Source organism: Psychromonas aquimarina ATCC BAA-1526, from assembly GCF_000428725.1.
Taxonomy (GTDB): Bacteria; Pseudomonadota; Gammaproteobacteria; order Enterobacterales; family Psychromonadaceae; genus Psychromonas; species Psychromonas aquimarina.
Map to the genome: position 1 here is coordinate 1 of NZ_AUAM01000025.1, position 57,671 is coordinate 57,671.

A 57,671-nucleotide genomic window follows, 5' to 3' on the forward strand; every position below is an offset into this window, starting at 1 on the left:
GGGTAAGCGACGTCGTCGAATGCTGGCTTTTTGAGTGCTAAATAATGCTTCTTCGATCCATTTAGCATCAATAGCGGTCAATACGTTGTCATATGAATCTTTGTTTTCAAATGATTCATAAACTAATTCCATTTCTTGATTAAACAAAAAAAATCCCCAACCTTAAATAAGGTTGAGGATTATGATCTATCTGCAAGATCGTTCAAGTTTTCTTAAACGATCGGCATTACGCTATCAATAGCGGGCTTTTAAATGTGGCTTAGTCGAGGGCTGGGGAGATTCATAATCTCGTGCATATCAAAACTTAGCTTATTTAGAACGAAAAAAGGCCTCTCATATGAGAGGCCTTTTTAAATGTGGCGGAGGAGGAGAGATTTGAACTCTCGGAGAGCTATTAACCCTCGCTGGTTTTCAAGACCAGTGCATTCAGCCGCTCTGCCACCCCTCCGGAACGAGGCGCATAATAAACAAGTTTAAATAAAAAGCCAAGCATTTTTATTAATTTTTCTAATATTTAATGCTTTTATTCATTTGCCTCTTTTATTGCGGTGCGAACACCTTTATATTTGATACTCTCAAATTACAATAATTCGCCATTCTTTAATCGTTTGAGCACTGCATTCATTTAAGGTTTTATTTATGTTTCAAAACAATCCCCTGCTTAGCCAATTAAAAGAACAGATCCAGGAAAATATTCCCAAACGTCAGGGTATTGTCAAAGCAACTGACCGGGGTTATGGTTTTTTAGAAACGGATAAAGGCAAACGCTTTTTTATTCCGCCTAACGAAATGAAAAAAGTGCTTCATGGGGACCGTATTAATGCTTTTATTCGTGAAAACGGCGAAAAACCCACTGCCGAACCAAGTCAGTTAAAAAAGACAGAAACAGATATTTTTGTTGCGCGTTTATCTATTAAACAGCAGCGCATCTCCGTACAGCCGAACAACCCGCTTCTTAAAGGTTTTTTTAAAATTAAAGGCGGCCAGTCTCTGCTTTCTCAGGGGTATCAGGATGGAGACTGGGTTAAAGTTAAACTATTAAATCATGCCTTAGACGGTAAAGGTTTTTTAGCACAGGTCATTGATAAAGTAACCGATGCTAATGACCCGTTTGCATACCGCCTGGTCACTGTTGCAACCCATAATTTACCCAGCAAAGCTCCTGAGTTTGATCATCCCTGGCAGGTTATTGATCCGCAGCTGCCGCGCACGGACTTAACCAAACTGCCCTTTTTCACTATTGACGGCGTTAATACCCAGGATATGGATGACGCACTTTACATTGAAGAAAATGAACAGGGCTGGAAGCTCACTATTGCAATATCAGATCCCTCTGCCTATGTACCTGAAGACAGTGATATGGACAGCGAAGCAAGACGCAGAGCATTTACCCTGTATCTGCCTAATTTTAATGTGCCTATGCTGCCTCGTGATTTAAGTGACAGCCTCTGTTCATTAAAAGAAGGGGAAAAAAGAGCGGTTTTATGCTGCACTATGCAGATTAATAAAGACGGCCAGCTTGAGGGTGAAGCGGAATTTTACGGCGCATGGATGAAATCCCACTACCGCCTTAATTACACCGATGTATCGAACTATCTTGAAAATGATGAACAGGCGCAGTGGAAACCCAATGCTCAGCTGGCGGCACAGTTACAAACACTGGATCAAGCCTCATTAAAACGTCTGCAGTGGCGTTGTGATAATAATGTTGTTTTCAAAAGCCAGCCCGATTACACCCTTAAACTAAACAATAAAGGCGAGGTTTACGAAATTTTATGTGAACCAAGACGCAGTGCCAACCGCCTGGTTGAAGAATCCATGATTGCAGCGAATATCTGCGCCGGTGATTTTTTAGCAAAACATAAACAGCAGGGGGTGTTTAATACCCACTCAGGATTTGCTTCTGACCGCCTGGAAAAAGCAGTGACACTGCTGGCCGAATACGGCATTGAAAGTGATGTGGAGTCCTTATCTACCTTAGCCGGTTATACAAAAATGCGTCAACAGACAAGTCAGCTGCATAACTGTTACCTGGACCACCGCCTGCGTAAACTGCTTGCTTATGCTGATACAAAAAACAACCCGGAAGCGCACTTCACGCTGGGTGTGGATCACTACGCGACCTGGACTTCTCCAATCCGCAAATACGGTGATTTAATTAACCACAGATTAATAAAATCTGTACTGCTCAACCAGGCGCATAACGATGTCGATAACGAAATTGGTGTACAGCTTAATGATGCACGTAAGCTGCAGCGCCTTGCCGAACGAGATGTAAATAACCTGCTTTACAGTCAGTATCTTAAAGATCAGGAAAACTCTAACTGGCGCTATAAGGCGGAAATCTTTGATATTGTTAAAGCCGGTCTTCGTGTACGGGTTCAAGAAAACGGTGCAACTTTCTTTATTCCATGCAGTTTATTATGCAAAGACAGCAAAGATGCAAAACAGATTGACTGTAACCGAGAATTAGGAAAAGTCATTGTTGCAGAGCAGACTGAGATGCAGCTTGGTGATGTGATCGATGTGATGCTTAATAATGTCAAAGTCGAAAGCGGCCAGTTAATCGGCAGGCTTGCAGATCCCCTTATTATTTCAGAGTAATATAATCCCTAATCAGCCGGACAAGTTGATTTTATGACTTGTCCGGATCATTAAATTCATACACTTATTATTCCACATATTATTCGCGGTTAAGAAAGCATCGCAGATAATTATTTCTTCTGTATAATCCGCCCTCTTTCCCCTATAAAAAGCAAGTTAGGTTATTACAATGAGCGTTGATTTATTACAAGCTGAAAGACCCCTTTTCTCATATCCACAATACCAAGCAAGGTCTGAAAAAGCAGCGCCGTTTTTACCTATGTCCCGCAAAGAGATGAAAAAACTCGGCTGGGACAGCTGCGACATTATCTTAGTGGTGGGTGACGCTTATGTCGATCATCCCAGTTTCGGTATGGCTATTATCGGCCGCACATTAGAAGCACAGGGTTACCGTGTGGGCATTATTGCCCAGCCTGACTGGCACAGCAAAGATGCCTTTATGAAGCTGGGTAAACCGAATCTGTTTTTCGGCGTCTCTGCCGGTAATATGGACTCGATGATCAACCGTTATACCGCTGAACGCCGTATACGCCACGATGATGCTTATACCCCAGATAATGAGGGCGGAAAACGTCCGGATCGTGCCGTACTTGCCTATACGCAGCGCTGTAAAGAAGCTTATAAATCAGTACCTGTGGTTATCGGCGGTATTGAAGCAAGCTTACGCCGCATTGCTCATTATGATTACTGGTCAGATAAAGTGCGCCGTTCAGTGCTTCTTGATGCTAAAGCCGATATTCTATTATACGGTAATGCTGAACGACCATTATTAGAAGTTGCCCACCGTTTGTCACAGGGCGAGTCGATCAAAGATCTCAGCGAGATCCGCGGCACTGCTGTTTTATGTAAAGAAGCACTGCCGAACTGGAAAGGTATTGACTCACGTAAAGTGGATCAGACAGGCAAAATAGATCCGATTATCAGCCCCTATGCAGATATTAATGTAAGCTGTGCAACACAAAAACTGGCAGATCCGTCATTAAATGAAACACCAGCCCAAAATGAAGATCCGGCACAGGCCATTACTATTCAGCCGGCTATGGCGAAAGCTAAAAAACTCAATCCCTGGGAAAAAACTTATATCCAGCTGCCGAGTTATGAAAAAGTCAGTAAAGATAAAGTACTTTACGCGCATGCTTCGCGCATTATGCATCAGGAAACAAACCCGGGCTGTGCACGTGCCTTAGCGCAGTTTCACGGCGAACGTTTAGTGTGGATCAACCCGCCTGCTTATCCGCTGACCACCGAAGAGATCGACAGCGTCTTTGCTTTACCTTTTCAGCGTATACCGCATCCGGCTTACGGCGATGCCAAAATACCCGCTTACGATATGATCCGTTTTTCTATCAACATTATGCGCGGCTGTTTCGGCGGCTGTACATTCTGCTCGATCACCGAGCATGAAGGCCGGGTAATACAAAGCCGTTCGGAAGACTCGATTATTAAAGAGATAGAAACTATCCGCGATAAAGTACCTGGATTTACCGGTGTTATTTCCGACCTGGGCGGCCCGACAGCTAATATGTACCGTCTGAAATGTAAGAGTCCGAAGGCTGAACAGACCTGCCGCCGTTTAAGCTGTGTATTCCCTGAAATCTGCCATCATATGAATACCGACCATGAACATACCATCAACCTATACAGACGCGCGCGTAAGCTGTCCGGTATTAAAAAGATATTAATTGCCTCAGGGGTCCGTTACGACATCGCCGTGGAAGATCCGCGTTACGTTAGAGAACTGATCGAGCACCATGTCGGCGGTTACCTTAAAATAGCACCGGAGCATACCGAAAAAGGTCCGCTGGATAAAATGATGAAACCGGGTATGGGTACCTATGAAACATTTAAAGCTATGTTTGAAAAGTATTCAAAAGCAGCCGGTAAAAAACAGTATTTGATCCCTTATTTTATCTCTGCGCATCCCGGCACCACAGATAAAGATATGATCAACCTTGCTCTATGGTTAAAGAGTAATAATTTTAAACTGGATCAGGTGCAGAACTTTTATCCGTCGCCGCTGGCTAATGCCACCACAATGTACCATTCAGAGAAAAATCCTCTGCATAAAATCAGTAAGGACAGTGAAGAGGTATTCACAGCAAAAGGCGGACGTCAGCGGAAGATTCATAAAGCCATTCTGCGCTATCATGTGCCGGAAAACTGGCCGTTAATTCGTGAGACGTTGAAAAAATTAGGTTTAGCACGAAAACTAATTGGTAAAGGGCCAAACCACTTAGTACCTCCTGAGTCGCGTAATGAAAAACAGGGAACGACGGCCCAGGGTAAGTTTACAACGAATAATAAACCCGCACAGCGTGCAGTCACAAGGCACAGCGGCTCGGCGCAGTTTAAAAACAGCGGCACCGGCAAAGCAGTTAAACAGGAAAGCGGCAAGCCGGGCAGACCCGGAACTAATAAAACAGCTAAACCCGGCAGCAGTAAAGCGGTAAAACTAGGAGCCGGAAAACCGCAGAGAGGCGGGGTAAAAAAAGCAGGAAAGTTTACCACTAACAATAAAAAACCAAGATAGCTCGCAGCATATATGCTATTACACTGGGCGCTTAACAGCGCCCTTTTTTATTTTATAACTGAACGACCTGAGAAGGAATGTGACAGTGTTGTACTGTCGACAAACTCCAGTTCTCCGCCAACCGGCACGCCATGTGCAATTCTGCTTACTTGAATAGAATATTTTTTAGCAATCTCGGCAATATAATAAGCGGTCGCCTCACCTTCAACGGTCGGGTTGGTCGCTAAAATTATTTCATTAATATTACCTGCGGCAAGCTGGCTTTCCAGCAGGGTCAGACCTAACTGTTCAGGGCCAATTCCGTCAAGAGGAGACAGGTGCCCCATCAAAACAAAATAGGTACCGGAGAACAACGCAGTCTGTTCAATCGCCAGGACATCAACGGGCATCTCAACAATGCAGATACTGCCGTTGTTTTTGCGTTTCTCATTGCTGCAGATTTCACAATAATCCAGTTCAGTAAAAGTACGGCACTGCTGACAATGTCCAATCTCATTAACAGCCCGTTCCAGTACATTACTAAGTTTTAATGCACCCTGACGATTCTTATCTAAAAGATGGTAAACCATACGCTGCGCAGACTTAGGGCCGACGCTCGGCAGGCACTGCAGTGCCTGCATTAATTCATCAAGTAGGGAGTTTGAGCTCATAGTTATTTCTTTTTATATAAATTGAAACGCTAAACAGCGAGGTTATCCAGTTTTTTGACTGACAGTTAAAACAGGCATAGTACATTAAATCGCACTCTTTTAACTATTTTTTTACCCGCAATTTAATTGTGGAAACAGCACTGTTTTTCATTCTTACAGACAAATAATTATTCTCCTCAAATCCCCTTGCCCGTAGAGAACTCACAAGTAAAACATAAATCAGCCCCTTTAAGCGCTAATGCACAACAAATGCTAAGCTGAAGATATATAACCTAAGAAGCTGACAATATCATTTAGGATCAGCAGCAAAACCGATGATGCAGGAAAGTAATCAATGAGAATATTATACAGCTGTTTAATATTATTAAGTTTATTTTCAATAGTGAGCTTATCTCAGCCCGCAGCTTTGAACGGCGAAGCAGTCATCTTCTGCGTAGAAGAAGGTGAATGGCCGCCTTTTAATTATACTAAGCGAGTAAATGAGCAGAAAACGTCAGAAACGCTAGGATACGATATCGACGTGATTAATATGATATTTTCAGAATACGGGATTAAGGCAGAGTTTGTCGTCATGCCCTGGAAACGCTGCCTGCTGCGCACCCGGAAAGGTGTTTACCAGGCGGTGCCCAGCGCATCAAGCAGCCCGCAAAGAGAAAAAGACTACCTTCTATCAGAAGCCTATTACACTATAACCCCGAGCTATTTTTATCTAAAGAAAAAATACCCGCATGGTTTAGCCATAAAAAATGCTTCTGAGCTGAAAAAACAGGGCAAGATCTGCGGCCGTCACGGATATAACTACGTAAATTTCGGGCTCAAAAACGACGATGTGTGCATGGGCTCTAGAACTTATAAAAGCCTTGTTGATATGACTTTAAAAGGACGATGCGATATTTTTCTGGCCAGATACGAGACATTTCTGGGATTGTCTTACATTGGGCAGGATTTTATCTCTGACAGGCGTTTCGGCCATGCGCCTATACCTAATGTCGAGCCGGAAAAATTCTATATAATGATTTCCAGAAATTTTAAGTATGCACAGGAGCTCAAAGCTATTATTGATTCCGGCATATTGAAATTAAAAAGCTCGGGTAAACTGCAGAGCACATTTAAAAAATACGTCCCCTCCCGCAACGGTTCAAGTGAATTAAACAATTGAGGGAGTTATACCATTCCGCCTAATTATCTAATCAAACCTGCTGGTTAAAATGCATGTTAACTGCGTTGTTTTCAATCCCAATAGCTAGCTATTGCTCAATCAAACGCCTTGCTGTCATGCATTTTTCCAGCGCAATTTCAGACCATTTAATTAAGCGGAATGGTATTAAAACTCTGCAGCAGTTTAAGTTGAAATTTAGATGCTTTGCGTTGCTTTTTCTAACCAGATCAGATCAGTTCCGCTTAATAACGGAGATATTTTTTCCTTAACCTGGGCATGGTAATCGTTGATCCAGTTAACTTCGTCACTGGTCAGTAAGGAGTGTTCGATAAGACGTAAGTCAAAAGGAACCAGTGTTAATGTTTCAAACTGATAGAAGGTTTTACCGTCCTGCCCCTTGTTTTTATCTACCACGTAGATAAGGTTTTCACAGCGGATCCCGTATTCATCCTGTTTGTAGTAACCGGGCTCGTTAGATACTACCATTCCCGGCTCTAATGCCACGCCGACTGAGTTTTTAGCGATCCGCTGCGGGCCTTCGTGTACATTAAGAAAGCAGCCTACACCGTGCCCCGTTCCATGGTCATAATCATAACCCTGCTGCCATAGGAATTGACGTGCAAGTGAATCCAGCTGACCACCGTTAGTACCGGCAGGGAACTTCATCTGCGCTAATGCGATATGACCTTTTAAAACCAGTGTGAACATTCTTTTATGTTCATCGGATGCTTTGCCGACTGCGACTGTACGTGTAATGTCTGTGGTGCCGTCCAGATATTGAGCACCAGAATCCACCAGATAGATACTGTCCATCGGCAGCTGTGCAGGAGTACCGTTCATATGATTGTAATGACACATTGCCGCATTTGCACCGGCCGCTGAAATAGTATCAAAACTCAATTCTACATAATGTTCATTAGCTGCTCTAAAAGTCATTAATTTATCTGATAAGAATGCTTCATCATGCAGATTTCCCTGTGCCACTTCATTTTCTAACCAGGCAAGAAAGCGTACTTCTGACGCGCCGTCACGGATATGTGCCTGCTGCATGCCTGCTAGTTCAGTACTGTTTTTACAGGCTTTTGCTATGGCGGCCGGATCGCGGCCGGGGATAAGTGTCGCACCGGCGGCTTCTGCGGTTAACTGACAGAATGCGTTGGATGCTTCTGCATCTGCAAGTATTTTTAAACCTTGCTCACCCAGTGCTTGATAAGCGGCGGCGGCTTGTGATTCTGCGGCTAATGTAACCCCTTCACCAACGTGTGCATCAAAACCTGCCGGGATTTTAGCCGCATCAGTAAAAAAGGTCATTGAGCCGTCTTTCATTAATAGTGCACTGCCTAAAATAACACAGAAACAGTGAATATCTTTACCACGGATATTCAGCAGCCAGGCAATAGAATCAAGTGCGCTGATAATGGCGGCATCAGCACCTTGTTCAGCAATCTCGGCCCCGATTTTCTGGCGTTTGTCGAAGCTGCAGAGACCGGTATATTTCCGCTCTAGCAATAATCCTGTGTTTTGAGTCGGCAGCGGGCGATCTGTCCAGCTGAGATCTACTGGGTTCTGCTCTACTGCCACAAGATTTATCTGTTTTTCAGAAAGGGTTTTAACACTGCTTTTATACCAGTTTAAGTTATGTACTTTGGCATCAAAACCAACATTTGCACCGGCTGCAAGCTGTTCACTCAACCACGTCATATGCGGTGTATCAACAAGATGGTAAAACTCGAAGCACTCAGCATTAACCTGCTGTTTAACCTGGATGGTATAACGGCCGTCGGTAAAAACAGCTGCACGGTCTTTTAAAATAATAACTGTACCGGCTGAGCCGGTGAAATCACTGCACCACAGTAAACGCTGATTATGTTTAGGAACATATTCACCCAGATATTCATCGGCACGGGGGACAATGAATGCGTCCAGATCTGCGGCCTGCATATGCTGGCGAATAGCGTGAAGTTTTTGTTCGATTCTCTGAGTCATAGTTGTTCCGTATTTGTATGCAGAAAAAGAGACAGCAGAAGTCTCTTTTTCTTATCGAATTGTAATGCTACTGTACCGTAAATTTGCCCGTATTTTTAGATCTATCTGCAAATTATTCAAGGTCTTATCTACCCTGAATCGAGCTAGAAAATACAAATCAGCGGGCAAATTTTTTACTACAACAATTGCCTGTTAATCTGCTGCTGACAAGATTTAGAATACTTACATAAGCATTGGGTTTTCGGCTAAATTTTTCTTTAAAAAATCTACAAAGCACCTCACTTTAAGCGGCACATACCTGTTCTGCGGGTAAATAGCATTAAGCGGTATTGAAGCGGCTGTGTAGTCCGTCAGGATTTGCGTTAAACGACCATTATTAAGATATTCATGCACCATCCACACAGGTAATTGTGTAATGCCCACGCCGGCAAGCGCCGCCTCCAGATTAGTATCGCCGTTGTTACTTTGAAAACTCCCTTTGACCTGCACAGTAATATTCTCCCCTTTACTGGAAAAGTGCCATATATTCACAGAGCTTAACAAAGAGTAAACAATACAGTTATGATGCGCTAAATCTTCCGGTTTGGCAGGTCTTCCATGCACCTGGAGGTAATCCGGTGATGCAACCAATAACATAGGATTATCAAACAGATGACGAGCAACCAGCGACGAGTCTTCGAGTTTTTTAGCGCGAACTGCCACATCTATGCCGTCAGCAATAAGATCAACATGGGCATCAGCGGCGACTATCTCAACTTTGATCTCCGGATACTGATCGATAAAGGTTTTTATCAATGGAGCTATCACTAACCGCGCAATAGCAATAGGCGCGGCGATCCTGAGAATACCTTTGGGCAAAGCGGTTTGTGAACGCGCATCAGCATCCGCTTCATCCAGCTCCATCAAAATGGCGATACATTTTTCATAATATACGCGCCCCGTTTCAGTCAGCGAAAGCTCGCGGCTGCTGCGGACTAACAACTTAACTCCAAGCAATGTTTCGAGTCCGGCAACTCTTTTACTAATGGTTGCCTGACTGCTGCTTTGCTCCCGCCCCGCTGATGAAAAACTTCCCGTCTGTACGACTCTTACAAAGGTCCGCATTGCTGCTAACTGATCCATAACCCCTCATGCATTCACATCTTGAATAGATACTATTCAATCTAGCATAGTTCTATTCACTTTGTTTAGGTAATACTATTCCTGTCATCGCAGAACAGCAGTCGTTAAGCAGGCACAATAAGCTGTTAATCATTTTACACAAACAATAAATACTGACGGTAAAAAAATTAAGTGGTGTTCAGATATCTGCACGGCACCACAATTACAACATAAGACAAAGGATCTCAATTATGATTACTGGATTTAAAAAAACTGCACATATAGGAATTACAGTTCCTGATATACAAGAGGCAGCGGCATTCTTTACGGAAATCTTTGATGGCAAAGTTATCGGCGAAGGTTATAACTTTCAGTCTGAAGACAACTGGATGAAAGATCAACTGGATGTTCACCCAAGAACCAGGATCGATAAAATACAGATGATTCAGCTTCCTGATGACTCAGTTATTGAATTATTTCAATACCAAAGTCAGGATCAAAATACAGTTTATCCCAAAAACAGTGATATCGGCGGACATCATATATCTTTCGAAGTAGAGAATATTATAGAAGCTATTGCATACCTAAAAGAAAAAAACATCGAAGTTTTAGGTGATTATACTTACAACGCTCCTTCCTGGGAAAATATAAACGGCACTAAAGAAGGCATGAAATGGGTGTTTTTTAAGACGCCATGGGGTCTAAGCCTAGAACTCTCTGAGGCTAAATAAAACAAATGCCAGTACCTGTCGCTAAGCGACTGAAATAACCAGTTAATATTGAAAACTTAAAAGGATAATCCCATGGATATGCAGCAAAAACTACAGCAGTTATTAGATAAACAAGAACTGACCGAACTTATGTACAAATTTGCCCGCGCCCTGGATCGGGTGGATGGCGTCCTGATGAAATCGACCTATTGGGAAGATGCTGTAGAAGAGCACCAGGATCCAATCTTCCCTGATCTATTCTTCTATAACGACAATGCTCATAAGTTTGTTGATCCGGCAATGGAAGGGTTTAAAGCACTTAAAACTACTCAGCACCGAATCAGCAATGCACTGATTGAGATCGACGGTGATAGTGCAGCGGCAGAATGTTACGTTTGGGCCTATCACGTTCATGAAGAGGACGGAATCGACAAAGAAGGCATTTTAGGCGGCCGTCATCACTTCAGATTCGAACGTCGTAATAACGAGTGGAAAATCAAGCATCGCTCAACCGTGTTCGACTGGAATCAGAATCAAAATGCAACGGCAGTCTGGGCTGAAAATTACAGCGACAAGCTCCGCGGCAAGCGCAATAAAACAGATGACAGCTATAATTACATCAGCATTTAAACATTACTCTAGCAGGCAGTTTTTGTAAAAATCAGTTTTCATTTTGTACAAACTGCCTAAACAGTACCCGTAATTATTTAATATCAATATGGCAACTAAGGATTATTCAATGACAAGCAACAAATTCAAAGCTGGAGATATCTTTCCACCTTTTGAGCTTGCAGCTGTAAACGGCGGCAAAATCGCGTTAGGCAAACCACAAACCGGCAGCGACTGGAAGATGGTGATTGTCTATCGCGGTAAACACTGTCCGTTATGTACCCGCTATCTCAATGAAGTTGAAAAACTTAAAGACGAATTTCTGGCACTCGGTGTCGATATTGCAGCAGTATCGGCCGACAGCGAAGTTCAGGCAACAGCTCATATGGAAAAACTAACCGTTACTTACCCGGTAGCCTACGGTTTGAGCGTAACACAGATGCAGCAGCTGGGGCTTTATATCTCCAACCCGCGCTCAGCTCAGGAAACCGATCACCCTTTTGCCGAGCCAGGTCTGTTTGTTATTAACGATAAGGGGCAGGTACAAATAGTCGACATTTCAAACGGTCCCTTTGTTCGACCTGAGCTTGGTATTTTACTTTCTGGAATTGCTTTTATCCAAAACCCGGAGAATAATTACCCGATCCGAGGAACTTACGAGTAAAGTCAATAAACCGCGTATTGTACTGAAGTGTTGAAGAACAAAATTTGAGGCGGCCAAAGGTTTAAAACCTTAAGCAGCTGGTTCAGTTTAAATCAATATGCGGATATCCCCCGCACCCTATCTCTAATTTTCAACGTTTACGGCTGTTCATACTTTTGTCAGCCGCGCTCATCCAGAACGACACCTGACTATATTCATTTAAGCAGCGGTTTCCCTTCGACTTCATAGTTATAGTAATTGTAGTTGGCCTATCTTTGACATATATTGAACGGGTGTATCAAAAACGAAGCCAATTAATGTCAAAGTAGCAGTAAATTCAAAAGTATAGAGAGGTCCTATGAGCAAGTTCGAATTCGCCCCCATGCCTGATAATCAAGGTTTCTTTGGAGAATATGGTGGTCAGATTATTCCGCCTGAGCTGAAGAGTGCGATGGATGCAATTAATCAAGCCTACGAAGAGATTCGACAAACTCAAGGCTTCCAGGATGAGCTGATGCAGCTGTTCCAGGACTATGTCGGCCGCCCAAGTCCAATCTATCATGCTAAACGCCTTAGCGATAAACTCGGCGGAGCACAAATCTACCTCAAGCGTGAAGACCTTAACCACACAGGTGCTCACAAGATCAATCACTGCCTTGGTGAAGCTTTACTCGCCAAATATATGAACAAGAAAAAGGTGATTGCCGAAACCGGTGCCGGCCAGCATGGTGTCGCACTTGCTACCGCCTGCGCCTTAGTGGGTATCCCTTGTGAAATCCATATGGGTCAGGTCGATATAGAAAAAGAGCACCCTAATGTCACTAAGATGAAAATATTAGGCTGTAAGCTGGTTGCCGTCACCCAAGGTACTGCCACCTTAAAAGATGCCGTCGACAGTGCCTTTGTGGAGTACCTTAAGAATCCAGCAGATTATCTTTATGCCATCGGCTCTGTCGTTGGTCCTCACCCTTTCCCTAAAATGGTGCGGGACTTCCAAAGCATTATCGGCCGTGAAGCCAGAGAGCAGTTCCAGCAAAAATTCAATAAACTTCCCGATATCATCACTGCCTGTGTCGGCGGCGGCTCAAACGCCATCGGTCTGTTCACTGCATTTCTAGATGACTGCGAGGTGAAAATCGTCGGCGTTGAACCTGCCGGTAAAGGGCTCGATACCAGCGAGCACTCTGCTACCCTCACTTTAGGCTCACCAGGCGCCATTCATGGTTTTAAATGCTATCTGCTGCAGGATGATGCGGGAGAGCCGCTGCCGGTTCACTCAATCGCCTCAGGCTTAGATTATCCGGGAGTGGGTCCTCAGCACTGTTACCTGAAAGATATTGAACGTGCTGACTACGACTCTGTAACCGATGAAGAGTGCTTAAATGCCTTTATGACACTGTCGCAGGTAGAAGGCATTATTCCGGCTCTTGAGAGTGCCCACGCCGTAGCCTGGGCTATGCGCGAAGCCGGCAGCCTGCCGAAAGATAAGCAGATCTTAGTCAATCTGTCTGGCCGAGGTGATAAAGACGCCGACTATGTTGCCGACAAACTAGGCCTGTAAAAGCTGCCCTTAAAAGGGTCAAGTATTCACTTTCTCCCTTGCTGTTTTCCATTTAAGCCATTAGCAGATCTTTAGTTTTGAACTAAAGATCTGCTCCTGACGATGTACGGCTGTTTAATTCTCACTTATCAAGCTGAACAAGCAGCAGGTCAGTATCAGGTGTACTTATCAGCTGACGTACTGAAGAGAGCAGATTTCTCCAGAAGTCATGATGGTGTCCACAAACTAATAGATCAATGTCCAGCTCTTTCACTGCTAATTTTACTTCATTGTTCAAATCCCCCATTACAGCCAGGGTATTTGATACCGGATAATCAGCCTGCTCAGCTAATGCCTGCAGCTCCTCTTTAAATATCGCACTTTTTTCATCTACAGCTACTATTTTTGGAACTACCGAGCCAAGAGCCGCATTACTTACACCTCCTGCATTACTTAATCCCATATAATTAGTAACATAATTAGAATCAGCATAAATAAATGAAAGTTTAGCAGTACTTTTTTCAGCTAATGACACCGCCCTGCTGATCACTATTTCGCTGGATTTAGATAAATCGACAGCGACTAATATATGCTTATAGTCCATAGCTTTTCTCCCAGTTAACTGTCTCATTAATAAGCCTAGCACCAGTGATGTGGTTTTAATTTATGAGTAGCCTCCGACTGATCTAGATCAATATTTAATGTAAATAGAGATGTAGGGAGGAAAACAGCAAGTGTGAGCATATTTTATATCTGGGGAACTGTGGTTGTCGTGAATGCTTTTGATTGAGAAAGAAAAACATAACTCAATAAAAAAGTGAATTTGCCAATAATTCGGCAATAACAGAATTGAAGCAGGACTTGAATAAATTAAAGTCTTATTAACATATCACTAAGTAAGCAAATGTATCGGTTTCTCTTTAATTAAAGTACAATATACTTTATATAATAAAATTAACAGGACTGCTTTAATGATTTTTAACTTTCTACGTTTAGTCATCGTTTCATTTACTGCTTTATTCATATTTGGTTGTGCGGGCGGAAAATTACAACATGCAGCTAAATTTACTTCTTACCAGGATTTTCAAGCAGGGCCGGAAGGCGGGGTCGATTTAGTATGGGCTCGTATAGGATTGAGATCCCCTGAAAGAATAAAAGCAAAATTTGATGAGTACGACAGCGTCATTATTGACCGCGTGTATGTTTTAGTCGATGAATCAGAGTTAGAAGATGATCAAATTAATGAGCTCACAGAATATATGGTGACTCGTTTAGAAGATAAAATATCAGCAGCGAAAAGAATCGTAAATGAACCAAGTAACAAGACACTTCGATTGAGTATTGCTGTCAGTAATGTAGAAACACCTAATCCCATCCTTGCAGTAACCAGCAGTATACTGCCTGTCGGTTTGGGGATTTCTACCATCGCAAAGATTACAACTGGCGAACATACTAACGTAGGCAGCGCCACAATCGAACTTTTGGTCAGTGATTCTATGACAGATAAACCTTTTATTGCAGCCATCGACCGACAGACTGGAAATAAAGATCTGGGCACAATGATTGATTCCTTAGACGATGCAAAAGATGCCGTCAACTGGTGGGTAGATCGTTTAGGTGTAACTCTCAAACAATGGAAAAAGCCGGATTAATACGGTAGAAAAAATAATACTCTCGCAAGCGAGTCAGATAAATTTATTACGGCACGGTGTTCGAGTAGAGAATCTGTCTCGATTTGTGCTTGTGCCCTCTAGTATCATAGAAAACAGACCAGCTAAGGGCCTCCCTGATCCTATTTGGATATTTGGAGATAAGCTCTTAGAAACAATACAAAAACACAATATACCCGTTATCATTCAAAATGCATTTTTGCATCTTGAATGATAACGGGTATATACAGCGCCGCATAAACAACATAAAAATTAACAACTTAGACTAAACACTATAGTTTTTATAAATTTTGAATTACTTCTAAGGCTTTTTGGGCAGTTTGAGTAGTAGAATTTGGATTCTGTCCTGTAATCAGCCGACCATCAACAACTGTGTGCCTCATAAGCGGGAGCATTGCTTTGCTATATATCATCCCCCTTTCCTTTAAGGTCTTCTCAAGGTTGTAAGGTACAAAACGTTTTACACCAATAATAGTTTCGTCAAAATATGGAAATCCTGTTCCCTTTTTACCTTTTATCAGGTATTCGCCATTACTTAGTCGAACATTCTGCAGTGCTGCTACACCATGGCAGACTGCCGAAACAACTTTGCCTCCCTCGTACATTTTACGGATAAGTATGTGAAGTTCATCGTCATTAGTAAAATCCCACATCGCGCCATGTCCCCCTGAGAAGTAAAGAATATCGTATTCATTCCAATCTATACCTGAGAGTGATTTAGTATTTTCTAATAAAGACATGAAATCTAAATCTTCGTAGCGCTTTCTAGCGGCTTTATCTAATACAAGGCGGCCCAAACTTCTTTTATCTATTGGTATTTTTCCTCCTTTGGGACTAACGATATCCATACAGATCCCCGCCTTTTCAAACTCATCGTAAAAATGGGTCAATTCAGATAACCAGAGGCCCGTTGATTCCGCTTTGGAGTTTTCGAAATCAGAATGATTGGTTACGACTATCAACGCTTTTTTATTCATTTTTTCCCTTATTGATGAATATCTATCATCTTTCAGATTATCGACCAGCAATGCTTTTTATTCATTTTCCATTGAACGATAAGTATGTCCTATATTTTAGGAACCTAGTAACACGAAAAGAGGAATGATAAACACAAATCGCAGAAAGAAGATAAATTTTAGACGGCCTTTTTATTGACGTGAATTTCGATATTCCACAGGTGTTTTTCCCGTTTTATTTTTGAAAAGCCTGGCAAAGTAATGGGGATAGTTGAAACCTAGAGAATAAGCTATTTCACTTATTGAGCTGCTGGAAAATACTAATAAATGCTTAGCTCTTTCTATCAGGAAATCATTAATGTGCTCTTTAGCAGAGCGTCCCGTTTCTTTAGTCAGTAGATCACTTAAATAACTTGGAGACAAATAACATTTATCTGCCAAATATTGGATTGTAGGCTGACCAGTTTCAAACAGGTCATTGTTTTGGTAGTAATCCTTTAGAAGAGCCTCAACTCGGGAAATCACATCAACATTTTCAGTAGAGCGAATGTTCAGTTGACGTTCGTAAAATCTGCAGCTGTAATTAATTATTAGCTCAATATAAGATACTAAAATTTGTTGACTTTGATTATCTATACGCTCGTTAATCTCACCTTGAATAAGGGCGGCAATACGCTCCAGCGTTTCTTGTTCCTGCTCCGATAATTGTAAAGCTTCATGGATTTTATAGTTGAAGAAACCGTATTGGTCTATTTTAGCGCCTAATGAAGTATTTTCGATAAGGTCAGGGTGAAAATAAAGCATCCATCCTTTTAACTGATTGATCTTCTGAGCCTTGGTTACTGTCATTACTTGCCCGGGAGCTGTAAAAATTAAAGTACCCACATCAAAATCATATTGATTTAAACCATAATCAATACCACAGCCCACATCTTTAAGCCCAATACAATACATATCGGAAGAGAACCTCATTCCAATTAATTCTTCGCTATACGATAGTTTTGCACTGTCAACTATCGTAATTAAAGGATGAGCGGGCTTTCCTAACCCCATATTCTGAAGCAGTTCGGCAATTGTTCTTGTTCGGAAGATGTTATTTTTCATTTTAGTGTTTTATAATTTTATTTGCAGCTTTCAAGATCTATTTCATATTCTTTCAATACGGATTGAGTTTGTAACCTTTTTTGCCCCGTCGAAACAGCCATAATATTCATAGAAATTAGCTCCTAGTCATTCATACCTGCTGCAACATAAATGGTGAACGTATCATAATAAAGGGGGAGATTGTCGCCTAGAGTTGCGTAATCTAAGCTCACTTCCGAATGAATAGTTTTAGCAAAAATTTTACTCGACAAATCAATAGAAACAGGTTTACCTGAACCGGCAGCACCTTCTTTTTTAAGTGATTCGATAAGAGCTGTATTAATTTTATCTATTTCAAATTGTTTTTGAATTAAAGGCGACGTTTGCAGTAAATCCACAATTCGATTGACCTTTTTACTCTCAGCACCTTCGGTTGATAAAAGAGTAACCGTTAAATTATGTATCAGACAATTTTTTTGTTCTATTATCGCAAGGCTATTGTCCTTGTAGGTAACAACCTGTCTTAAATAAGTTTCATAACCATCAGTTCCTTTATTGCTACTGACATCAACAACTTCAGATAGCGGCCTAATTACCTCACTTAACTCAACTGTATTAACTGTGCATTCGTTTGCCTGAGCAGAAATACAAAATAGAATACCACTAAAACTACTTAGTACTTTTCTTAGCATAAATTGAAACCTCATATCCTAGTTGTTATACAATTGCTTTTTTATTTGGTGTAATTTCAATATGCCAACAATTATTTGATTTGTTTGTCTCGTCAATATAGTGAGTTATATAGCCTGTTTTAGTTAAATGCTGAAGTGACTTAGAAAACTTATCTTTATTAAACTCTTTACCACAAACAGAGCGAGTAGAATTAACACCAATATCAATAATATTCATTGATTTATATGCTTCCGATGTAACACAGTGCTTAGACACTCGTTTTCCAACTTGTAATAGTTCCAGAATTTTTGATTCCATTAAAGTAATCACAGCCTCTTTTGATAAACCAGAATTTTTCTCAAATACTTTTAAAATTTTGTCCCCTTCTCTTCCATAAAGCTTATATTGCTTACTCAAATTTACTTTCGCATTTCTATACATAATACTTGCTTGCTCTTTTGGCGTACGAAGTGTGCTTGATATTACAGCATGAGGCATCCCCGCATCTTTCAGTGCCATTTTTATTACTTTTTTACTATATTCGGATATGATTTTTGCAGACGGCTTGATGTCAGATTTATACGTAACTTGATAATCGGTTAAATTATCAAGTCGATAAATTAACGGGGAAGTTACCTTAGGGGAGATAGACTGAATTAGCTTATCCCAGCTAATGTAATTTTTTTGATGAGCTGCAATTCTTCCTTGATCAATAACCTTATAGTTCTTTGTTAACGCTCGAAATGTCGTTCCATTAGGATCAACTCGCCCATCTGGATTAGCGAGTTTAATTACATCACGTTGAAAACTATTAATTGCGCTTATTGTTATTCTTCCGCATTTCCCATCTGCTTGCAAAGAAGTTACAGGGGAAAATTTTGAGTAATAACAGTTCAGCAATATTTGAATCAGCTTAACATCTGCACTTTGATTCAATCCCTTATTACCAACAGAACGTTCTATTGAAAGATGCACAATCATTATCCTTGATTTGTTTTGATGGCCGAGTATGCTAGTAACTGCACTCACACATGTCAACAAAAAGTTAAAAAAAGGTTTTTCATTGATTTCATCAGAGAGTGTGGTTTGATTTTTTTTAACCAGTTGAGGTTCAAAACTGCCGCTACGATCTCTTGGGGTATTAAGCTCAAAGCTCCCGACAGCTGACTTTACAGTTTTAGTGCTAGAGCCATTTTTCCGATTAGGCTGCTGGTCGTTATCCAGGTGTTGTTCGATCTCGGCTTGAAGTGCAGCTTCGGTTAACTGCTTGATAAGAGATGTGCGTACACCGTCTTTACCGTTAAAATTTTGAGGATCTGGTCTTGCGTTTTGCCTTTAAGGGCAAAAGACAAGACCTGACCCAAATGGTTATTTTGTCCAGTTGATTAACTTGTTAAACATTTTTTCGGAGTATATTTAGTAATTTATTAACATTGCCTTTGTTTTTACCCCAGTCAAAACACTGTAATGGAAAGACACATTTACTTGTAACCAATATAGAATTATTTGCAGTAAATTGTATATTGATATCCTCTCCCCATGACAGAGCATTTAGTCCACTTGAAAGACTGATAGATTCCGATGAATCGTTTTTTACTTTCCAACCAGTTATTTTTATTGCACGATTAACAGTACTACGAATATCAAAGTCAGTATTATCAAAAGAATAGCTATCTTGAAATTGAGCAGGTAATCCAAATGCCATGATACACCTCTATATTTACGATTAATGTTTAGACGCCTTACTCACCGGCGAGTAAGTTGGTGCTGTTTTTGCTGCTTTTGGTTTTGAGCAAAAAACGCGACAACTGTATCGAGTCCGAGTGCAACAACTTGTTATGTGCCTACTACTTCCATCAGGTATTTACGACCTTCTTTAGAGATATAGTGTTCACAACTACCGGATTCACCTGTAAACGAGTTCCCCATAATAAAACCAGGATGAGAAATTAAACCTTTTTCTAGTAATTTATCGGTATGATAATTCAACGTACCCAAATCGATATTTAGTTTTTCAGCTAATAACCTTTCATCTACGCCGTCTGTATTAGCGAATAGAACGTTTAGTAAACTAATCTGTATTTCAGGTAATTTTATAATCTGATTCGATTGCTCACTCAGTTGGTTTTCGTATTCCTTGAGCTTGTTTTCTAATTTCTCATTATCTTTCTTAAGTTGAGAGTTTTCTTTTTCAGAAAGATCGAGCTTAGTTTGTAATATTTCATATTTGTCATTTATTAGTGTGATCCGCTCCTTCAAGATGGTTGAAGAACCATGCTCATTTATCAGCTTTTCAAACATACTCAACATTTGATCTTTATCTCCATACTTTGAGTGGCACATAGCGCCATTTTAAGCTGTAAATTATGGTGGGCTATAATCGCGCAGCGATGGCCCGCTGTAATTTGTCTGCTTAAAAATTCTTGTTAAGTTGCTATTGAGACGGACTGTTGCTTAGTGCTTTGCGAATAACTAAGAAATAGACAGCAAAGTAACCAAGCCAAGCAAAAAATATTGAAGACGCAACCCACATTACTTTATTGCTTCCTGATGCTTTTTTGGAAAATAAAGCCATAAATATTGGTAATATAAAAACAGCAAAAATAATCACAATAATGATTAATTGCCAAATAGAAATTCCTCCCATAGTAAATCCTTTTAAACTTTATAACTCAGTAAAACCCACACTCATTGAGAGCAATTTAACATCTTTTAGACGGAATAATTCCGTGTTTTCACAAGAAAGATACCCATCAAATATTCATAATAAAAATAAACTTTACATGTATTAACACTACTTATCAAACGGTTATATTTTGTAATAGGATTTATCTATTGCAGAAAGGTGGAAAAGTTCCGTATTGGCGCTAGGAACATAGAATACAATGCAAACAATGTATGTAGTCAGTGATTTTTTTGAAAAATGAAAGGTAGAGCGTACAAGACTCACTACTGGGAGTTATTAAGCGTAGATTTATCTGATTAAGTTGAGCCTGGCAGGCAGAAATGTATGAGCAGGTATAAGTCAGAAACAATAAAGGGGCTTAATCAGCCCCTTCAACATGCATTACATTCACAGGGGTTGACCCCTATTTGTCCCCTTGAAAACTCAATTAAAATAAGTAATTGATTTTAAAGGAAAATATTGCTAAAAAGGCATTTTAAAACCAGGAGGCAGATCCATGCCGCCAGTTAAACCGCTCATTTTACTCTTGTTAACTTCTTCAACACGACGTACTGCATCGTTCATTGCAGCAGCAATAAGATCTTCAAGCATCTCTTTGTCGTCTTCCATTAAGCTTTCATCAATTTCAACTTTACGTACATTGTGATTGCCTAATAAGGTGATTTTTACAAGACCGGCACCAGACTCACCCACTACTTCAGTATTAGCGATCTCTGCTTGTGCTTTCTGCATATTTGCCTGCATCTCTTGGGCTTTTTTCATTAAGTCGCCCATTCCAGCTTTATTAAACATATTGTCTCTCTTTATCTTAAAAATTACTATTTACGAGTGTGATCTGATTATAACGGTATGATGCTATTTTCATAGATCTTTGCACCATAATCGCGTACGAAAGTTTGTATATTTACATCTTCTTTTATTGAACGTTTAGCATTATCTAAATACTGCTGAAAAATTGCCAGTTCAGATTCAAATGCAGTCAGCTCACCGGGCACATCCCCTACTTCAATATACATGCTGACCTGTTCACCAAAATGGGCTTTTAGTTGAGCTTGTAACTGTTCACATAGATTACTGTCATTAAGAAGATGCTGCTGATCAGCTTTTAAGGTTAAAATTATCTGCTGATCAACTCTTTTCATAACACTGTTTTTAGCCAGCAGCTTAACCAGTCCGAACAGATTCATCTGCTGAATCGCCAGAGACCAGGGATCGGTTAATTTATCTTCAACATATTTTGCAACATCAATTTCAGGTAATTCTATCTGCTCGTCAGTAAAAAACGGTGTTTCAGAAAAATCTTCGGCAGAGCTGCTGCCTAGCGGCTGAGCAGGAGCACTAGGCTCTGCTGGAGCAGCCTGGGGATGAACAGGACTGCTGGAAATCGCTGTAGTCTCCTGCAGATCAACAGGCATATCTGCGGCAAACGGCGGAGCTGAGCTTTCAAAACTGCCAGATTCCGCACTTATCTCATCCTGATAAGCATCAAGCGGCGGCAGCTGCTCATCATTCATCCAGCTGTCTTGACTCTGTGCCGGCTGGGCGGCTGTCACGGCAGCCGGAACTTGCGGCAGCGTTTCTACAGCGGCTTTTTTTTCTGCGACAACATGCTGGCGGCTCTGCTCAAGCGGCTGAGACGTCTGTGCAGCGTTTAACTCCTGCTTAACAGCGGTTTCCGGTTTACTTGTTGTCGCCTGTAACTTTTTTACTTCTTCTCGCTTTAATCTATGGCTTCGCAGCATATTTCGAGAATGCGTGATATTTTTAAGCGGCGTACTTTGCACAGGCTCCGCAGCAGGTCTTAGCGTTTCCTGCGTATATTGATCGGACTGTTCAGGCACTGCAGCTGACGGCGGCATAATATCTGCGGCTCTCTGCTCTAACTGCGGCTGAGCTGTTACAGAAGACGGAACTGCAGGTGCCTGTTCAGGCATCACGGGTGATACTGGAGCAGGGCTGACAGGCTCGGGATTTAACTGCTCGACGGCGGCGGGCTTCACGGGCATCTGTTTGGGCATTAACGGCGATACCGGAGCCGGACTGACAGGCTCGGGCTTTAACTGCTCGACGGCGGCTGGCTCCACAGGCATCTGGTCAGGTATTACCTGTGCTGCCGGAGCCGGACTGACCGGCACTGAGTTTAACTGCTCGACGGCAGCGGAGTTAACTGTTCCCTGTTGAGGAGAAGCGGCAGGCAGCTCAAGCTGATTTTCATCCAAAGTAATATAATTTGCCGGCTTAAAGGCAAGCAGGCGCATTACGGTCATTTCCAGCGCAATTTTACCATTCGGTGCAAACTCATAATCTTTATAACCCTGCACCGCTATCTGATAATAAAGCTGTACTTCTTCGGGGCTTAAACGCTCTGCTAATAACTGTACTGCCGTCTTTTCGCTGACATTGGCCGCACTGCGCATCTGCTCAAGTGCGATTTCATGGCATAAGCTTGCCAGCTCCTGATGAAGGCTGGCAAAGTCTGCTCCCAGGTGGACAAATTCTTCTATTTTTTGAAATACTTTCTGCACATTACCCGAGGCGATAAAATGAAGCAGATAATGCAGGTGACTGTTATCTATCGTGCCGAGCATCTTTAATACCGACTGATGCTCAATATTTCCAGAGCCGAATGCTAAAGCCTGATCTGTCAGACTCAAGGCATCACGCATACTGCCGTCAGCGGCTTTGGCGATCACCGCCAGGGCGGCATGTTCAAAAGAGGCCTGTTCGTGCTGCAGAATATGCACCAGCTGGTTTTCAATCTCCTGCGGTAAAATCGCTTTTAAATGAAATTGTAAACAACGCGATAAAACCGTAATCGGCAGTTTTTGCGGATCCGTTGTTGCTAAAAGAAACTTCACATATTCCGGCGGCTCTTCTAAGGTCTTTAACAGGGCATTAAAACTATGCTTAGAAAGCATATGTACTTCATCGATTAAATAAACCTTATAACGCCCCTGCGCCGGTTTATACTGTACGTTATCAAGTAGTTCGCGCGTATCATCGACTTTTGTACGCGAAGCCGCATCGATTTCCAGTAAATCAACAAAACGTCCCTGGTCAATTGCCTGACAGTTTACACACTGCCCGCAAGGTGTTGCGGTAACCCCCTGCTCACAATTAAGACTTTTTGCCAGAATTCGAGCAATTGTAGTTTTACCAACACCTCGAGTACCGCTGAACAGATAAGCATGATGCAGCCTGTTTTGTGCCAGACCGTTTGATAAAGCTGTTAATACATGCTGCTGACCAACCACTTCCTGAAAGTTACGAGGCCGCCATTTTCGTGCTAAAACTTGATAACTCACTAAATTTACTCGCCTTCAAATTCAACTAAAGAAAAATGCGGTACGTCCAGCGCGTCTAATTTTTTAGCACCTTTTAATCCTGGTAACTCAATCACAAAAGCGGATTCAATAACGAGTCCGCCTGAACGCTGAATTAATTTCACTGAAGCTTCAGCCGTTCCGCCGGTTGCTAACAAGTCATCAACTAAAATAACCGTATCCCCTTCCTGAATCGCATCATGGTGGATCTGCAGGGTATCTGTTCCGTATTCCAGTGCATAACTTTCCTGAATCGTATCACGCGGCAGTTTTCCAGGTTTACGTACAGGGACGAATCCAGCACCGATTGCAGCCGCCAGCGGCGCACCGAAAATAAAGCCGCGGGCTTCAGTACCCACTACCTTATCAATATTTTTACCTTTATAGCGTTCAACAAATAGATTAATTGTTGCCGCAAACGCATCACCATGCTCGATTAAACTGGTGACATCTCTGAAGATAATGCCTGGAAGCGGGTAATCGGGAATACTTTTAATGTTGTTTTTTATTAGCTGCAGTGTGCTTGATGTCATCAGTCATTACTCTTATTGAAATTGTATGCGCTAAGGGTAAATAGTTGCATGATTATGTGCAAGCAGTTGTCTCAACTATTCGCAGTTGAGCAGGTTAAAATCAGAAATATTCCTCTATTTTCTATATAAATTGATTTTTACATAAATAACAGAGGAATATTTGGGGGTAATAAATAGACAGTGTGTACTCACAATAAGTACTTTAATGGAAGATATGTTCAACAACTTGATCTGCGACGCTTAATGAAAATCCTTTTTTCATAACATAATTTTTCGATGCTTTACGGGCAAGTTCCCGCAAATGATTATTTAATACCATATGGTCAAAAACATCGTGTAATGTCAGCTCTATCTGCTCTATGCTCATTTTGCCTCTCCATTGAAAGTTCATCTGAAAATAGTAACCAGAGCTTACAGACAAGTAATCACACTGCTTATCTGCAAGTCATTACAACCTTAGCCGCACATCACGCAAAAGACAATATTTTGACAAAACCATGCTTTTACAGTGGTTTTACTGCATCTTATTCATTGTTAAGCGCTTTTCTTATTTACCCGCAGATCTCTTCTTTTCTCATCAATACAAGAAAGAAAAACTGTGAAGTTCCTCACAGCTAAATATATGTACAACTAAGCATTCTCAGCACTTAATACCTTGATAATGTCACTGGTAGACTTGATAGAACGGACTTTAACAAACAGATCTTCCCCTTCGCTGTACTGCATCGCAATGTAGCGCAGCCACTGCTTGATCCGCTGCGGGTAGTATCTTTCTTTTGAGCCCGTCGTTTCAAAATCACTATATTTAAGCAGCTGCTGTGTAACCTCATGCCACGGCATTTTAGTTTCACCTTTTAAAACTCTTGCTAAATTCGGGACAGCCACAGCGCCGCGGCCGATCATCACATCTTCACAACCGCTTATCTCTTTACACTTTATGTAATCAGTCCTGCTCCATATTTCGCCATTGGCAATAACAGGAATATCAATGCAGTCTTTAATCAGCTTAATATACTGCCAGTGTGCAGGCGGCTTATAGCCCTCTTCTTTGGTTCTGGCATGAACTGTCAGTTCTTTAGCACCGGCATCACGAATTGCCTGTGCAATCTCAACACAGCGGCTTTTGCAGTCCCAGCCGAGGCGAATTTTTGCAGACAAAATCTGATCATCGGGAACTGCTCCCCTGACCTCTTTAACAATCTGATAGATAAGCTCCGGCTCTTTTAATAATGAAGCACCGCCAAGATTTTTATTTACCGTGCGTGCCGGGCAGCCGAAATTCAAATCTAGCCCCTGTGAGCCCATGGACACAGCACGGTAGGCATTTTCAGCCATCCAGTCAGGATCCTGTCCTAAAAGCTGTACTCTTACCGGCACACCTGCTTCTGTTTTACTACCGTTATGCAGTTCCGGGCACATGCGCCGGAATACTTTTCGCGGTAATAACTGATCAACAATACGAATAAACTCACTAACGCACATATCATAACCGCCAATATCAGTCAGCAGATTACGCATAAAGGCGTCAGCAACACCTTCCATAGGTGCCAGTATAACTCTCACAAACATTTCCTTTAATTTAAGGCATCAGCACCTTTTCGCAGCGCAGTATAACTGCTGCTTGGTCAATTCGATAATAGAAATTATTCACAGGCGATAATTACAATGAAGAGAAGAGATAAGTTTAAAACAGTAGAAGGTTATTTATTCATTTTAGCAAGCTCAACTAAGACGGCGGTGCTTAACTCAATATTTCTCTGTGAGCCCGCAACAGCGGCTCTGGTATCTTCAGCTATCTGTTCAAATTTAGGCACCATCGCATCAACCATACCTAACTGACTGCCTGCACTTGCGGACATCTGGTTAATATTATCAAATAGTGCGGCAATCGACTGCATCAGCACTTCGCTGGAAGTTTTATCCTGCTGAGCCAGCAGTTCACTCATCTGCTCAGAAAAACTGTTTACCTTAGCAGATAAGCAACTGCTCGCTTCCGATAATGAAGCGACAAGCTGATTAATCTCACCCGCATGTTCGCCGGATTTATTAGCCAGATTCTTAACTTCATCGGCAACAACTGCAAAGCCCCGTCCAGCCTCTCCTGCACGCGCAGCTTCAATTGAAGCGTTTAAAGCTAATAAATTTGTCTGCGAAGAGATTGTAGTGATGGTTTTTGCCATCTCCTCTATTTTCATAAATTCGTCAGTAAAGGCCTGCGTTTCAGCTAATAAATCCTCAGCCCAGCTGCCCGACTGTCTGAATTCATTCATAAACTGAGCCTGCTGCACCTCAAGCAGTGAAAAGCTTTTGTTCACCATCTCGATTCCCGTTAATGATTCCTGTGACAGATCCACAACCGACAGGGATTCATCGGCCATTGATTTAACCTCATTCAGAGTCTGGTCAACAAAACTAACCCGAGCTTTAGAGCGGTGATTTACATCACTGGCATTATCTGCAATTTCTGTCACTTTGGCACGCGTATTGTCAGTAATTTCGAGCAGTTTTTCACAGTTATCCGGCAGCTCGGTCTGTAGTTCTACTGCTGCACTCTGGTGTTTATGAACGGCACTTCTGGAGCTGAAAAATGATACTAAATAGGGAATCAGATAGGTTGTCCCTACCTGCAGCCAGTTAACCGATAAATCAGAAAACAGCAGCGGGTACTGATTAATTAAATTTAAAACAGTGCCGACAATCAAGGCAACAACAAATGATTTCTTATGTAATGAGGTCATTATTATTTCCAAATTATTAATAACTATAGATATTCATTATCGCGGCAGATGAAAATACTGCGGAACTAGAGTTCACATTTTTATTGAATAATAACTAATAATTATCCTTTACAGTAAAAAATAATAGCGCTAAACCCCACAGATGACCTATCCTTACGCTATCAATATTATTATATTCACTACATGATTTCACGGATGAAACATTACGCGAAACAAAGATATATTCTAGGAACATTATGTCATTACCCGTTTTAATTTGTGACGACTCAAAGCTTGCCCGCAAATCAATTGCCCGCTCCCTGCCCAAAGACTGGGATATCACCGTCAGCTTTGCCGAAAACGGAGCCTTAGGCATTGAAGCTATCCGAGAGGGAAAAGGTGATATTGTCTTTTTAGATCTCAATATGCCGGTTATGGATGGTTATGAGGTGCTCGAAACAATTTGTAAGGAAGATCTCCCGGCAATCGTTATTGTTATATCTGGTGATATTCAGCCGGAAGCGCATAAAAAAGTGCGCGAAATGGGGGCCATCGACTTTATCCAGAAACCCATCAATCAGGAAGTGCTTACAACATTACTCGCCTCATACGGCATTTATAAAGCCGGCAGTCACCACTCACTTGCAGAAGCTGAAAGTTCGGAAAATATAGGCCTGCGGGACGCTCTGCAGGAGGTTGCAAATATCGCCATGGGTCGAGCGGGTGATCTGCTTGCCCGTCTGCTTGATGTATTTGTTTTACTGCCGATCCCTAATGTAAATACCCTGGAAACCAGTGAACTGCATATGGCATTAACTTCAATTGCCAGCAGCGATAATGTATCAGCTGTCTGTCAGGGATTCATCAGCTCGGGTATCAGCGGCGAAGCAGTTATGATTTTCCATGACTCTAGTTTCAATGATATGGCTAAACTGCTTAAATATAACGAAACACTCGATGATCATATTGAAATTGAAGTAATGAACGATATTTCGAATATTCTAATCGGCGCATTTTTAAACGGCCTGGCTGAGCAGCTTGATATCAGTTTCAGCCAGGGGCAGCCGAGTGTACTCGGACAGCACCGCCGGGTTGAAGAACTGATCAAAAACAGACAGGACCACTGGCAGAAAACCTTAGCCATTGAAGTTAATTACAGAATTGATAATTACAATATAAAATGTGATTTATTACTTTTATTTACCGAAGATTCCATTGACACCCTCACTAACAAAATAGGATACCTGTTGAAATAATGAGTACTAGTATAGAGCTTAAAGATATCCATTGGCTTATTGATATGGTTCAAAATATCGATGTGGGACTGGTGATTATCGACCTTGATATGAATGTTAAGGTCTGGAATGGTTTTATGGAAAACCACTCCGGATTATTAACCAAACATGTCGTGGACCGAAAATTAGTTGAACTGTTCAGCGATATTCCCAGTGACTGGCTGCAGCAGAAAATTAACAGCGTCTGCCTGCTGAAAAACAAAGCCTTCACGACCTGGGAGCAGCGTCCCTACCTGTTTAAATTCAAAAGCTACCGGCCGATTACCAGCAGTGCTGAATTTATGTATCAGAATGTTACCTTCCTGCCGTTGACAGATATTGTCGGCAAAGTAACGCAAATCTGCATGATCATTTACGATGTCACGGATGTCGCATTAAACAGACAGGCCTTCCAGGAAGCAAATAGAAAGTTAGAACATCTCAGCCATACCGATACGCTGACACAGTTAAACAACCAGGGTTACTGGCGGGAGTGCTGCCAGCAGGAGTATAAGCGCCATACTCGAACGCAGCAGCCGTCATCATTAATCATGCTGGATATCGATCACTTTAAGCAGATTAATGATACCTACGGACACCCGTTCGGGGATGAAGTGATACGTGAAGTTGCGAACTGTTTACGTAAAAACATGCGTGAGACCGATATTGCCGGACGCTACGGCGGCGAAGAGTTTGCATTGATTCTGGTTGACACAACGCTGCAGAGTGCACAGCACGTTGCAGAGCGTATCCGTCAGTCAATAGAGTCATGTGAATTTCACTATCAGGGTAAAGAGGTAAAAATTACAGCAAGTATCGGCATTGCACATATCACCGGCAATATTCCGGATTATCAGACATGGATTAAAACAGCCGATTTAGGTTTATACATAGCGAAAGACTCTGGCCGTAACCAGATTGGAATTAGTGAGCATTAAAACCGCGCGGATAATTCAGCCTATACATAGCGAAAAACTCTGGCCGTAATCAGATTGGAATTAGTGAGCATTAAAACCGCGCGGATAATTCAGCCTATACATAGCGGCAGACTCTGGCCGTAACCAGATTGGAATTAGTGAGCATTAAAACCGCGGATAATTCAGCCTATACATAGCGACAGACTCTGGCCGTAACCAGATTGGAATTAGTGAGCATTAACAGTTAATTATAGTTTAAACAAAATAACAGCGCTTTTTAGCGCTGTTATTGCTGGTGCTGGATAAATTAATTCAAACCTAATTTCGCTAACTCTTTGGCGGCGATACTGCCCGGCAATGGAATATAACCGTCTTTCTTGACAATTGCCTGCCCCTGTTGTGACAGCACCATTTTTAAAAATTCAGCCTGCAGCGGAGATAACGGCTTGTTAGGGTGTTTATTAACATAAACGTATAAGAAACGAGATAAAGGGTATTTACCCGTCACCGCATTCTGCATAGAAGCTTCAATAAAAGGTCCGCCTTTTTTGGACAGCGCAACGGCTTTAACCCCCGCCACCTGATAGCCAATACCCGAGTAACCAATTGAATTAAGAGATGATGCAACCGACTGCACTACAGATGCCGACCCCGGCTGCTCATTCACAGAGTTTTTAAAATCCCCTTTACATAAAGCTTTTTTCTTAAAGTAACCATAGGTACCGGAAACAGAATTACGTCCGAACAGCTGCATGTCTCTGCCTGACCAGCTGCCGGCTAACCCCACATCAGCCCAGCGGAGTACATTTTTAGATGCACCGCATTTCTGAGTGGCAGAAAAGATTGCATCCAGCTGCTTAATGGTCAGCCCTTCAATGGGATTGTCTTTGTTGACAAATACCGCTAATGCATCAATTGCAACACGGACCTGCGTAGGTTTGTAACCGTAGCGTTTTTCAAAAGCTTCAATCTCTCTGGACTTCATTTTACGGCTCATGGGGCCGAACTGCGAGGTACCTTCTGTTAACGCCGGAGGAGCAGTTGATGAACCCGCGGCCTGAATCTGAATGTTAATATTCGGATAGCTGCGTTTAAACTGCTCAGCCCAGAACGTCATCATATTTGCTAATGTATCTGAGCCGACAGAAGAAAAGTTTCCTGAAATACCTCTCACTTTTTCGTAACTAGGTAACGGCACATCGGAAGCGGCAGCACCAGCAGTGAATAGTGAAGCTGCGCTTAATGTAACTGCAGCTAAGGTATTAAATTTCATGCCGAACTCCAATATTGATTATAACTGCTTACATTTAAAACAAGGCAGCTGCTAATATGCACTACTAATATGACACTTTAATGACAGACAGTGTACGATATTTTTAAACCGTCAGCGATAAGCTTCTATGGAGTATCATCCGTTACTAAAGCATAATATGTCCTCCAGCTCTTTTGCATCAGCCTGTTTCTCAACTATTGTTGTTAAATAACGTTTATTTTCACGATTGGAGTATTAAATGTTACGTATTTTTACTGCACTTTTATTAGTTTGCTCAATCTCAGCTTGTACCATAAAACCTGCTACTGACTATATTTTAGGCCATGACTTTTCTCAGTATAAAAGTTTTGCATTTGCCAGCCCGACTGAAGATGAAACCGTCAGTATCGACGGTTCACGCATAGAAAAAGCAGTAACTCAGCTCCTAATTCAAAAAGGGATTAAGCACACAGTTCCTGAACAGGCTGATCTGCTGGTAGATTATCGCATAGACAGCGCCACTGAACTGGAATCATATGGAAGCAGCCTAGGTATTGGAGTATCTCGCGGCAGAGGCCGGGGGATAGGCACTGTTGCGATGAGTACGCCTACCCACTACCGCGAGCGTAAATACGGTAAAATAGTTATCGAATTTTTAAACCCGGAAAACCGCTCTGTAGTATGGCATTCGATTTCTCAGAGTCAGTTAGGTGAGACAATGGGGCCGGAAAAACGAGCTGAGTTTATCGGTACCCAGGTTGAATTAATGCTTAGTACTTACCCTCCGCAGGGCAAATAATTACATACAAAAAAGGCTTGTTACAGTCCCCCGTAACAAGCCTTTTATCTTTTCAGAAAAAGCTCTTATTTAGATAAACGACGAACTAATAATAACGGCAGTGCAAACAACCATAACCAGAAGCTTGCTCCGCCCTGACGGTCATAAGTCTCTTCTTCCGTTTTTAACAGATCAGAGTTCCAGCAGTTCGGGCTGTCATTTGGAGACATACCAGCAGTAGGTGTCAGCTTAAACGCCACCTGCTGTGCATTAACCATATTCTTATAATCGGCGGCATTCGGATACTCAAAACCTTCTGCTAATACCACACCGTTTTCATTGATTACACGTGCACTTCTCATGCGGTAGTAAGGAGAAGTAACAACACCGGCTGCTTCACTACAGATAAGGTCATTAATTCTCCAGCTTTCTCCGCTGGCATTGTTATATAAAAATGCGGTCTGGCTGCGCGGTGAGCCGTCTACAACTGGTTTATCCTGATCGTAATCATCAGCTTCACCAACCACTAAACCAGCATTATTCATATCAAAACCACGGCTGTTGGCACCATACTTATAATTACTTTCACCCGCTAAACGCTGCTTGGTAGTCAGTACTTTTTTGTCTAGGAACGGAAACTTAATAGCACTGCTTGTATGGTCATAAACAAAAAGTTCAGTGGGTTTATTGCTGCCTTTGGCATTATTATATTCACGGTTACCCATTATGATGCTGCTGTCATTAACCGCGGACGCCCAGGTATTGTATATACCTGTTTTTTGATCGTCCTCATCACCGATATCAGCAGTAGCGGCTGTTAAGGTAATAGGGGCACCATAAGCACCAGCTGCATCAGGCACCATAATAATTGCGCGCTGACGCCCGGCATAATTATATCTTTCATCTTCAGTCGTTGATACGCCCACTGCGAGACCTGCGCTGTTGATATCCAGCGCGCTGCCTGCGAAGACGACATTTTTATCTTCATTGGTTGCATTACCATGCAGCCAGGTTGTAGCTAGTTTAAATCCAGTCAACTCAGTCTCTGAGCCGCCGGCAACTAACGAAGTTACATCCCAGGCAAAGGCCTGCGTATCAAAACCGGGACAGTTGTCTAATTCATTATTTCTATAACGATCTTCATCAACCTCGCTGGCATAACAGCGCCTAAAAATATCTGTGTTATTTTTCGGGTAAGAAACACTGGCGGCACCAACAACCAGTGTTTTCTTCGTGCCGCCCGAATAAGTGACTTCCTTCAGTTTATAAGCGCTGGTAAAACCGCCTGTGCTGCCCAGGTGAGCATAATTACTGTCAGTACCAGAAAACTCAGGCATTAAAGAAGTGACACTGCCGCCGCTTGATGATTTGATAAATGCACGGCGGACAAACTCACGGTTACCGCTGCTGTCATAGGGCGCAGAAGAGTAACCGGTAAGAAAACGGTCAGCTGCGAGAGGGTTACTCACGTCTGTCACCTTCACATCGGTAGTATCAACCCCCGTTGTTTCAGGATAAGGATTCTGCGCCTGGTTACTGCCGCTTAACAGCGTATTACCCATAAAGTAACTACTGTAGCTGTTGGTTCTATCTAGTGACACATCAGACTGAGCATTACGCCATGCCTTGTAGCCGTTTTCATAACTTAAGTCACCGGCTGTTTGTGAACCGTAAAAATCAAGCTCACAATAAACGTTATCGTACTGACATTCACGGTTAAAAGTCAGAGGAAGACCGATATCAATATCGCGGGAAAGGCTGGCTTTTAGTGAATAGGTGCCGATAAATTCATTATCATCTGAAAGAGCAGATGGAAATGCGCCATACTTGGCACCTTCAGCGGGTGCTTCAGTGATTTTCTCTACTGTATAATAGGCGGCCTGATCAGCCGCCCAAGCGTTAGTTGCAAACAGCACGGCCATACTTACTAAGGTTACTTTAAATCTCATTTAACTGTTTTCTCCATTTTGTAATTCTTCTAGCTCTTCCCAGCGCATAAATGCGGTTTCCAGCTGCGCTTCGGTATCAGCAAGCTCTGCTAAGAATTTATCAGCTTCAGTTTTATCTTTAGTAAAGAACTCAGGCGTATTAATCGTTTCCTGAAGCTCCTCTACCTTTGTTTCTAACTCTTCTAAAACTCGCGGTAAACCGTCAAGTTCTAACTGCAGTTTGTATGATAGCTTTTTCTTTGCTGCAGCTTTAAGCGGTGCTTTTTCTTTTTTAACTTGAGCTTTAGCCTCACTAATAACAGGCTGACGGGCGGCTTCACTTTGTGTTTTGTGACGCACGGCATCGCTGTAACCGCCGACAAACTGCTCCACGTTACCATTACCGTCAAAGAACCAGGTATGGGTTACGGTATTATCAACAAAACTACGGTCATGACTTACCAGCAGCAGTGTTCCCTGGTAGTTAGCCAGCAGCTCCTCTAATAATTCCAACGTTTCGACATCGAGATCATTGGTAGGTTCATCGAGAATTAATAAATTGTTCGGTTTTAAGAAAATTTTAGCAAGTAAAAGACGATTTTTTTCACCGCCCGATAAAGCTTTTACCGGCGTACGCGCACGTACAGGATGGAATAAGAAGTCCTGCAGGTAACCCAGTACATGACGTTTAGCACCGTTAACTTCAACTTCCTGTTTACCTTCAGCCAGATTATCCATCACTGATTTCTCAGGATCCAGGGTATCGCGGTACTGATCAAAGTAAGCAACTTCTAATTTAGTACCGCATTTTACAATACCGCTGTCGGGCTGCAGCTGATCTAAGAACAGTTTCAGTACAGTACTCTTACCGCAGCCGTTACGGCCTACCAGGGCAATTTTATCTCCACGCATAATAGTGGTGGAGAAGTTACGCACAATACATAAATCATCGTAGCTGTAGGCAACGTTTTCAGCTTCAAAAATAATTTTACCGGAGCGGCTGGCCGCATCAATATTAATTTTTGCTTTGCCCTGTACATTCTGGCGCTCAGAGCGTTCATTACGCAGTGCTTTTAATGCACGAACACGACCTTCATTACGGGTACGACGTGCCTTAATCCCCTGACGGATCCACTTTTCTTCAATCGCTAACTTACGATCAAATTCAGCATTCTGCTCTTCTTCAACACGTAATGCTTCTTCTTTAGCAACCAGATAATCATCATAACCGCCCGGCCATGAACTTAAATTACCACGGTCAATATCGATAATGCGCGTTGATAAACGGCGGATAAATTCCCGGTCATGGCTGATAAAGACAATCGAACCCTGGAAGCTCATTAAAAACTGCTCTAACCACTCAATTGTACCGACATCCAGGTGATTGGTAGGCTCATCAAGCAGAAGCAGATCCGGATCATTGACTAAGGCTTTCGCCAGCGCGACTTTACGTAACCAGCCGCCCGACAACTGATCCAGCATGGTATCCGGGTCGATCGCTAAACGGTCTAAAATCTGATTGATTTTACTGTCTAACTGCCAGGCATCCAGCTGATCAATCTTCTCCTGCAGTTTCTGCAGTTTATTTAATTCTTTTTCGCTGCAGTCTTCAGAAATAACATGCAGCTGATGGTGATACTCTTTTAATACTTCACCCGCATTTTCCATACCCGACGCGACAAAATCGTAGGCACTCATAGTATTCGCAGTAGGCGGATCCTGCTCTAAACGTGCTACTTTTACATCGGTGTTAATCAGCAGGCTGCCGTCATCAAGCTGAATACGGCCGTCTAACACTTTTAACAGCGTTGATTTTCCCGCGCCGTTGCGTCCGACTAAACAAACACGTTCGTTAGGTTCAATAACCAGGTTTGATTTATCTAATAATGCACTGTCACCAAAGGCGAGCTCTGCGTTATGTAAAGTTAATAATGCCACGTAAATACTCTTTTTTATTGGGTGTGAATATGAATAAAATCGTTCAGCTCCTGCAGGCTGAAAGGCCAGTTAATCGTATTGCCGTTCTTATCTTCAATAACAGGAATAGAGTAACCGTATAAATCCACTAATCTCTGATCGTGGATGATATCGACTTTTGAATATGGGGTGTTTGTTTGTTGTAATAATCTGACGGCATCATCACACAAATGACAGCCGTCAGTGAAATATAACAACAGGTTTTTATCTGCCATTATTTATCTCTCGTTATTACTTATCATGCTTAGTTAAAATCCAGCACTGATGGATTTTGCTGTTACGTTTAAAGTCTTCAGGGATAGATGACTGGCTGATATCTTTAACATAAAAACCTAATGCTTTAACCGCATCGATATCTAATTTAAAGCCGCGCTTATTATTGGAGAAAATAATCTCACCGCCTGCATTCAAACGTTCAGTTGCAGAAGTTAACAGATCAACATGATCATCCTGCACATCAAACACATCTTTCATGCGTTTTGAATTTGAGAATGTCGGCGGATCGATAAAGATTAGATCAAACATTTCATGAGCATGCTGCAGCCATTTAATACAGTCCTGCTGGATAAACTCATGCTTGCCTTTAATACCGTTCTCAGCGAAGTTATCTTCACCCCAGGCTAAATAGGTTTTTGACATATCAACACTGGTTGTTGATTTAGCGCCGCCTAATGCCGCATGCACAGAGGCAGTTGCGGTATAACAGAACAGGTTTAAGAAATCTTTGCCCTGCGCCATTTTCGAGATGCGTAAACGGGTTGGACGGTGATCTAAAAACAGTCCTGTATCGAGATAATCCTGCAGGTTAACTAACAATTTAGCCTGACCTTCATGTACCACTAATGACTGTTTTTTACTGTCCAGCTTCTCATACTGCTGACGCCCTTTCTGACGTTCACGTACCTTTATCACCAGCTTGTCATCGGAAAGATCCAGCATATAACGCACAGTAGAAACAACATCTAAGAAACGGCGGCGTACTTTACCTGCTTCAATCTCTTTCGGCGCGCGGTATTCCTGAATAATAACGTACTCACCATAACGGTCAATTGCTACATTATATTCAGGCAGATCGGCATCATAGATGCGGTAACATTCCACATTTTCGCGCTTTGCCCACTTCTCTAACTTCTTCAGATTTTTAGTTAAACGGTTGGCAAATGCTTCAGAATAGATAGCCGGTTTAATCTGCTTAGCTTCTTTAAATACGCGCTGCGATTCCGTTTCTTCGTCCATTTTCAGCGGATCATCATCACGCCCCATTGTCCATGGGTTAAGCGGCTGTGACTTTTTCGCTTCAACAACCGGCGCGATCTCTTCAACTTTTGCACTGCGTTTAGGAGAAATACGGTAATTTTTAAGTATACACTCAATCGGACCGTTAAAGAATTTAAAGCTTTTACCTGCACGCATACCTAAACAGCTCAGCAGCTCAGTATCCATAGCAAATATTGACAGATTCCAGCCGGCAAAGGCGTCTTTGAAATGGAAACCCAGTTCAGTATAAAGCGTAATGGTATCGCTGAAGCCGCCTAAACGCTCACCGTAAGGAGGGTTAGTTACCACCATGCCGGTCTCTAACTCTTCAGGAGGCAGTACTTTTTTGGCATCGGCAACAGAAAATTCAATCAACTCGGCAACACCTGCACGCTGTGCATTTCTGCGCGCAATTTCAATCATATCTTTGCTTAAATCAGATGCGTAAAAACGTGTTTCACACTGATTAACTGCACGTTTAGCATAAACCTGGGCAGATGTTTTTAATGTTTTCCAGCACTCGTCATCATGCTTTTTCCACTTTTCAAAACCAAAGGTCTGACGCAGCGAACCCGGTGCAATATTCAGCGCCATCATAGCGGCTTCAATCACTATCGTACCTGAACCACACATAGGATCTAACAGTGCTTCGCCTTTCCAGCCGCTGCGTTTAACAATACCGGCGGCCAGGGTTTCACGCATCGGCGCTTCACCGGCAATGGTGCGGTAACCACGCAGATGCAGCGGAGAGCCGGAAAGATCTAAATAGATAGTTGCTTTGTCTTTCCATAAACGGCCGTTAAAACGGATATCGGCATCGCGTTTTTCAACACTTGGACGGTCATCGCATTTCTTGCGGAAGCGGTCCACAATCGCATCTTTAATTTTTAACGCACCAAACTGGGTATTGCGAATTTCATCATTGGTACCGGAGAAGTCAATCGAGAAAGTATTATCAACATCAAAGTGCTCTTCCCAGGGAATATTGCTGCAGCCTAAATACAGATCCAGCGAATCTGTTACTTTGAATTCACTCAGCTTTAACAAAACACGTGAAGCAAAACGCGACCATAAACAAACTTTATAGCCCTCTTCCAATGTGCCGTCGAAAGTCACACCACCGTTCATTTGTTTGGTATTTTCAATACCCATCTCTTTCAACTCAACTTCAAGTAGAGGGGCTAAACCTTTGGCGGTTGGGATAAAGTAACTTAACATATTGGCTCTCAAACGATTAATAGAAAATAAAATGAGGCGTATTATACCCCTTAACCGCTATTATCCCTACGTTAATTTATGACTAGTTAAAAGAACAAACAAAGTATCCGTTTTCATGGCCTTTTATTAACACTTAATGCTCGAATTCAGTCGCTAGAGGCTGTTGTTTATAAGTGTTCGCAGACAAGAGCCGGGCGCAGTCTGTACTGCCCCCGGCTTTTATATAGTGATATTATCTGCACAGCGCTACTGCCTGCAGGAATGGAAGATATCCTGCTCCTGATTATAAACCTCAGTAGAGATACCCATAATGCCCAGCATAGAGTGGAAAATATTGTCGTGAGAGAAACTTTGTGTTTGCGCCTGCTCTGCTAAACATAAACTGTCAATGCCTTTGGCCTCTTTAAAACCTTCTGAAAACCAGATCATCATAGGCACTTTTGTCTGGTAGTCAGGCGCTAAACTATAGGGCGTTCCATGTAAATACAGGCCGTTTTCCCCCAAAGATTCACCATGATCGGAGACATAAAACAGAGCGGTATTATATTGCTCAGAATAGGCCTGCAGTTTTTTAATCATCTCGTTGATAACATAATCCGTATACAGAATGGAATTATCATAAGTGTTAACGATCTCCTCTGTTGTACAGTTTTCAATATCACTTTTCCGGCAGTCAGGCATAAAAGTCTGGAATTCCTGCGGATAACGTTTGTAGTAAGTCGGACCATGGCTACCGATCAGATGCAGAGTGATAAATTTATTGCCCTGCATAGCATCAACTTCACTTTCGAAATTTTCAAGCAGTGACATGTCATGGCATGTTTTACCGTCACAAAACTCATTCACCTGACTGCGGTCTACAGTCATATTCGGAATACGTAACGCAGCCCCTTTATCCCCGCCGTCATTTTCTTTCCAATACAATGAAACACCGGCCCGCTGCATAATATCCATAAAATTATCCTGATTAACGGCAGTCTGTTTACTGTAGTCCAGACGATCCATAACTGAATACATACAAGGTACTGAAACAGCTGTCGATGTACCGCATGAAGATACATCCTGGAAAGACAGCACGTTATTTTTCTTTGTATATTTATTCGTTTCACGCGGGTAGCCGTTTAATTCGTAATTAGCCGAGCGCGCCGTTTCCCCTAATAAAAATACAAATAAAGTAGGTTTACCGTTATCTGTTGCAGGCACGACCTGCTTAGCATCCAGACCTATTTGTTCATATTCAACGGGTGCGGTGAAATAGGTAAGACGGGTGTGTTTCTCTAAGCTGTAAACAAAATAAGTCGGAATAATCATATTTCTCAGATACATATTATTACGGCCAACTGAACTGAAATCTTTATAGAAAATAAACAGCACAGCACTAATAACAGCGAACGAACTGACTAAGGTGATAACTTTAGATAAAAGCGCTTTTAACAATGACGGATAAGTTTTGAGCTTAACTTTCAGAATCAGAAAACTCGGAATAATACCTAGGGCAAGAACCCAGGCCAAAGAGGCAATACTAAAATAAGAGCCGGCTTCACTCGGATCTGTTTCAAAAACATTTTCAATCATGCTTTGATCAAAAATAACACCGTAGTGGTACATGGCATAATTTAACACACTGGAAAGTGTAATTAAGACCGCTAGAAAAGGTTTTATTATGTACGGCCAGTTAAATAAATTGAAAATAAAGTTCAGAGCAGCCAGTAAAAAAAACGTAATGGATAAAGCAAAGGTAATATTAAACGGCTGCAGCTCAGTTAAAATGGACAGTATCTTTTCCAAAAGCGGGAAGTTTAGGACAAAAGTAAAATACAGCGCAGCGGCAAAAACCAGGCTGGTCGGCGAATACTCTTTATTAATCAGGGATTTTATTTTATTCATAATCATCATTAAAGTTGAACCAAAGATTTAATATCGAACGTTTGATGTTAAACATACAGTATTCAAAAGATAATAACAATTATTATTAGAAGTCAGCAGAACAGATTATTGAAGGGCCTTACTCTTTGAAGCAGGTAAAAATATTAATTCTCTTTCACAGAGCAGACCAAGCCTGATCTGACAGGTATCGGCATAAGGTATGGAAGGCGCTTTTCTTTTTATTAAAACGCTCAATATGCAGAGGTTTTCGCATAATAATTGCAATCTGCAATGCGCAGTGCGTTGCATACTTTCTAATAAACGCTGCTTTTTAAACTCACTTAGCGCCTCTGTTTACCTCGGTAACGGTAGAAACAGCAGGCGCATCGCTGACTTTGATAAAACCATCAAAAACCGAACAGGCACCAAAATTGCACAGCAGCTGTTGAAATCCGTTTATAAAATGAGGCTGCAATGAAAAAACTTAAAATATGGTTACTTCTGGACAGCAGTAAAGCTGGCGGAATAGAGTCTCACGTTCTGCAGCTGGCAGAAGGTCTGTTTAATCACGATCAGGAGTTAGCCGTTATTTTCCTGACAAACTACGGCGTGCATCCGATACGGGATTTATTAGTCAAACAGGGTATAAGCAGCAGAACCCTGGACGGCTCTTTTATTACACTTTACAAAGCACTGCGGCGTGAGCGCCCCTGTCTATTACATACCCATGGTTATAAAGCCGGAATATTCGGCCGACTGTCAGCCTGGTTAACTAAGGTTGCGGTTATAAGCACCTATCATGCCGGCGAAATCGGCAGCGGCAGGCTTGCACTATATGATCTCCTAGATAGACTTACCTCGGTCTTTGCCGATCATATTTTCGCGGTCAGTCCGCAGATAGCAAAACGCCTGCCGGGAAGAGCTGAAGTTTTTAATAACTTTGTGAATACCGCAGGTTTGATTGACTCAAGGGGGAAGCAGATTGCCTTTGTTGGACGGGTAAGTGAGGAAAAAGGTCCTGATTATTTTATGGCTTTGGCAGACAGATTTCCTGCATTAAACTTTCACCTCTACGGTGACGGCCCGCAGCTGCCTGAACTAAAAAAATCCAGCCCCGCTAATCTGTATATTCATGGCCAGCAGGAGAATATGAGCACAGTCTGGTCACAGATTGCTTTGCTGGTAATGCCTTCACGATATGAAGGTTTACCTATGGCGGCATTAGAAGCAATGGCAAGAGGCATCCCGGTGCTGGCTTTTCGGGTCGGTGCGCTTGATAAGTTAATTACTTCCGGCAGCAGCGGCTGGTTAGTTGAACCGGAAAATTTTACGGATTTAAGCAGACATATAAGCCTATGGAATAACAGCAGCGAACAGGAAAAAACAGCTCTGCAGTCGGCAGCCAAAAACAGCATCGCAGAGGATTTTTCCAGCAAAACAGCCATACCGAAACTTATCGCCAGTTACAGCAAGATTTCGAGCAGCAGATGAAAGCCGCTTGTTGTTAAACAGGCGGCAGAATATTCACATTGTTCCAGGTTATCCTGTTTTCTTAAGGCAGATTCTACGTCGACCAGACAATACAACAGCAGCTAAAGCCAGCACCATTAGGGGAAGAGAAGAAGGCTCCGGTACACTGAGCTGTGCCCAGGCTGAATCAAATGTGGAAGTCCCGTATCTCGCTGTATGTCCATCCCATATTCGGCTTACTATTTCAAAAGTAACTAATTCAAATGTGTATGTCGTATCTACAGCAAGTAATTCCTTATCTGAACCAAAAAGGAAGCCGCTAATATCAAGGCCGTCATCAATATAGCCGTCTAGATAATCATATTGATGCACCACTAGCCCCGTGTTCCGCACACTAGCCATCGCAACTGCAGAAACAGCGTCTCTACTGCCCTCAACGGCAGGAAACGCAGTAAGATGAATATTTGCCCCGACCATAAGCTGCGCTTCAGTTACTGGTAATTCCGAAGGATTTGACTTGTGAATTTGAAAATCCGCCAGCATCTGAGAAATGAGGTTTTCAGACCTGTAGCTTGCCTCCGGGCCTCCGGTAACAGTTAGCGTCATTGACCCGTTATCCATTCTGAACATATTCAGATCAGGTGAATAATTATATGCAGGTGAAACATAACTTGAGAAACCGTCAGCATCATGATGGGAAGCGATATGATCATGGGTACTGTCTGTGCCCGGCAGCCATTCAATTACGTAGGCATTTGTTATAGAAGAGAACAACCCGCTAAAGAGCAGCAGTACGGGGAAAAAAACTTTAAAAATAGACTTCTTAGCGCTTTTATCTTGCAGAGACATAATGTTTACCTCCTTTTTAAAACCAGCCGCATAATGGTTCTGAACCCCATTACCCACATCTTTTGTAGGTGCATTTAATGTGCCTAAAGCAGCATTATTAGAGATATCAAATAGTTAAAAAATTGAAAAATGCAGCACCAGAAAACAGTGTAAAAGTTATCGACATATCACTTTGACTCTTTGAGGCAGACCATTCCATAAAAAAATCGCAATCTGCAATGCAGGATAATAATAACCTGCATAAAAGCACCTCCAGTCCGTACCGTTTTTCTTCTTTTAAAGCATTATTCCTTTAAATTACATGTGGTTAATTAATCTGGTTCAGCTCTTGCAGTATTCCGTATACCGATTCACTAATAAGAGTTTAATAAGCATGCATAAACTTAAAATAAACCAGAAACCAGATACGATTCTCTTTACCCATTACGGCGATAACTGGATACGCGGCAGTGAACGCTGCCTGCTGGATCTTATTAAGCATCTTGATAAAAGCAGATTCACAGCGGTTCTATGGTGTAATCAGCAGGTAATGGCAGATCAGGCAAAAGCTCTCGGCATCAAAGTTTACCGTTCAGACTTCCCTTTACTATTCGGCTGGCACAGCCCGCACTTCCATCTGCCGGCTTTTGTCGGCCTGATCAAGCAGGCCGTAAAACTAATAGAGCGGCACGATATCAAACTGCTCCACGCAAACAGCGCGGCTCCCTGCCAGTGGCTTAATTTTGCGGCCCGCTGGTGCGGCATTCCATTATTATGCCATATGCACTCAGTTTACCAGCTGCGCGACCGACTGACGCTTGGCCTCTATCAGGTCACCATGGCGGTTGGTGTCAGCCGTTATGTTATCGGACCTTTACTTACAGATAAGATGCCGACCACCCGTACCGCTGTGATTGCCAACGGCATTGATACGCAGCGGCTGCTGGATCAGAAAATCATTAATCTTCGTGATTCTTTAAAAATAAGTGCCGGTGATTTTGTTCTGGCCGCCGTCGGCTCTCTGATCCGCCGTAAAGGGATGGATCTGATTATTAAAGCAGTTGTTAAATTAATAGAAAAACAGGTACCGGTTCATCTTCTTGTAATCGGTCAGGGCCCCGAGGCCCATAATCTAAGTCAGCTGATTCAGCAGCTCGGCCTGCAGCAGCGGGTAACTATGCTCGGTGAACAGGATAATGTTATCGGCATACTGCGCGGCAGTGCGGATCTGTTTGTCTCGGCGGCCAGAGAAGAAGCGTTCGGACTGGTATTTACAGAAGCTAGTCTTGCCGGACTTGCCGTGGTCGGGCCTGAAACAGGAGGTATTGCCGATGCTGTTGTCAACGGCACCACAGGACTGTTAGTACCCGCAGAAGATGTTAACGCACTTGCTGATGCAGTACATAATCTTTATCTCGATCCGACACTGAGCAGAGCAATGGGAAAAGCCGGCCGGCAGCATGTATTAGATAACTTCACCATAGAGAAAAACAGCAGACAGTTTGCACTGCTGTACGACAAACTAATCGAAACACCTGCCGTCTATCCACCCTGGTATAAAAACGAATCTGTCTATATCTCTTTAAGTAACGGATACAAACGATTTATCAAAAGAGGGTTAATTTATGACAGATAAACGCCACCTTATCGTTATCGATCCCACAGCATTTTGCGGCGGCTCTAAAACTGCAACTGAAAGCATACTGCGTCAGCTTGATACTAAACAGATGCGCATTACCGTGCTGACAGCAGACAAACATTCATGGAAATACTCTGCTTTAAAACGTGTACGTTTATACGAACCAAAGTGGCTTGCTGAAAAAGAGCAGGGTTTGAGCTACTTTTTTCGTCACGCTTTTATTGCCCTGAACCTGCTGGTTACACGTTTGCGTTTCGGGTCTTTTGATATTGCTCTGGGCGCCTCGGGTCCGGGGGTTGATCTGGCGCTTTATCTGCTCAAGCCGCTGCAGAATATGAAAATTATTCAGCTTATTCATGGCCCCGTTGCGCGTTCCCGTACCATTGCACGATGCCTGAATGCCGCCGATCAGGTTCATTATCTAGGCAGCAGCCGCGTTTCATTACAAAAGGCCCTGTCGTCCATAGACCCGACGCAGGCAGAGATGCCGGATCATTTTTATTTACTGCGCAATGGTCTCTGTGATCAGAGCTGGCCGACAGCCTGCCAGTCTCAATATCCGGTTATTTTCTGGGCGGCATCGCTTTTAAAGTGGAAAGGACTGGAAACACTGCTTGATGCATTAGCTCAAATCGCCCCGGATATTCGCCCGCTTACTCATATCTGTTATATCAAACCTTTGGGCACTCAGCTGCCGGTCAGTCAAGCCCCTATTGTTATGCAGCATGTCGACTGGTATGAAAATCCAGTCAATATTGATCAGCTGCGGGCCAGTGCAAATATCTTTGTCTCCACCAGCAGAAATGAACCCTTTGGTCTGTCAATTCTCGAAGCGATGGCGGCCGGACATTGTATATTAATACCCGCCGACGGGGCATATTGGGACCAGACATTAAATAACAATAGCGACTGTATAAAGTATCAGGCTGATGATCCTGAGGATCTCAAGGATAAACTGTTAATGCTCAGCCGAAATATGAGACAAGTTATTGAGCTGGGCAGGCGCGCATCAGAAATAGCACAGGATTACCGTGCCGGAAAACAGTACGCCGGCATTAAAGAAAGCATTGAACAAATAGACTCAGAGACAGATATAAAAGGCCGGATTCGGAGATCAAGACTATGAAAATGCGGCTTAATAACGGCATAAAACAGAGCATTATCTACGGCGCCAGCATTGCCTTAATGAAAGGTGTTTCGCTGCTGGTACTGCCCTTTGTTGCTAATCAAATATCAGCTCAGGAGTTCGGCCGCCTTGAAGTGATCAGCACAATCGCAGTTATCGGCAGCATTCTGGTCGGCATGGGACTGGAAGATACTCTATTTCGTTTTGCAGGCACGGCACAGACAGAGCGTCAGAAACGGCATATAGCATCTGAAATTTTCAGCTTAACCCTGATAATAGCGTTAACTGCGTTTATTTTCGGATGGTCTGCAGCACCTTCTATCGCAGCCTGGATACCGGGCAATGCAGCGGTTTATGAACTGCGCTTAGTATTATCAGTGCTGGCGTTAGAAGGCTGTATTGCAGTTCCGTTAGGCTGGCTGCGTATGAACAACAAAGCAGTTAGTTTTTTCTTTACCACCACCGGCCGTGCACTGCTTCAGGCGCTTCTGGTTGTTGTATTACTCTATTCAGACAGAGGTGTGGCGGGCATTTTAGAAGCAGGACTGGCAGCCGCCGCTGTACAAACATTTGTACTTAGTTATGTGCAGATCCGAAATACGGGGTTGAGTTTCAGTGTGCAGACCGGCAGACGCTCATTTTTATACAGCCTGCCGATAGTCGGCAGCGGCCTGGTCGCCTTTTCTTTGAACGGACTGGACCGCTGGATTTTAGCCGATCATGCTTCCTTAGCCGATGTCGCTGAATTCGGCATTGCCGCCAAATTTGCTCTGGCAGCCGTACTGATATTCCAGCCGTTCGGTATGTGGTGGTCGCCGCGCAGATTTGAGGTCCTCAATGAAACTAACGGCAGGCAGAAAGCTGCTGATTTTATTGCAATGGGTACCAGTCTAGCTCTGCTCACAGCTGTTGTAGTCGGTTTACTTGCCCCTGCATTAATCAGCGCCCTGCTGCCGCAAAGCTATCAGACGGCAGGAAAATATGCTGTTGCTTTAGTGCTGGTTATGCTGTTAAAAGAGCTGGCAGAGCTGTTTAATATCGGATGTTTCAGCGGCGATACCACCAGCAGTCAGCTGCTGATAAATTTAGCTGGCGCCGTTACAGGCATCAGCGGCATGCTCTGGTTAACTCCTCAATATCAAGTATGGGGAATTATTTTTTCTCTTCTATCAGCGCAGTTTATCCGTCTGCTGCTCTTTTATAAAACCAGTCAATATTTTTTACCACTTAGCTACCCGGTCCGTCCGCTGCTGGTGCTCAGTAGTATCAGTATGCTCTGGCTGCTTATCGGTTCACAGATAAGTTCTTTCTGGCAGTTAATTGTAGTTCTGCTGACAGCGGCCGCAAGCCTGCTGCTGAGCGCACAGCAGCTGAAATTAATAAATCTGCCGATCAGCTTCTTCACAAAAGTAACAGAACAATGAGCCCGGAGCGTACTAACCAGAGCAGACTGACAGTACTGCCGCTGTGCGTGTGTCTGGCAGTTTGTCTGCTGATCAGCATGGCATGGCGGTTTATACCAAACCCCTTGATTATGATCGTTATCGGACTTGTGCCGCTTGCTGTTTTAATCATACTGCGTTTACCTTTCTTTTTTGTGCTGTTATTTGTTATTTTCTCATTTTTCCGTATTCATGAGGTATTCCCGCAAATCTACAATTTCAAAATACCGTTATTGTTATCAATGGCCTCACTTGGCGCATTGTTATGGCATGTCGGCTTAACCCGTAAGGTAGATATCTACTGGCGTCCGGAACTGACTCTTATCAGTGTTTTTTTTACTCTGGTTGTGGTCGGGGTAATACTGGCAAGCAGCCGCCCTGTCGCTATCGAATACTTTAAAGGGATTTACTGGAAAATAATGATTATGACCTTTGCAATTGCCTGGCTTTCCCGCAGTGAAAAAGACTTTGCTTTAGCCTCGCGGCTGATCACCTTTTTCGGCATGCTGGTCGGTCTAGTCGCACTTTCCAACCAGTTTAATGCCGTAGGGTTAGTAGAAGGAACGCGTGTCACAATCGGACGGGATATCGGATCGGTACTGGGCGATCCTAACGATCTTGCGCTGGTGCTGATGTTTCCCGTGGCATTTGCCGGCAGCTTAATAATGACCGCAAACGTCGGACACTGGACAAAACTGTTAGGGGGGGGCAGTGTGCTGATCCTGTTTTTTGCTATTCTCGCCACCCAAAGCCGCGGCGGTCTGCTCGGCATGATAGCTATCTTCGCAGTCTACGGCTACCGGCGCATTCACTCCAAAATACTGTTTATCACCCTGATTTTAATTGGAGCCGGCGCACTTTTTATCTTTGCCGGTATTTCAGGGCGCGCATCAGGCGGCGCGGCCGAAGCAGGTATAGACGCCTCGGCTATGGGCCGTTTATATGCTTGGGAAGCTGCATTCGGTATGGCGCTGCACAATCCGCTCAGCGGTGTAGGCATTAATAATTTTTACTCAAATTATTATTACTACAGTCCGCACTGGGACGGCCTTAATCACGCGGTGCACAGCACCTGGTTCGGCGTACTTGCAGAGACAGGTTTTCTTGGTCTGCTGATATTTATTATCACCATGACTCTGCTGATTAAAACAGCAAGGCGCAGCCTTAATAGAATTGAACAAAACTTAAATCAGGTAAATCCTGCTGTACATTCGGCCGCACAGGCAGTATTTGCAGGTCTGGTGGGAACAATTGTTTCAGCCACCTTCTTAACACAGGGTTTTACCTGGCCTATTTATATTCTAGCGGCACTGATCGTTGCAGTGGCACAGTGGTGTGATAACAATCTTCCGGAAACAGCTTCTGTTAATTAACAGCAATTCGCAAATTGCGAATGCACTTTGCAAATCATCTTAAAGCGCACTCTTCAAAAACACCTCAAAATCATCTAAGCAATTGATTTTACTCAAAATAAAAACTTGGCTTGATCTCTGCAACAGCACTGATACAGAGCAATTTTTATTTAAGAATTTAAAAACTGCGGAGTGCTAATTTATGAAAACATTCACACTAAACCAGACTAAGCAGTGGCTAAAAACCAGCCGGCATCCACTGGCAAAAATCATCTTTACACAGCTTAAAAAACTGCTCTATTTTGAGCTGCCTGCTCCAAAATTTGTACTTAGTGTCTTTTATTCTTTGTACCTGCTCCTGCGCACACTGCTGTCAACACTAATGCGCATCCTGTGCTGGACACCGTTACTAAAAGGACGTTTACAAAACGTCGGCTCTAACCTTAATCTTTACGGCGGACTGCCCTATATCAGCGGCCCGCTGCATATCAGCCTTGGAGATAACTGCCGAGTTTCAGGGCAGTCCACTTTCAGCGGACGAAGCTGCGCGCAGACGACTCCTGTTTTAGTGGTTGGCAATAATGTTGATATCGGCTGGATGACCACCATTGCGGTAGGCTCTCGAGTGGAAATCGGCAGCAACGTACGTATTGCTGGTCGAGCATTATTAGCGGGCTACCCCGGCCACCCTGTTGATCCGCTGGCACGTGCTCAGGGTCTGCCGGAAAAGGATAATCAGGCTGGAGATATCATTCTCGAACAAGATGTCTGGCTGGCAACCGGCGTATCTGTAATGGCGGGAGTGCGTATCGGTCACGGCTGCATTGTGGCGGCCGGCAGTGTAGTAACACATGACCTTCCTCCGCTGGTACTGGCCGGCGGTATTCCTGCCCGCGTGATCCGCGCTATTAATCTGCCAGAGACGGCCGACCTGGAGGATAAATAAAATGACTCACGATCTGATTGTATTTGCTGAAGACTGGGGAGGACTGCCAAGCAGTACTCAGCACCTGATAAAACAGCTGTCTAAAACCCGTAAGATTGTCTGGGTTAATTCCATTGGTTTACGCCGCCCTACATTTAACCTGCATGATATAAAACGCCTGTGGCATAAATTAAGCGCATCTAAGGTCGATAAAAACAGCCTCGATCCGGCAGAAAGAAGCAGCGGCAAAGATTTTCATATTATTAACCCGCGCACACTGCCGGCTCCGCGCTGCCGTGCTGCACGATATATAGCAGTGCGGCTTCTACTTGCGCAGATTAAACCTGTGATTAAAAAAGCCGGGTTAAACTCACCGATACTTTGGACCTCTCTACCGACTGCGGTTGATCTAGCGGGTCATTTAAATGAATCCGCACTGGTTTACTACTGCGGCGATGATTTTTCCGGACTGGCCGGTGTTGATCACGATACCGTCGTTAAACGTGAAAATGAACTGCGCGGCAAAGCCGATCTGATTCTAGCGGCCAGCAGGCACCTGCAATATAGTTTTCCAGTATCCCGTACACATCTGCTCACTCACGGTGTTGATTATTCACTGTTTTCAACTCCGGCGGCACGCGCTAAAGATCTGCCCGATGACGGCCGTAATATTGCAGGTTTTTACGGCAGCATTTCCAAGTGGTTAAATATCGAACTGCTGCGTAACACCATAAAAAGAATGCCCCACTGGCACTTTGTGTTTATCGGTAAAGTGGTTGTTGATGTCAGTAGAATAAACTGTTTTGAGAATGTCTGCTTTTTAGGTGAACGCCCCCATCAACAGCTCCCGTCCTACAGCCAGCACTGGACCGCTTCGTTACTGCCGTTTCTTGATAATGCACAGATTCAAGCATGTAATCCGCTTAAGTTAACTGAGTACCTGGCTGCCGGCAGCCCGATTATCTGCACCTCATTTCCGGCGATCGAGCCTTACCGCGGTTTGGTACAGACAGCCAATAACAGTGACGCAATGGTTGAAGCCTTATCGGCCAGTGAACACCTTCACGATCTTGCCTTTTTTCCTGATGTTTTACGCAGTAAAGTGGTCAATAAAAGCTGGGAGGCACGCGCCGCCGAAGTTTCAAAATGGCTGGAAGCATTATGAACAGTTTACAGCATCGACTTTACATTATACTGGCAGGCACGTGGCGCAGACGTTACACCATACTGATACCGATCTTAATACTGCCTGTTTTTGCTGTGTTAATCAGCATATTGAGTCCAAAAAATTATGCATCTCATACCAGCATGCTGATCCAGGAAACAGCCAAACTAAACCCGTTTTTAGAAGATCTGGCGGTATCCTCAATGCTCAATGAGCGTATTAACTCTCTGAAAATACTGCTTCATAGCCGTCATATTTTAGGTGCGGTTGCGCAGGAGCGCGGTTTAGTTAACAGCCGCACAACAGCAGAAAGACATGATCAAGTCATAAACCAGCTCTCCGCAGCACTGACCATTGTCATGCTAGGTAAAGATCTTATCCGCATTGACTACAAAGCAAATAATCCTGCGGGTATGAAGGAGATGCTTGAATCGGTCAGTAAACAGTTTGTTGAACAGGTTCTAGCTCCCGAACGTTCATCCATGACAGATTCAAGTAATTTTTTATCCGAGCATCTGCACAGCCGTCAAATGGAACTAGACAAAGCTGAATCAGCAATGGCCGAGTTTAAAGACAGGTACGCATCGGAATTACCTGAACTGCACCTCACCAATATTACCCGTCTGGCGCAGATGAAACAGCGGCTTTCTGAACGACAGGCAGAATTGGCCGGCGCCAGCCGCAGTCTGGGCGGGATAAATCAGCAGCTGTCAAAAACCAACCCGGTTGTGGGGCTTATCGAGCAGAAAATAATTCGACTGCAGGGCGAACTGGTCTTACTTAGAGCCCGTTACACCGACCAGCACAGTCTAGTGGTCGGTGCACTGAAAAATCTCAAGCGTCTGGAAGAAGAGAGACAAAACCTGCTCGGCAGCACAGATGAAAATTTAAGTATCGAAAAGCTCTGGGCTGTCGGCAGTAATTACCAGCTGAGCAGTGATCCTAAAAAACAGCCGCTGTTAATTTTCCAGCTTGAAAGCATGCAGCAGACCAGCAGTAAAGTCGACGCACTGCGTGAAGAGATTAACAGTCTGAAGACAATGATTAATGAGTTACAAGAGCAGATGTCAGGATACGGCGCCAATGCCAGCCTGTTATCTAAACTTGAACGCGATCTCGCCGTAAAACGGAATCTCTATGACGACATTTTGCTGCGCTATGAAAAGGCCAGTATCACCGCATCGTTAGGTGTTTTTGAACGTGATAAACGCGTTAAGGTGATTGATCGTCCCTTCACTCCCAGCTCACCTTCTAATAAACCATTAATTCTATTTATTATCAGCGGTCTGCTAGGCGGGGTATTCCTGGGATGCGGGCTGGCAGTTATCCAGGAAGTCTGTGACAGCACATTACGCAGACGTGATCACCTGGAAGCGCTGAGCGGCGTTCCGGTGTTAAGCCGCATTCCCTATATCACACTAACCTCAGGAGATGCTTTATGAAAACAGTTATACAAGTTGTGCAGCACCTGCGTCCCGGCGGCATCGAGATTATCGCCCTGGACCTAGCGGCCTTTGCACAAGCAGACGAAAAAACAATCATTATCAGCCTCGAAGGTGATCTGCACAGCGCGGTCGCCGCATGGCCGAGGTTAAAACCCTTCAGCGAACAGTTAATCTTTCTTAATAAACAGCCCGGATTAAGACCCGCCCTGCTCCTGAAACTTCTGCGTATAATCAAAAAAACAGGAGCAGATGCCGTACACACTCATCATATCGGCCCGCTTTTATATGCGGGCCTAGCCGCACGTTTGGCAGGTATTAAACATCTTATTCACACCGAGCATGATGCCTGGCATCTTAATAACAGCAGACGCCGTTTGGTGCAGCGCCGTGCAGTTAGCCTTATACGTCCGATACTGGTCGCCGACGCACAAACCGTGGCTGATAATATGAGAACTTTTCTGCAATATAAGAATAAGATAACCATTATCCGCAACGGCATTGACAGTGAATATTTCACACCCGGCAATAAAATAATGGCCAGAGCTTTTTTTAACTTACCATCAGATGTACAACTGATCGGCTGCAGCGGACGGATGGAAAAAGTGAAAGGACAAAGTGTGCTTATTCATGCACTAAGTAAACTTCCCGTGACGGTTCATCTTGCTCTCGCCGGCAGCGGCAGTACAGAAACCGCGCTGCGGACCTTAGTTAATCTGCTTAGACTTAATAACCGCGTCCATTTCCTTGGCCATATTGATAATATGCCGACCTTTTATCAGGCATTAGATCTGTTCTGCCTGCCTTCATTAAACGAAGGACTGCCGCTTTCTCCACTGGAAGCACAGTCCTGCAATATTGCGGCTTTAGTCACCGATGTCGGCGGCGCAAAAGAAACACTCTGCCCGGACAGCAGCCAGTTTATAGCGGCCGATGACTGCACCTCCATGGCTGAAACACTGCTGCAGATGCTCCATAACCCCAGTAATAACAAACCTCGCGCATATGTTAAACAGCACGGCGATGTGCGGCTAATGGCCAGATCCTATGCAGGATTACGCGGACCATTGGTCACTTCAGGAGAATGCTATGAATGATATCACTCTGATCAGCATCACCCTGTGCAGCGGTTTATTAGTTATCTATCATCACTTCGGATACCCGCTGATATTACGCGCCTTTCACAAACAGCAGCCGAAACACACACAGCAAACCTGCCAGCGTCATTATACAAATTCGCCGAAAGACGGTGATCTGCCTTCAATCGCGATTGTGATACCGGCTTATAACGAAGAGCTGTGGATTGCAGAGAAAATCCGTAACCTGGCCGCACTCGATTATCCAAGCGGTCATCTACAGATAATCATCGGCTGTGACGGCTGCAGCGATAATACTTTTACAGTTGCATCAGCAGCCGTTAAAGAGCCGGAGTGCGCTCACCTGAGGATAAAAATAGTTAATTTCAAAACCAACCGCGGCAAAGTTGCACTGCTTAATGAGCTGATAACCGCTCTCGACAGTGAGTTAATTGCATTAAGTGATACATCTGCCCTGCTCTCTATTGATTCTCTGCTGATTGCAGCACAGCGCTTCAAAGATCCCGATATAGGCGTGCTTAACGGCCGTTACCACCTGCTCTCCCCCGGTTCAGCTGGAGAGGCCGCTTACTGGAATTATCAAAGCCGTATAAAAGCCAGCGAAGCGGCACTGGGCTCGACGCTTGGTGCACACGGCGCTTTCTACCTTTTCCGACGCGCCTTATTTGAGCCGTTAGCGTCCGACACTATCAATGATGATTTTATCTTACCGATGAAAATCGTGGCAGCAGGTTACCGCGCAGATTATGAAAACAGCATCAATGCGCTGGAGTTAGAGAAATCTAACAGCAGTCAGGATCATCTTCGCCGCCGTCGTATCGCGGCCGGTAATTTTCAGCAGCTGCTGAGATTAAAACAGCTGTTTCTGCCGCGTTACGGCGGCGTGGCATTTGCTTTTATTTCCGGAAAAGGACTGCGGGTTTTAATGCCGTTTTTAATGATCAGCACGCTGCTGGGCAGTCTGCTGCTGGCGGCAGATTATCTGCTTTTTACTGCTCTGGCAGGTCTGCAGCTGTTTACTTATCTGCTGGCATCATGGGAACTTTTATACAAACCACAACAAAGTAATAAGATCAGTAAATTACTTGCCTACCTAGTCGGCGGACATATCGCCGGACTGATCGGTACACTGCGCTACGCCTTACGTCTGGATAAAGGCCGCTGGACAAAAATCAATTAAATAAGGAATAAATTATGTCTGCAGATATCTCTGAAACAGCTGTAAATAACCGTTATAAAAGCAATGCTGACGGTTATATTCACCCGGCAGTAAAATATGGAAAGCGTTTATTTGATCTGGTTTTCTCAATAAGTTTAATATTTTTGCTTCTGCCTTTACTGCCGTTTATTGCACTGCTGATAAAAATAGACAGCCAGGGCCCTGTTTTCTATCAGCAGCAGCGCTTAGGCAGATCCAGACTCGGTTTTCGCCATCAATTCAGTATTTTAAAATTTCGTAGCATGTACACAGATGCAGAAACCGGCGGCGTCGCACTGTTAGCATCAGAATCAGATCCGCGCATCACCCGAGTCGGAAAATTTTTACGCAAAACAAGGTTTGATGAAATACCGCAGCTGATTAATATTTTATCAGGTGATATGTCGCTTATCGGCCCGCGCCCGGAAAGACCGGAATTAACCTGCGAAATAGAAAAGAAAATGCCGTTTTTCAGAGAAAGAACCTATCTGGTATTACCCGGCTTAACCGGACTTGCACAAATCAACCAGAGTTATTTAGGCAGCGTCAATAATCTCGATCAAAAGCTCGCCTTTGATCACGCTTATTCTCTGGCAATAAGCACACCTTTATCATGGCTGAAAACAGATGTGCAGATCTTTTTAAAGACGGTTTTAACGGTAATAAAATGCAATGGCTAAACGCGCAAAGGTTAATCAGTATCTGCCGCCCCGCTATGCTTTTTACCTGATTAACCTTATTGTTTTTACCCTGCTTCTGCTGCCGGCCATGCCTGCTGCTGTTTCATTATGGTGGTTAGACAATTTAGTCAGCCTGCAGCTGCAGTGGTCCCTACTGGCGATACTACTTATATTAATAAATATTCAATATATCCACAGATATACACTGGCCTCAGCATTGTTTTATTTAATGATAATCGCCTATAACCAGCAGCCGTTATATCTGTCATTTAAAACACAGCAGCAGAATCATCTGCTGTCCAGCACGATACAGTTAAAAATTGCACAGTTAAATATCCGCTATGAAAATCCGCATCTGGATAAGCTGACAGCCACAGTAAGCGATCCTGAGTTTGATGTGCTTGTACTTCAGGAAGCTGCAGATCATCAGCATAAGCAGATAAAAGCGCTTTCACAATATTACCCCTACTCTATCGGCATCGCTCCTTTAGAGTCCACGCCATCAGGTTTGGCACTTTTCTCAAGATGGCCGATTGTTGAAAAAAAATCCATAACCTCGGTTATAAAGGCGGTCATATTCTTGAAGTTATTATTCAAAGCCCTGAAGCGGCCCTACCGGTACAGATATATGCGCTGCATCCGGCCTCCCCGCGAACAGAAAAACTATGGCAGTTAAGAAACGCGACGCTTGCTTATGCAGTTGAGCAGGTCTCCTCTTCCTCTTTACCCTATAAGATTGTCATCGGTGATTTCAACAGCACGCCCTGGTCCGCGAACTTTAAATATTTCCAGAAAAACACTCTGTTAAAAAACAGCGCCGAAGGATTCGGCTATATTGCCAGCTGGTCCTATAGCACAGCTAATCAACTGATAAGCATGCTTAGCAGTGCATATATCGATCACTGTCTGGTCAGTGACTCCTTTACTGTTTTAAACAAACAATACCAGACTGTCCAAGGCTCTGATCACCTTCTGCTGCTGACTGAGTTAGCTGTTGAATCCCCTTTGCAAAAGGATTTGCATTATGCGAAAAAGCTTTAAAGACACACCTTAAAAACGCACACAAAAACACATAACAAACTGTTTTAATTGAATAAACCACATTAGGCACGAACCCTGCAGTAACTCATCTATCTTCTCAGCAAATGGATGAAATTATGAATATTGAACGGTTTGATACAGCTAAGAACAATCTCATGGTTAAGTTAAGCGGTGAAATGGATGCCCTCGGGTGCAGTAAAATACGCCCGAATCTAGAAGAGATCACCACTCAAAACCACCATCATATAATCCTCGATATCAGCAGCATCAGTTTTATCGACTCTTCGGGTATCGGCGCCATTGTATTTCTGTTTAAACGCCTTAAAGAACAAGGCCGTTCAATGGAAATAACCGGCGTACAGGGCCAGCCCCAGGAATTAATGACCTTACTGCGCATTGATTGTGCAATCCCTCTGACACCGGCCATAACCCCTGATGCACAGCAGGAGACAATAAGATGCGCGCATTAATGGTCGTTTTATCTATAGCCGTTTTACTGGCGGCTTCGGGCTGTACAAACAGAGCCCCGAAAGGCCAGGGAGGGTTCGCTGAGCATAATTTAAGCAGCATGCCGGAGCATCCAGTCGGGTTAGAAAACGCACTGTATTTCGAACAGCAGTTAAGCAGCAGACATTTAAATGCACTGCTGGCAGCCGGCGCAGATATCTGTTTTCCAGCATCTGTACGTACCGCTCAGATACGCCAGGCGCGTATTGCACGAGAACTGCAGGGAGGGCTAGACAGCGATGCTGCCGACGATCTGATTATACAGCGCGATAAACTGAACCGCCTGGAGCGCCGCCTTAATTACGTACAGATGCAGGAAACCTGCCTGCCGGGTCAAAAAAGACAGTTAAAAGCGGCTGATCTTCTTCAGGCACAAGCAATGAGTAAAGAGCAGATAGAGCAAATAGAGTCGTTATTAAATAATAACAATCAGTTCGTTTTTAATTCATCACAGCTTAATCCAAGATATATCGGCCAGCTGTCTGAAGTTACCCAGATGCTTCGCCCGCATCCGCAATATCACCTGAAACTCACCGGTCATGCTGACTCAAAAGGCAGTAAATCCGCTAACCTGAAACTGTCCCTCGAACGCGCTAGACAAGTAGAGCGTTATCTGCAGATATTCGGACTGAATCCCGGCAATATCCTTGTTAACGGCAGCGGCTCAGGCGATCCGTTATTTGCCGGCAGTGAGCCGCAGGTAAGACTGGTTAACAGACGTGTCACTATTGAGTTAATCAATACAAATCATTCACAGCAGGAGGCTCAACAATGATTATTAAAAAATTTAAAAGCTGTTTACTGCTGATTCTTTTTTTCCTTGTTCAACCGGATCTGCCTGCCTATACACTGGATTACAAAATTCACAACGGAGATCTGCTGCAGATTTCACTGCCTGGAGAGCAGACCTTAAAAACACCTTTTCAGGTGGACAGGCAGGGGCGAATTATCCTGCCTGAAGCAGGGGCGCTGCAGGTTGCCGGTTTGTCTATCAAAGAGATCACCTCTCTGGTCAGCAGTAAATTAGATAAGCTGTTTGTTGATATAGAAAATCTCAATGTCTACCTGCTCAAAAAACAGTTAATAATTAGTGTACGAGGTTATGTGGTTCAGCCTGGAGAGTTCACACTGCAGTCCGATGCCTCGATACAGTTAGCTATTTATGCAGCCGGCGGGCTGCGTGCAGGCGCGCAACTGGATCGTATACAACTGATACGCGATAAAAACACTACGGTATTTAACTATAAGCAGTATCTGGACAGTGGTGATAGAACGCTGCTGCCGGAGCTTAAATCAATGGATGCCCTGTTTATTCCCGCTTCTCCAATGACCGGTAATGTTGAAGTCGAGTTTAATCCGGCAGAAATGGCTAATGCCGGTGATTCCGCTAATAATAGTGATGCAATCAAAGTGTTCGGCGAAGTTAATCGACCAGGCAGCTTTGCTTATCGTGAATCAATGGATATTGTAGATCTTCTGATGGGCTCCGGCGGCGTGACACGCTACGCCGGTGTTGAACAAATCCGCGTGATTACCCGGGGCAGACCGGCTCTGTTTAATCTCAGAGAATACCTGGATACAGGTGATCAAAAACATCTGCCTAAGATTACCGCCGGAGCCACTGTCTTTGTACCGAAACAGCAGGAAGAAATTAAAAGCGGCGCACATATGGTTTATGTAATGGGAGAAGTCGCTAAACCAGGCGCTTATGAAAGTAAAAACGGCGCTACATTTATGGATATCCTGGCTAATGCAGGCGGTCCGACACGCTTCGCAGAATCCCGGCAGATACGTATTATTAAAGCAGATACCAGCATTGTCGCTTTTGACCTGAGCGCTTATACCGAAGGCGGCAGGGGCGGCAAACCACCAGCCATTTCACCCGGAGATGCGATATTTGTTCCCGAAAAAACTGATATGAATGAAAAGTCCTGGCTGAAAGTAACACCCAACCGTGCAGTCAGAGTGATCGGTGCAGTTATTCGTCCGGGGCGTATTGAGTGGTCCGATGAAATGTCACTACTGGATCTGCTCGCTCACGTTGGCGGTCCGACACCACGTGCGGATACCAGCAATATTGAGATAGTTATTCCACAAAAGAACGGTGCCGGCGAAGTTTA

At 43.4% G+C, this 57,671-nt stretch carries 51 protein-coding genes, 1 tRNA gene and 1 pseudogene (1 of these 53 running past the window's edge); 27 read left to right on the forward strand and 26 right to left on the reverse strand.

What is annotated here, in order from left to right; translation table 11 throughout:
* Positions 1-357 precede the first annotated feature (357 nt).
* Positions 358-448 (reverse strand) — tRNA-Ser (locus G337_RS0110695).
* A gap of 191 nt (positions 449-639) precedes the next feature.
* Between G337_RS0110695 and G337_RS0110700 the strand changes: the two genes are divergently transcribed.
* Positions 640-2,604 (forward strand): exoribonuclease II, encoded by a 1,965-nt coding sequence (locus G337_RS0110700; RefSeq protein WP_028863880.1) that lies wholly within the window; start codon positions 640-642, stop codon positions 2,602-2,604.
* A 169-nt stretch (positions 2,605-2,773) separates the two neighbouring features.
* Positions 2,774-5,134 (forward strand): YgiQ family radical SAM protein, encoded by a 2,361-nt coding sequence (locus tag G337_RS0110705; RefSeq protein WP_028863881.1) that lies wholly within the window; start codon positions 2,774-2,776, stop codon positions 5,132-5,134.
* Positions 5,135-5,181: 47 nt separating this feature from the next.
* Here the strand turns inward: G337_RS0110705 and recR are convergent, their stop codons facing one another.
* The gene (gene recR, locus G337_RS0110710; RefSeq protein WP_028863882.1) at positions 5,182-5,784 is read right to left on the reverse strand and encodes a recombination mediator RecR; all 603 of its coding nucleotides are present in this window, start codon (positions 5,782-5,784) and stop codon (positions 5,182-5,184) included.
* Positions 5,785-6,118: 334 nt separating this feature from the next.
* Between recR and G337_RS26045 the strand changes: the two genes are divergently transcribed.
* Complete coding sequence (locus tag G337_RS26045; protein WP_051303158.1) at positions 6,119-6,943, forward strand: substrate-binding periplasmic protein; 825 nt, start codon at positions 6,119-6,121, stop codon at positions 6,941-6,943.
* A 195-nt stretch (positions 6,944-7,138) separates the two neighbouring features.
* Here G337_RS26045 and G337_RS0110720 read toward each other — a convergent pair whose 3' ends face one another.
* Both G337_RS0110720 and G337_RS0110725 read right to left on the reverse strand, forming a co-directional pair.
* On the reverse strand, positions 7,139-8,929 hold the full coding sequence (locus G337_RS0110720) for an aminopeptidase P family protein (protein ID WP_028863883.1): 1,791 nt from the start codon (positions 8,927-8,929) through the stop codon (positions 7,139-7,141).
* A 222-nt stretch (positions 8,930-9,151) separates the two neighbouring features.
* Entirely contained in the window at positions 9,152-10,051 is a 900-nt protein-coding gene (locus tag G337_RS0110725; protein WP_028863884.1) for a LysR family transcriptional regulator, read from the reverse strand.
* Positions 10,052-10,281: 230 nt separating this feature from the next.
* Between G337_RS0110725 and G337_RS26050 the strand changes: the two genes are divergently transcribed.
* From G337_RS26050 to trpB, 4 genes are all read left to right on the forward strand, one after another.
* Positions 10,282-10,761, forward strand: a complete 480-nt coding sequence (locus tag G337_RS26050; RefSeq protein WP_037027333.1) for a VOC family protein — start codon at positions 10,282-10,284, stop codon at positions 10,759-10,761.
* A gap of 72 nt (positions 10,762-10,833) precedes the next feature.
* The gene (locus G337_RS0110735) at positions 10,834-11,370 is read left to right on the forward strand and encodes a nuclear transport factor 2 family protein (RefSeq protein WP_028863885.1); all 537 of its coding nucleotides are present in this window, start codon (positions 10,834-10,836) and stop codon (positions 11,368-11,370) included.
* A gap of 109 nt (positions 11,371-11,479) precedes the next feature.
* On the forward strand, positions 11,480-12,013 hold the full coding sequence (locus G337_RS0110740; protein WP_028863886.1) for a peroxiredoxin-like family protein: 534 nt from the start codon (positions 11,480-11,482) through the stop codon (positions 12,011-12,013).
* 337 nt (positions 12,014-12,350) lie between these two features.
* Positions 12,351-13,553: a tryptophan synthase subunit beta gene (gene trpB, locus G337_RS0110745; RefSeq protein WP_028863887.1), complete on the forward strand. Its 1,203-nt coding sequence runs from the start codon at positions 12,351-12,353 to the stop codon at positions 13,551-13,553.
* A 121-nt stretch (positions 13,554-13,674) separates the two neighbouring features.
* Here the strand turns inward: trpB and G337_RS0110750 are convergent, their stop codons facing one another.
* Positions 13,675-14,136: a universal stress protein gene (locus tag G337_RS0110750; RefSeq protein ID WP_028863888.1), complete on the reverse strand. Its 462-nt coding sequence runs from the start codon at positions 14,134-14,136 to the stop codon at positions 13,675-13,677.
* A gap of 367 nt (positions 14,137-14,503) precedes the next feature.
* Between G337_RS0110750 and G337_RS0110755 the strand changes: the two genes are divergently transcribed.
* Complete coding sequence (locus tag G337_RS0110755; RefSeq protein WP_028863889.1) at positions 14,504-15,184, forward strand: DUF3313 domain-containing protein; 681 nt, start codon at positions 14,504-14,506, stop codon at positions 15,182-15,184.
* Between the two features lie 299 nt (positions 15,185-15,483).
* Here G337_RS0110755 and G337_RS0110760 read toward each other — a convergent pair whose 3' ends face one another.
* The 14 genes and pseudogenes from G337_RS0110760 to G337_RS0110820 form a co-directional block, all read right to left on the reverse strand.
* Complete coding sequence (locus G337_RS0110760; RefSeq protein ID WP_028863890.1) at positions 15,484-16,179, reverse strand: type 1 glutamine amidotransferase domain-containing protein; 696 nt, start codon at positions 16,177-16,179, stop codon at positions 15,484-15,486.
* A 171-nt stretch (positions 16,180-16,350) separates the two neighbouring features.
* The gene (locus G337_RS0110765; protein WP_028863891.1) at positions 16,351-17,262 is read right to left on the reverse strand and encodes a helix-turn-helix domain-containing protein; all 912 of its coding nucleotides are present in this window, start codon (positions 17,260-17,262) and stop codon (positions 16,351-16,353) included.
* A gap of 122 nt (positions 17,263-17,384) precedes the next feature.
* The gene (locus G337_RS0110770; protein ID WP_028863892.1) at positions 17,385-17,933 is read right to left on the reverse strand and encodes a hypothetical protein; all 549 of its coding nucleotides are present in this window, start codon (positions 17,931-17,933) and stop codon (positions 17,385-17,387) included.
* 25 nt (positions 17,934-17,958) lie between these two features.
* Positions 17,959-18,888 (reverse strand): peptidoglycan-binding domain-containing protein, encoded by a 930-nt coding sequence (locus tag G337_RS0110775; protein WP_211235801.1) that lies wholly within the window; start codon positions 18,886-18,888, stop codon positions 17,959-17,961.
* A gap of 81 nt (positions 18,889-18,969) precedes the next feature.
* A pseudogene (locus tag G337_RS28195) lies at positions 18,970-19,224 on the reverse strand (transposase); the annotation flags it as partial.
* A gap of 82 nt (positions 19,225-19,306) precedes the next feature.
* The gene (locus tag G337_RS0110780; RefSeq protein ID WP_028863894.1) at positions 19,307-19,618 is read right to left on the reverse strand and encodes a hypothetical protein; all 312 of its coding nucleotides are present in this window, start codon (positions 19,616-19,618) and stop codon (positions 19,307-19,309) included.
* A 131-nt stretch (positions 19,619-19,749) separates the two neighbouring features.
* Positions 19,750-20,223 carry a winged helix-turn-helix domain-containing protein gene (locus G337_RS0110785; protein ID WP_028863895.1) on the reverse strand — a complete coding sequence of 158 codons (474 nt, stop codon included), beginning with the start codon at positions 20,221-20,223 and terminating at the stop codon, positions 19,750-19,752.
* A gap of 124 nt (positions 20,224-20,347) precedes the next feature.
* Positions 20,348-20,560 (reverse strand): hypothetical protein, encoded by a 213-nt coding sequence (locus tag G337_RS0110790; protein WP_028863896.1) that lies wholly within the window; start codon positions 20,558-20,560, stop codon positions 20,348-20,350.
* 501 nt (positions 20,561-21,061) lie between these two features.
* Positions 21,062-21,391 (reverse strand): YbaB/EbfC family nucleoid-associated protein, encoded by a 330-nt coding sequence (locus G337_RS0110795; RefSeq protein WP_028863897.1) that lies wholly within the window; start codon positions 21,389-21,391, stop codon positions 21,062-21,064.
* A 47-nt stretch (positions 21,392-21,438) separates the two neighbouring features.
* Positions 21,439-23,904, reverse strand: a complete 2,466-nt coding sequence (gene dnaX / locus G337_RS0110800; RefSeq protein ID WP_028863898.1) for a DNA polymerase III subunit gamma/tau — start codon at positions 23,902-23,904, stop codon at positions 21,439-21,441.
* A 5-nt stretch (positions 23,905-23,909) separates the two neighbouring features.
* On the reverse strand, positions 23,910-24,455 hold the full coding sequence (gene apt / locus G337_RS0110805) for an adenine phosphoribosyltransferase (RefSeq protein WP_028863899.1): 546 nt from the start codon (positions 24,453-24,455) through the stop codon (positions 23,910-23,912).
* A 202-nt stretch (positions 24,456-24,657) separates the two neighbouring features.
* The gene (locus G337_RS28610; protein WP_157619280.1) at positions 24,658-24,822 is read right to left on the reverse strand and encodes a hypothetical protein; all 165 of its coding nucleotides are present in this window, start codon (positions 24,820-24,822) and stop codon (positions 24,658-24,660) included.
* Between the two features lie 263 nt (positions 24,823-25,085).
* The gene (dusC, locus tag G337_RS0110815) at positions 25,086-26,018 is read right to left on the reverse strand and encodes a tRNA dihydrouridine(16) synthase DusC (protein ID WP_028863900.1); all 933 of its coding nucleotides are present in this window, start codon (positions 26,016-26,018) and stop codon (positions 25,086-25,088) included.
* Positions 26,019-26,155: 137 nt separating this feature from the next.
* A complete protein-coding gene (locus G337_RS0110820) occupies positions 26,156-27,193 on the reverse strand; it encodes a methyl-accepting chemotaxis protein (protein ID WP_028863901.1) in 1,038 nt (345 codons plus the stop codon).
* 236 nt (positions 27,194-27,429) lie between these two features.
* Here G337_RS0110820 and G337_RS0110825 point away from each other — a divergent pair, with 236 nt between their 5' ends.
* A complete protein-coding gene (locus G337_RS0110825; RefSeq protein ID WP_028863902.1) occupies positions 27,430-28,428 on the forward strand; it encodes a response regulator in 999 nt (332 codons plus the stop codon).
* Entirely contained in the window at positions 28,428-29,384 is a 957-nt protein-coding gene (locus tag G337_RS0110830) for a sensor domain-containing diguanylate cyclase (RefSeq protein WP_028863903.1), read from the forward strand. The genes G337_RS0110825 and G337_RS0110830 overlap by 1 nt, the downstream gene beginning before the upstream one ends.
* Positions 29,385-29,670: 286 nt before the next feature.
* Here the strand turns inward: G337_RS0110830 and G337_RS0110835 are convergent, their stop codons facing one another.
* Positions 29,671-30,636: a PstS family phosphate ABC transporter substrate-binding protein gene (locus G337_RS0110835; protein ID WP_028863904.1), complete on the reverse strand. Its 966-nt coding sequence runs from the start codon at positions 30,634-30,636 to the stop codon at positions 29,671-29,673.
* A 238-nt stretch (positions 30,637-30,874) separates the two neighbouring features.
* Between G337_RS0110835 and G337_RS0110840 the strand changes: the two genes are divergently transcribed.
* Positions 30,875-31,414, forward strand: coding sequence for a DUF4136 domain-containing protein (locus G337_RS0110840; protein WP_028863905.1), 540 nt, complete (start codon positions 30,875-30,877; stop codon positions 31,412-31,414).
* Between the two features lie 65 nt (positions 31,415-31,479).
* Here G337_RS0110840 and G337_RS0110845 read toward each other — a convergent pair whose 3' ends face one another.
* From G337_RS0110845 to G337_RS0110865, 5 genes are all read right to left on the reverse strand, one after another.
* Positions 31,480-33,342 carry a DUF3466 family protein gene (locus G337_RS0110845; RefSeq protein ID WP_028863906.1) on the reverse strand — a complete coding sequence of 621 codons (1,863 nt, stop codon included), beginning with the start codon at positions 33,340-33,342 and terminating at the stop codon, positions 31,480-31,482.
* Entirely contained in the window at positions 33,343-35,259 is a 1,917-nt protein-coding gene (uup, locus tag G337_RS0110850; protein WP_028863907.1) for an ATP-binding cassette ATPase Uup, read from the reverse strand.
* A gap of 14 nt (positions 35,260-35,273) precedes the next feature.
* Positions 35,274-35,513, reverse strand: coding sequence for a glutaredoxin family protein (locus G337_RS0110855; protein WP_028863908.1), 240 nt, complete (start codon positions 35,511-35,513; stop codon positions 35,274-35,276).
* Positions 35,514-35,529: 16 nt separating this feature from the next.
* A complete protein-coding gene (gene rlmKL / locus G337_RS0110860) occupies positions 35,530-37,773 on the reverse strand; it encodes a bifunctional 23S rRNA (guanine(2069)-N(7))-methyltransferase RlmK/23S rRNA (guanine(2445)-N(2))-methyltransferase RlmL (RefSeq protein ID WP_028863909.1) in 2,244 nt (747 codons plus the stop codon).
* A 246-nt stretch (positions 37,774-38,019) separates the two neighbouring features.
* Positions 38,020-39,660, reverse strand: a complete 1,641-nt coding sequence (locus G337_RS0110865) for a phosphoethanolamine transferase (protein ID WP_028863910.1) — start codon at positions 39,658-39,660, stop codon at positions 38,020-38,022.
* Positions 39,661-40,113: 453 nt separating this feature from the next.
* Here G337_RS0110865 and G337_RS0110875 point away from each other — a divergent pair, with 453 nt between their 5' ends.
* Complete coding sequence (locus G337_RS0110875) at positions 40,114-41,130, forward strand: glycosyltransferase family 4 protein (protein ID WP_028863912.1); 1,017 nt, start codon at positions 40,114-40,116, stop codon at positions 41,128-41,130.
* A gap of 48 nt (positions 41,131-41,178) precedes the next feature.
* On the opposite strand, the gene G337_RS0110880 is transcribed toward G337_RS0110875, so the two are convergent.
* Positions 41,179-41,958, reverse strand: a complete 780-nt coding sequence (locus G337_RS0110880; protein WP_028863913.1) for a PEP-CTERM sorting domain-containing protein — start codon at positions 41,956-41,958, stop codon at positions 41,179-41,181.
* Positions 41,959-42,331: 373 nt separating this feature from the next.
* Between G337_RS0110880 and G337_RS26055 the strand changes: the two genes are divergently transcribed.
* From G337_RS26055 to G337_RS0110955, 15 genes are all read left to right on the forward strand, one after another.
* Entirely contained in the window at positions 42,332-43,573 is a 1,242-nt protein-coding gene (locus G337_RS26055) for a glycosyltransferase family 4 protein (protein WP_051303160.1), read from the forward strand.
* On the forward strand, positions 43,563-44,702 hold the full coding sequence (locus G337_RS0110890) for a glycosyltransferase family 4 protein (protein ID WP_028863914.1): 1,140 nt from the start codon (positions 43,563-43,565) through the stop codon (positions 44,700-44,702). Before G337_RS26055 ends, G337_RS0110890 begins: the two co-directional genes overlap by 11 nt.
* Positions 44,699-46,126, forward strand: coding sequence for a lipopolysaccharide biosynthesis protein (locus G337_RS0110895; protein WP_028863915.1), 1,428 nt, complete (start codon positions 44,699-44,701; stop codon positions 46,124-46,126). Before G337_RS0110890 ends, G337_RS0110895 begins: the two co-directional genes overlap by 4 nt.
* On the forward strand, positions 46,123-47,517 hold the full coding sequence (locus tag G337_RS0110900; RefSeq protein WP_028863916.1) for an O-antigen ligase family protein: 1,395 nt from the start codon (positions 46,123-46,125) through the stop codon (positions 47,515-47,517). Before G337_RS0110895 ends, G337_RS0110900 begins: the two co-directional genes overlap by 4 nt.
* A gap of 181 nt (positions 47,518-47,698) precedes the next feature.
* The gene (locus tag G337_RS0110905; protein WP_028863917.1) at positions 47,699-48,442 is read left to right on the forward strand and encodes an acyltransferase; all 744 of its coding nucleotides are present in this window, start codon (positions 47,699-47,701) and stop codon (positions 48,440-48,442) included.
* A gap of 1 nt (position 48,443) precedes the next feature.
* A complete protein-coding gene (locus G337_RS0110910) occupies positions 48,444-49,586 on the forward strand; it encodes a glycosyltransferase (protein ID WP_028863918.1) in 1,143 nt (380 codons plus the stop codon).
* Positions 49,583-51,028 carry a GumC family protein gene (locus tag G337_RS0110915; protein ID WP_028863919.1) on the forward strand — a complete coding sequence of 482 codons (1,446 nt, stop codon included), beginning with the start codon at positions 49,583-49,585 and terminating at the stop codon, positions 51,026-51,028. Before G337_RS0110910 ends, G337_RS0110915 begins: the two co-directional genes overlap by 4 nt.
* A complete protein-coding gene (locus G337_RS26060; RefSeq protein WP_037027337.1) occupies positions 51,025-52,125 on the forward strand; it encodes a glycosyltransferase in 1,101 nt (366 codons plus the stop codon). The genes G337_RS0110915 and G337_RS26060 overlap by 4 nt, the downstream gene beginning before the upstream one ends.
* Positions 52,118-53,305, forward strand: a complete 1,188-nt coding sequence (locus G337_RS0110925) for a glycosyltransferase family 2 protein (RefSeq protein ID WP_028863920.1) — start codon at positions 52,118-52,120, stop codon at positions 53,303-53,305. The genes G337_RS26060 and G337_RS0110925 overlap by 8 nt, the downstream gene beginning before the upstream one ends.
* Positions 53,306-53,319: 14 nt before the next feature.
* Entirely contained in the window at positions 53,320-54,003 is a 684-nt protein-coding gene (locus G337_RS0110930; RefSeq protein WP_084605339.1) for a sugar transferase, read from the forward strand.
* Positions 53,996-54,679 (forward strand): endonuclease/exonuclease/phosphatase family protein, encoded by a 684-nt coding sequence (locus G337_RS0110935; RefSeq protein ID WP_028863922.1) that lies wholly within the window; start codon positions 53,996-53,998, stop codon positions 54,677-54,679. The genes G337_RS0110930 and G337_RS0110935 overlap by 8 nt, the downstream gene beginning before the upstream one ends.
* Complete coding sequence (locus tag G337_RS29550) at positions 54,637-55,044, forward strand: endonuclease/exonuclease/phosphatase family protein (RefSeq protein WP_425414431.1); 408 nt, start codon at positions 54,637-54,639, stop codon at positions 55,042-55,044. The genes G337_RS0110935 and G337_RS29550 overlap by 43 nt, the downstream gene beginning before the upstream one ends.
* Before the next feature lie 116 nt (positions 55,045-55,160).
* Positions 55,161-55,514: an STAS domain-containing protein gene (locus G337_RS0110945; RefSeq protein ID WP_028863923.1), complete on the forward strand. Its 354-nt coding sequence runs from the start codon at positions 55,161-55,163 to the stop codon at positions 55,512-55,514.
* Positions 55,502-56,326 (forward strand): OmpA family protein, encoded by an 825-nt coding sequence (locus tag G337_RS0110950; protein ID WP_028863924.1) that lies wholly within the window; start codon positions 55,502-55,504, stop codon positions 56,324-56,326. The genes G337_RS0110945 and G337_RS0110950 overlap by 13 nt, the downstream gene beginning before the upstream one ends.
* Positions 56,323-57,671: the 5' portion of an SLBB domain-containing protein gene (locus tag G337_RS0110955; RefSeq protein WP_037027339.1), read on the forward strand. 772 nt of this gene lie beyond the right edge of the window; only the first 1,349 of its 2,121 coding nucleotides appear in the window; it begins with the start codon at positions 56,323-56,325; the stop codon falls past the right edge of the window. Before G337_RS0110950 ends, G337_RS0110955 begins: the two co-directional genes overlap by 4 nt.

What these genes read in the sequence shown, in the direction of transcription:
- G337_RS0110765 (WP_028863891.1), bottom strand. Translation starts at nt 17,262, where the DNA reads ATGAAAAATAACATCTTCCGAACAAGAACAATTGCCGAACTGCTTCAG.
- G337_RS0110770 (WP_028863892.1), bottom strand. Translation starts at nt 17,933, where the DNA reads ATGCTAAGAAAAGTACTAAGTAGTTTTAGTGGTATTCTATTTTGTATT.
- G337_RS0110925 (WP_028863920.1), top strand. Translation starts at nt 52,118, where the DNA reads ATGAATGATATCACTCTGATCAGCATCACCCTGTGCAGCGGTTTATTA.
- G337_RS0110820 (WP_028863901.1), bottom strand. Translation starts at nt 27,193, where the DNA reads ATGACCTCATTACATAAGAAATCATTTGTTGTTGCCTTGATTGTCGGC.
- G337_RS26050 (WP_037027333.1), top strand. Translation starts at nt 10,282, where the DNA reads ATGATTACTGGATTTAAAAAAACTGCACATATAGGAATTACAGTTCCT.
- G337_RS0110705 (WP_028863881.1), top strand. Translation starts at nt 2,774, where the DNA reads ATGAGCGTTGATTTATTACAAGCTGAAAGACCCCTTTTCTCATATCCA.
- G337_RS0110840 (WP_028863905.1), top strand. Translation starts at nt 30,875, where the DNA reads ATGTTACGTATTTTTACTGCACTTTTATTAGTTTGCTCAATCTCAGCT.
- G337_RS28610 (WP_157619280.1), bottom strand. Translation starts at nt 24,822, where the DNA reads ATGAGCATAGAGCAGATAGAGCTGACATTACACGATGTTTTTGACCAT.
- G337_RS0110930 (WP_084605339.1), top strand. Translation starts at nt 53,320, where the DNA reads ATGTCTGCAGATATCTCTGAAACAGCTGTAAATAACCGTTATAAAAGC.
- G337_RS0110915 (WP_028863919.1), top strand. Translation starts at nt 49,583, where the DNA reads ATGAACAGTTTACAGCATCGACTTTACATTATACTGGCAGGCACGTGG.
- G337_RS0110700 (WP_028863880.1), top strand. Translation starts at nt 640, where the DNA reads ATGTTTCAAAACAATCCCCTGCTTAGCCAATTAAAAGAACAGATCCAG.
- G337_RS0110910 (WP_028863918.1), top strand. Translation starts at nt 48,444, where the DNA reads ATGACTCACGATCTGATTGTATTTGCTGAAGACTGGGGAGGACTGCCA.
- G337_RS0110790 (WP_028863896.1), bottom strand. Translation starts at nt 20,560, where the DNA reads ATGGGAGGAATTTCTATTTGGCAATTAATCATTATTGTGATTATTTTT.
- G337_RS0110785 (WP_028863895.1), bottom strand. Translation starts at nt 20,223, where the DNA reads ATGTTGAGTATGTTTGAAAAGCTGATAAATGAGCATGGTTCTTCAACC.
- G337_RS26055 (WP_051303160.1), top strand. Translation starts at nt 42,332, where the DNA reads ATGCATAAACTTAAAATAAACCAGAAACCAGATACGATTCTCTTTACC.
- G337_RS0110855 (WP_028863908.1), bottom strand. Translation starts at nt 35,513, where the DNA reads ATGGCAGATAAAAACCTGTTGTTATATTTCACTGACGGCTGTCATTTG.
- G337_RS0110945 (WP_028863923.1), top strand. Translation starts at nt 55,161, where the DNA reads ATGAATATTGAACGGTTTGATACAGCTAAGAACAATCTCATGGTTAAG.
- G337_RS0110875 (WP_028863912.1), top strand. Translation starts at nt 40,114, where the DNA reads ATGAAAAAACTTAAAATATGGTTACTTCTGGACAGCAGTAAAGCTGGC.
- G337_RS0110865 (WP_028863910.1), bottom strand. Translation starts at nt 39,660, where the DNA reads ATGAATAAAATAAAATCCCTGATTAATAAAGAGTATTCGCCGACCAGC.
- G337_RS0110895 (WP_028863915.1), top strand. Translation starts at nt 44,699, where the DNA reads ATGAAAATGCGGCTTAATAACGGCATAAAACAGAGCATTATCTACGGC.
- G337_RS0110830 (WP_028863903.1), top strand. Translation starts at nt 28,428, where the DNA reads ATGAGTACTAGTATAGAGCTTAAAGATATCCATTGGCTTATTGATATG.
- G337_RS0110835 (WP_028863904.1), bottom strand. Translation starts at nt 30,636, where the DNA reads ATGAAATTTAATACCTTAGCTGCAGTTACATTAAGCGCAGCTTCACTA.
- G337_RS0110905 (WP_028863917.1), top strand. Translation starts at nt 47,699, where the DNA reads ATGAAAACATTCACACTAAACCAGACTAAGCAGTGGCTAAAAACCAGC.
- G337_RS0110760 (WP_028863890.1), bottom strand. Translation starts at nt 16,179, where the DNA reads ATGAATAAAAAAGCGTTGATAGTCGTAACCAATCATTCTGATTTCGAA.
- G337_RS0110825 (WP_028863902.1), top strand. Translation starts at nt 27,430, where the DNA reads ATGTCATTACCCGTTTTAATTTGTGACGACTCAAAGCTTGCCCGCAAA.
- G337_RS0110780 (WP_028863894.1), bottom strand. Translation starts at nt 19,618, where the DNA reads ATGGCATTTGGATTACCTGCTCAATTTCAAGATAGCTATTCTTTTGAT.
- G337_RS0110750 (WP_028863888.1), bottom strand. Translation starts at nt 14,136, where the DNA reads ATGGACTATAAGCATATATTAGTCGCTGTCGATTTATCTAAATCCAGC.
- G337_RS0110890 (WP_028863914.1), top strand. Translation starts at nt 43,563, where the DNA reads ATGACAGATAAACGCCACCTTATCGTTATCGATCCCACAGCATTTTGC.
- G337_RS0110935 (WP_028863922.1), top strand. Translation starts at nt 53,996, where the DNA reads ATGGCTAAACGCGCAAAGGTTAATCAGTATCTGCCGCCCCGCTATGCT.
- G337_RS0110845 (WP_028863906.1), bottom strand. Translation starts at nt 33,342, where the DNA reads ATGAGATTTAAAGTAACCTTAGTAAGTATGGCCGTGCTGTTTGCAACT.
- G337_RS26060 (WP_037027337.1), top strand. Translation starts at nt 51,025, where the DNA reads ATGAAAACAGTTATACAAGTTGTGCAGCACCTGCGTCCCGGCGGCATC.
- G337_RS0110950 (WP_028863924.1), top strand. Translation starts at nt 55,502, where the DNA reads ATGCGCGCATTAATGGTCGTTTTATCTATAGCCGTTTTACTGGCGGCT.
- trpB (WP_028863887.1), top strand. Translation starts at nt 12,351, where the DNA reads ATGAGCAAGTTCGAATTCGCCCCCATGCCTGATAATCAAGGTTTCTTT.
- apt (WP_028863899.1), bottom strand. Translation starts at nt 24,455, where the DNA reads ATGACATCAAGCACACTGCAGCTAATAAAAAACAACATTAAAAGTATT.
- G337_RS26045 (WP_051303158.1), top strand. Translation starts at nt 6,119, where the DNA reads ATGAGAATATTATACAGCTGTTTAATATTATTAAGTTTATTTTCAATA.
- G337_RS0110720 (WP_028863883.1), bottom strand. Translation starts at nt 8,929, where the DNA reads ATGACTCAGAGAATCGAACAAAAACTTCACGCTATTCGCCAGCATATG.
- G337_RS0110725 (WP_028863884.1), bottom strand. Translation starts at nt 10,051, where the DNA reads ATGGATCAGTTAGCAGCAATGCGGACCTTTGTAAGAGTCGTACAGACG.
- rlmKL (WP_028863909.1), bottom strand. Translation starts at nt 37,773, where the DNA reads ATGTTAAGTTACTTTATCCCAACCGCCAAAGGTTTAGCCCCTCTACTT.
- G337_RS0110735 (WP_028863885.1), top strand. Translation starts at nt 10,834, where the DNA reads ATGGATATGCAGCAAAAACTACAGCAGTTATTAGATAAACAAGAACTG.
- G337_RS0110755 (WP_028863889.1), top strand. Translation starts at nt 14,504, where the DNA reads ATGATTTTTAACTTTCTACGTTTAGTCATCGTTTCATTTACTGCTTTA.
- G337_RS0110880 (WP_028863913.1), bottom strand. Translation starts at nt 41,958, where the DNA reads ATGTCTCTGCAAGATAAAAGCGCTAAGAAGTCTATTTTTAAAGTTTTT.
- G337_RS0110795 (WP_028863897.1), bottom strand. Translation starts at nt 21,391, where the DNA reads ATGTTTAATAAAGCTGGAATGGGCGACTTAATGAAAAAAGCCCAAGAG.
- recR (WP_028863882.1), bottom strand. Translation starts at nt 5,784, where the DNA reads ATGAGCTCAAACTCCCTACTTGATGAATTAATGCAGGCACTGCAGTGC.
- G337_RS0110740 (WP_028863886.1), top strand. Translation starts at nt 11,480, where the DNA reads ATGACAAGCAACAAATTCAAAGCTGGAGATATCTTTCCACCTTTTGAG.
- G337_RS0110900 (WP_028863916.1), top strand. Translation starts at nt 46,123, where the DNA reads ATGAGCCCGGAGCGTACTAACCAGAGCAGACTGACAGTACTGCCGCTG.